This is a genomic window from Comamonas sp. NyZ500 (assembly GCF_016772095.1).
In the GTDB taxonomy this organism is placed as follows: domain Bacteria; phylum Pseudomonadota; class Gammaproteobacteria; order Burkholderiales; family Burkholderiaceae_C; genus Comamonas; species Comamonas thiooxydans.
Genome location: NZ_JAEIJE010000023.1, coordinates 1 through 55,888 on the forward strand (window position 1 = coordinate 1; position 55,888 = coordinate 55,888).

Annotated in this window: 55 protein-coding genes, 1 tRNA gene, 1 pseudogene and 2 riboswitches (1 of these 59 cut by a window edge); of the genes and pseudogenes, 39 read left to right on the top strand and 18 right to left on the bottom strand. The window is 61.3% G+C overall.

The window, feature by feature from the left end; translation table 11 throughout:
* Positions 1–108: 108 nt before the first annotated feature.
* Positions 109–184: transfer RNA gene (locus JAO85_RS22450), tRNA-Asn, on the bottom strand.
* Positions 185–364: 180 nt separating this feature from the next.
* Here JAO85_RS22450 and def point away from each other — a divergent pair.
* Positions 365–904, top strand: coding sequence for a peptide deformylase (def, locus tag JAO85_RS22455; RefSeq protein ID WP_054075313.1), 540 nt, complete (start codon positions 365–367; stop codon positions 902–904).
* 530 nt (positions 905–1,434) lie between these two features.
* Positions 1,435–2,925: a nucleobase:cation symporter-2 family protein gene (locus JAO85_RS22460; RefSeq protein WP_003069706.1), complete on the top strand. Its 1,491-nt coding sequence runs from the start codon at positions 1,435–1,437 to the stop codon at positions 2,923–2,925.
* Between the two features lie 136 nt (positions 2,926–3,061).
* On the opposite strand, the gene JAO85_RS22465 is transcribed toward JAO85_RS22460, so the two are convergent.
* The 7 genes from JAO85_RS22465 to JAO85_RS22495 form a co-directional block, all read right to left on the bottom strand.
* On the bottom strand, positions 3,062–4,129 hold the full coding sequence (locus tag JAO85_RS22465) for an NAD(P)/FAD-dependent oxidoreductase (protein WP_202789071.1): 1,068 nt from the start codon (positions 4,127–4,129) through the stop codon (positions 3,062–3,064).
* Positions 4,130–4,165: 36 nt separating this feature from the next.
* Positions 4,166–4,495: a ferredoxin FdxA gene (gene fdxA / locus JAO85_RS22470; protein WP_003053491.1), complete on the bottom strand. Its 330-nt coding sequence runs from the start codon at positions 4,493–4,495 to the stop codon at positions 4,166–4,168.
* 141 nt (positions 4,496–4,636) lie between these two features.
* Entirely contained in the window at positions 4,637–6,010 is a 1,374-nt protein-coding gene (locus tag JAO85_RS22475; RefSeq protein WP_202789072.1) for a sulfate adenylyltransferase subunit 1, read from the bottom strand.
* Positions 6,011–6,171: 161 nt separating this feature from the next.
* The gene (gene cysD / locus JAO85_RS22480) at positions 6,172–7,104 is read right to left on the bottom strand and encodes a sulfate adenylyltransferase subunit CysD (protein ID WP_003069699.1); all 933 of its coding nucleotides are present in this window, start codon (positions 7,102–7,104) and stop codon (positions 6,172–6,174) included.
* A 188-nt stretch (positions 7,105–7,292) separates the two neighbouring features.
* Positions 7,293–7,940: a phosphoadenosine phosphosulfate reductase family protein gene (locus JAO85_RS22485; protein ID WP_012839092.1), complete on the bottom strand. Its 648-nt coding sequence runs from the start codon at positions 7,938–7,940 to the stop codon at positions 7,293–7,295.
* A complete protein-coding gene (locus JAO85_RS22490) occupies positions 7,937–8,323 on the bottom strand; it encodes a DUF934 domain-containing protein (RefSeq protein WP_003080160.1) in 387 nt (128 codons plus the stop codon). The genes JAO85_RS22485 and JAO85_RS22490 overlap by 4 nt, the downstream gene beginning before the upstream one ends.
* A gap of 24 nt (positions 8,324–8,347) precedes the next feature.
* Positions 8,348–10,132 carry a nitrite/sulfite reductase gene (locus tag JAO85_RS22495; protein ID WP_054075316.1) on the bottom strand — a complete coding sequence of 595 codons (1,785 nt, stop codon included), beginning with the start codon at positions 10,130–10,132 and terminating at the stop codon, positions 8,348–8,350.
* A 284-nt stretch (positions 10,133–10,416) separates the two neighbouring features.
* On the opposite strand from JAO85_RS22495, the gene JAO85_RS22500 reads away from it, so the two are divergent.
* The gene (locus JAO85_RS22500) at positions 10,417–11,736 is read left to right on the top strand and encodes a hemolysin family protein (RefSeq protein ID WP_202789073.1); all 1,320 of its coding nucleotides are present in this window, start codon (positions 10,417–10,419) and stop codon (positions 11,734–11,736) included.
* A 77-nt stretch (positions 11,737–11,813) separates the two neighbouring features.
* Here JAO85_RS22500 and mnmC read toward each other — a convergent pair whose 3' ends face one another.
* Both mnmC and JAO85_RS22510 read right to left on the bottom strand, forming a co-directional pair.
* Positions 11,814–13,760: an FAD-dependent 5-carboxymethylaminomethyl-2-thiouridine(34) oxidoreductase MnmC gene (gene mnmC / locus JAO85_RS22505; protein WP_202789095.1), complete on the bottom strand. Its 1,947-nt coding sequence runs from the start codon at positions 13,758–13,760 to the stop codon at positions 11,814–11,816.
* Positions 13,761–13,921: 161 nt separating this feature from the next.
* Positions 13,922–14,587, bottom strand: a complete 666-nt coding sequence (locus JAO85_RS22510) for a trimeric intracellular cation channel family protein (RefSeq protein WP_003069687.1) — start codon at positions 14,585–14,587, stop codon at positions 13,922–13,924.
* Positions 14,588–14,639: 52 nt separating this feature from the next.
* Positions 14,640–14,759: riboswitch (glycine riboswitch) on the bottom strand.
* A gap of 13 nt (positions 14,760–14,772) precedes the next feature.
* Positions 14,773–14,865: riboswitch (glycine riboswitch) on the bottom strand.
* A gap of 760 nt (positions 14,866–15,625) precedes the next feature.
* Here JAO85_RS22510 and JAO85_RS25830 point away from each other — a divergent pair.
* From JAO85_RS25830 to JAO85_RS22525, 3 genes are all read left to right on the top strand, one after another.
* Positions 15,626–15,748 (top strand): hypothetical protein, encoded by a 123-nt coding sequence (locus JAO85_RS25830; RefSeq protein WP_370552219.1) that lies wholly within the window; start codon positions 15,626–15,628, stop codon positions 15,746–15,748.
* Between the two features lie 261 nt (positions 15,749–16,009).
* Entirely contained in the window at positions 16,010–16,714 is a 705-nt protein-coding gene (locus tag JAO85_RS22520; RefSeq protein WP_012839088.1) for a hypothetical protein, read from the top strand.
* Between the two features lie 135 nt (positions 16,715–16,849).
* A complete protein-coding gene (locus JAO85_RS22525; protein WP_202789074.1) occupies positions 16,850–17,008 on the top strand; it encodes a hypothetical protein in 159 nt (52 codons plus the stop codon).
* A 69-nt stretch (positions 17,009–17,077) separates the two neighbouring features.
* On the opposite strand, the gene JAO85_RS22530 is transcribed toward JAO85_RS22525, so the two are convergent.
* The 3 genes from JAO85_RS22530 to JAO85_RS22540 form a co-directional block, all read right to left on the bottom strand.
* Positions 17,078–17,272: a hypothetical protein gene (locus JAO85_RS22530; RefSeq protein ID WP_039052282.1), complete on the bottom strand. Its 195-nt coding sequence runs from the start codon at positions 17,270–17,272 to the stop codon at positions 17,078–17,080.
* A gap of 311 nt (positions 17,273–17,583) precedes the next feature.
* On the bottom strand, positions 17,584–18,336 hold the full coding sequence (locus tag JAO85_RS22535) for a GntR family transcriptional regulator (RefSeq protein WP_202789075.1): 753 nt from the start codon (positions 18,334–18,336) through the stop codon (positions 17,584–17,586).
* Positions 18,337–18,340: 4 nt separating this feature from the next.
* Positions 18,341–20,044 (bottom strand): sigma-54-dependent Fis family transcriptional regulator, encoded by a 1,704-nt coding sequence (locus JAO85_RS22540; RefSeq protein ID WP_063664248.1) that lies wholly within the window; start codon positions 20,042–20,044, stop codon positions 18,341–18,343.
* 305 nt (positions 20,045–20,349) lie between these two features.
* On the opposite strand from JAO85_RS22540, the gene JAO85_RS22545 reads away from it, so the two are divergent.
* The 10 genes from JAO85_RS22545 (at position 20,350) to JAO85_RS22590 (ending at position 27,908) form a co-directional block, all read left to right on the top strand.
* Positions 20,350–20,541 (top strand): phenol hydroxylase subunit, encoded by a 192-nt coding sequence (locus tag JAO85_RS22545; RefSeq protein WP_003066655.1) that lies wholly within the window; start codon positions 20,350–20,352, stop codon positions 20,539–20,541.
* A gap of 41 nt (positions 20,542–20,582) precedes the next feature.
* Positions 20,583–21,575 carry an aromatic/alkene monooxygenase hydroxylase subunit beta gene (locus JAO85_RS22550; RefSeq protein WP_202789076.1) on the top strand — a complete coding sequence of 331 codons (993 nt, stop codon included), beginning with the start codon at positions 20,583–20,585 and terminating at the stop codon, positions 21,573–21,575.
* A gap of 11 nt (positions 21,576–21,586) precedes the next feature.
* A complete protein-coding gene (locus JAO85_RS22555; protein ID WP_003066653.1) occupies positions 21,587–21,880 on the top strand; it encodes an MmoB/DmpM family protein in 294 nt (97 codons plus the stop codon).
* A gap of 47 nt (positions 21,881–21,927) precedes the next feature.
* Entirely contained in the window at positions 21,928–23,538 is a 1,611-nt protein-coding gene (locus JAO85_RS22560; RefSeq protein WP_202789077.1) for an aromatic/alkene/methane monooxygenase hydroxylase/oxygenase subunit alpha, read from the top strand.
* Positions 23,535–23,891 carry a phenol hydroxylase subunit P4 gene (locus JAO85_RS22565; protein ID WP_003066651.1) on the top strand — a complete coding sequence of 119 codons (357 nt, stop codon included), beginning with the start codon at positions 23,535–23,537 and terminating at the stop codon, positions 23,889–23,891. The genes JAO85_RS22560 and JAO85_RS22565 overlap by 4 nt, the downstream gene beginning before the upstream one ends.
* Before the next feature lie 59 nt (positions 23,892–23,950).
* Complete coding sequence (locus JAO85_RS22570; RefSeq protein WP_202789078.1) at positions 23,951–25,024, top strand: NADH:ubiquinone reductase (Na(+)-transporting) subunit F; 1,074 nt, start codon at positions 23,951–23,953, stop codon at positions 25,022–25,024.
* A gap of 7 nt (positions 25,025–25,031) precedes the next feature.
* A complete protein-coding gene (locus JAO85_RS22575; RefSeq protein WP_012839081.1) occupies positions 25,032–25,397 on the top strand; it encodes a 2Fe-2S iron-sulfur cluster binding domain-containing protein in 366 nt (121 codons plus the stop codon).
* Positions 25,398–25,407: 10 nt separating this feature from the next.
* Positions 25,408–26,352 carry a catechol 2,3-dioxygenase gene (locus JAO85_RS22580; RefSeq protein ID WP_012839080.1) on the top strand — a complete coding sequence of 315 codons (945 nt, stop codon included), beginning with the start codon at positions 25,408–25,410 and terminating at the stop codon, positions 26,350–26,352.
* Positions 26,353–26,553: 201 nt separating this feature from the next.
* Positions 26,554–27,444 (top strand): transporter, encoded by an 891-nt coding sequence (locus JAO85_RS22585; RefSeq protein WP_202789079.1) that lies wholly within the window; start codon positions 26,554–26,556, stop codon positions 27,442–27,444.
* Between the two features lie 11 nt (positions 27,445–27,455).
* Positions 27,456–27,908: a heme-binding protein gene (locus JAO85_RS22590; RefSeq protein WP_202789080.1), complete on the top strand. Its 453-nt coding sequence runs from the start codon at positions 27,456–27,458 to the stop codon at positions 27,906–27,908.
* A gap of 28 nt (positions 27,909–27,936) precedes the next feature.
* Here the strand turns inward: JAO85_RS22590 and JAO85_RS22595 are convergent, their stop codons facing one another.
* Positions 27,937–28,833, bottom strand: a complete 897-nt coding sequence (locus JAO85_RS22595) for a LysR substrate-binding domain-containing protein (protein WP_202789081.1) — start codon at positions 28,831–28,833, stop codon at positions 27,937–27,939.
* A gap of 112 nt (positions 28,834–28,945) precedes the next feature.
* On the opposite strand from JAO85_RS22595, the gene JAO85_RS22600 reads away from it, so the two are divergent.
* The 16 genes from JAO85_RS22600 to JAO85_RS22675 all read left to right on the top strand — a co-directional run bounded on the left by JAO85_RS22600 (position 28,946) and on the right by JAO85_RS22675 (position 43,967).
* On the top strand, positions 28,946–30,400 hold the full coding sequence (locus tag JAO85_RS22600) for a 2-hydroxymuconic semialdehyde dehydrogenase (protein WP_039050861.1): 1,455 nt from the start codon (positions 28,946–28,948) through the stop codon (positions 30,398–30,400).
* Complete coding sequence (locus JAO85_RS22605) at positions 30,381–31,250, top strand: alpha/beta fold hydrolase (protein WP_202789082.1); 870 nt, start codon at positions 30,381–30,383, stop codon at positions 31,248–31,250. The genes JAO85_RS22600 and JAO85_RS22605 overlap by 20 nt, the downstream gene beginning before the upstream one ends.
* Positions 31,251–31,254: 4 nt before the next feature.
* Positions 31,255–32,037 (top strand): 2-oxopent-4-enoate hydratase, encoded by a 783-nt coding sequence (gene dmpE, locus JAO85_RS22610; RefSeq protein WP_202789083.1) that lies wholly within the window; start codon positions 31,255–31,257, stop codon positions 32,035–32,037.
* Between the two features lie 180 nt (positions 32,038–32,217).
* Positions 32,218–33,138, top strand: coding sequence for an acetaldehyde dehydrogenase AphF (aphF, locus tag JAO85_RS22615; protein WP_039050864.1), 921 nt, complete (start codon positions 32,218–32,220; stop codon positions 33,136–33,138).
* A 12-nt stretch (positions 33,139–33,150) separates the two neighbouring features.
* Entirely contained in the window at positions 33,151–34,185 is a 1,035-nt protein-coding gene (aphG, locus tag JAO85_RS22620) for a 4-hydroxy-2-oxovalerate aldolase AphG (RefSeq protein WP_202789084.1), read from the top strand.
* 14 nt (positions 34,186–34,199) lie between these two features.
* Positions 34,200–34,991 (top strand): 2-oxo-3-hexenedioate decarboxylase, encoded by a 792-nt coding sequence (gene dmpH, locus JAO85_RS22625; protein ID WP_012839071.1) that lies wholly within the window; start codon positions 34,200–34,202, stop codon positions 34,989–34,991.
* A 249-nt stretch (positions 34,992–35,240) separates the two neighbouring features.
* Positions 35,241–36,221 (top strand): tripartite tricarboxylate transporter substrate binding protein, encoded by a 981-nt coding sequence (locus tag JAO85_RS22630; protein ID WP_039050865.1) that lies wholly within the window; start codon positions 35,241–35,243, stop codon positions 36,219–36,221.
* A gap of 179 nt (positions 36,222–36,400) precedes the next feature.
* Complete coding sequence (locus tag JAO85_RS22635) at positions 36,401–36,610, top strand: 2-hydroxymuconate tautomerase (protein WP_269446921.1); 210 nt, start codon at positions 36,401–36,403, stop codon at positions 36,608–36,610.
* Between the two features lie 929 nt (positions 36,611–37,539).
* Positions 37,540–37,950 carry a VOC family protein gene (locus JAO85_RS22640; protein WP_202789085.1) on the top strand — a complete coding sequence of 137 codons (411 nt, stop codon included), beginning with the start codon at positions 37,540–37,542 and terminating at the stop codon, positions 37,948–37,950.
* Between the two features lie 302 nt (positions 37,951–38,252).
* Positions 38,253–38,576 (top strand): helix-turn-helix transcriptional regulator, encoded by a 324-nt coding sequence (locus tag JAO85_RS22645; RefSeq protein ID WP_012839066.1) that lies wholly within the window; start codon positions 38,253–38,255, stop codon positions 38,574–38,576.
* A 46-nt stretch (positions 38,577–38,622) separates the two neighbouring features.
* Entirely contained in the window at positions 38,623–39,129 is a 507-nt protein-coding gene (locus JAO85_RS22650; protein WP_034366674.1) for an arsenate reductase ArsC, read from the top strand.
* 122 nt (positions 39,130–39,251) lie between these two features.
* Positions 39,252–40,541: an arsenic transporter gene (locus tag JAO85_RS22655; protein ID WP_202789086.1), complete on the top strand. Its 1,290-nt coding sequence runs from the start codon at positions 39,252–39,254 to the stop codon at positions 40,539–40,541.
* Positions 40,542–40,566: 25 nt separating this feature from the next.
* The gene (gene arsC, locus JAO85_RS22660; protein ID WP_202789087.1) at positions 40,567–40,998 is read left to right on the top strand and encodes an arsenate reductase (glutaredoxin); all 432 of its coding nucleotides are present in this window, start codon (positions 40,567–40,569) and stop codon (positions 40,996–40,998) included.
* Complete coding sequence (arsH, locus tag JAO85_RS22665; protein ID WP_012839065.1) at positions 40,985–41,701, top strand: arsenical resistance protein ArsH; 717 nt, start codon at positions 40,985–40,987, stop codon at positions 41,699–41,701. The genes arsC and arsH overlap by 14 nt, the downstream gene beginning before the upstream one ends.
* A gap of 9 nt (positions 41,702–41,710) precedes the next feature.
* Positions 41,711–42,895 (top strand): MFS transporter, encoded by a 1,185-nt coding sequence (locus JAO85_RS22670; RefSeq protein ID WP_202789088.1) that lies wholly within the window; start codon positions 41,711–41,713, stop codon positions 42,893–42,895.
* Between the two features lie 19 nt (positions 42,896–42,914).
* Positions 42,915–43,967, top strand: coding sequence for an ArsO family NAD(P)H-dependent flavin-containing monooxygenase (locus JAO85_RS22675; RefSeq protein WP_202789096.1), 1,053 nt, complete (start codon positions 42,915–42,917; stop codon positions 43,965–43,967).
* A 157-nt stretch (positions 43,968–44,124) separates the two neighbouring features.
* Here JAO85_RS22675 and JAO85_RS22680 read toward each other — a convergent pair whose 3' ends face one another.
* Positions 44,125–45,066: a LysR family transcriptional regulator gene (locus tag JAO85_RS22680; protein ID WP_080771157.1), complete on the bottom strand. Its 942-nt coding sequence runs from the start codon at positions 45,064–45,066 to the stop codon at positions 44,125–44,127.
* Between the two features lie 139 nt (positions 45,067–45,205).
* On the opposite strand from JAO85_RS22680, the gene JAO85_RS22685 reads away from it, so the two are divergent.
* From JAO85_RS22685 to JAO85_RS22695, 3 genes are all read left to right on the top strand, one after another.
* Entirely contained in the window at positions 45,206–46,432 is a 1,227-nt protein-coding gene (locus JAO85_RS22685) for an FAD-dependent monooxygenase (protein WP_202789097.1), read from the top strand.
* Positions 46,433–47,035: 603 nt separating this feature from the next.
* The gene (locus JAO85_RS22690) at positions 47,036–48,178 is read left to right on the top strand and encodes a porin (protein ID WP_052263548.1); all 1,143 of its coding nucleotides are present in this window, start codon (positions 47,036–47,038) and stop codon (positions 48,176–48,178) included.
* Between the two features lie 107 nt (positions 48,179–48,285).
* On the top strand, positions 48,286–49,866 hold the full coding sequence (locus tag JAO85_RS22695) for an esterase-like activity of phytase family protein (RefSeq protein ID WP_202789089.1): 1,581 nt from the start codon (positions 48,286–48,288) through the stop codon (positions 49,864–49,866).
* Between the two features lie 180 nt (positions 49,867–50,046).
* On the opposite strand, the pseudogene JAO85_RS22700 reads toward JAO85_RS22695, so the two are convergent.
* Both JAO85_RS22700 and JAO85_RS22705 read right to left on the bottom strand, forming a co-directional pair.
* Positions 50,047–50,211 (bottom strand): annotated as a pseudogene (locus JAO85_RS22700) (IS5/IS1182 family transposase); the annotation flags it as partial.
* 87 nt (positions 50,212–50,298) lie between these two features.
* On the bottom strand, positions 50,299–50,880 hold the full coding sequence (locus JAO85_RS22705; protein WP_087863505.1) for a TetR/AcrR family transcriptional regulator: 582 nt from the start codon (positions 50,878–50,880) through the stop codon (positions 50,299–50,301).
* A gap of 97 nt (positions 50,881–50,977) precedes the next feature.
* Here JAO85_RS22705 and fabF point away from each other — a divergent pair, with 97 nt between their 5' ends.
* Positions 50,978–52,249, top strand: coding sequence for a beta-ketoacyl-ACP synthase II (fabF, locus tag JAO85_RS22710; protein ID WP_202789090.1), 1,272 nt, complete (start codon positions 50,978–50,980; stop codon positions 52,247–52,249).
* Between the two features lie 237 nt (positions 52,250–52,486).
* Here fabF and JAO85_RS22715 read toward each other — a convergent pair whose 3' ends face one another.
* Entirely contained in the window at positions 52,487–53,395 is a 909-nt protein-coding gene (locus tag JAO85_RS22715; RefSeq protein WP_202789091.1) for a sulfite exporter TauE/SafE family protein, read from the bottom strand.
* A 20-nt stretch (positions 53,396–53,415) separates the two neighbouring features.
* On the opposite strand from JAO85_RS22715, the gene JAO85_RS22720 reads away from it, so the two are divergent.
* The 3 genes from JAO85_RS22720 to JAO85_RS22730 form a co-directional block, all read left to right on the top strand.
* Positions 53,416–54,186 (top strand): helix-turn-helix domain-containing protein, encoded by a 771-nt coding sequence (locus JAO85_RS22720; protein ID WP_202789092.1) that lies wholly within the window; start codon positions 53,416–53,418, stop codon positions 54,184–54,186.
* A gap of 500 nt (positions 54,187–54,686) precedes the next feature.
* Complete coding sequence (locus JAO85_RS22725) at positions 54,687–55,184, top strand: RNA polymerase sigma factor (protein WP_039050891.1); 498 nt, start codon at positions 54,687–54,689, stop codon at positions 55,182–55,184.
* A gap of 80 nt (positions 55,185–55,264) precedes the next feature.
* Positions 55,265–55,888: the 5' portion of a FecR family protein gene (locus JAO85_RS22730; protein WP_202789093.1), read on the top strand. The gene runs 531 nt beyond the window's last position; 624 of the gene's 1,155 nt are visible here — the first part of the coding sequence; it begins with the start codon at positions 55,265–55,267; its stop codon lies off the right edge, out of view.

The window sequence follows — 55,888 nt, forward strand, 5'->3', positions numbered from 1 at the left end:
TGGGCTCGAACCAGGGACCTACGGATTAACAGTCCGGCGCTCTACCGACTGAGCTATTGAGGAATATGTCGGTGTGATGCTTTGATATCCGCAAAGCATCGAAATTCTTGGCTCCTCAACCTGGGCTCGAACCAGGGACCTACGGATTAACAGTCCGGCGCTCTACCGACTGAGCTATTGAGGAAGAAGACCTAGATTATAGGGTGTAAAAATGGGCTCGCAGGAAGTTCATCACAATTTCATTAAATTCTCTGTGCCTGATGCTCGAACTGGCCGCACCGTTCACGTGGATTGGTGGCGACGCTATGCTTTTGATGATTGAACAGTGCGGTGACCCGGTGGTTGCTGCACGCCGTATTGATATATGACTGTACGTACCATTTTGAAGATGGGTGATCCCCGTCTGCTGAGACTTGCCAAGCCGGTGACTGAATTTGATACGGATGCGCTGCATCTGCTTCTTAAGGATTTGCTGGACACCATGCATGCTGCCAACGGTGCCGGCCTGGCGGCGCCGCAGATCGGCGAGGATTTGCAGATGGTGGTGTTTGGCTCGGGTGAGCCCAATCCCCGTTATCCGGATGCCCCCATAGTGCCTCGTACCGTGCTGATCAATCCAGTCATCACACCCATCGGTGAAGAGGAGCAGCTGGATTGGGAAGGCTGTCTGTCTGTTCCGGGTCTGCGAGCCATGGTGCCACGCTGGAACAAGGTGCGCTACACCGGCTTTGATATCTACGGCGACCCGATTGACCGCACGGTCGATGGCTTTCACGCGCGCGTGGTCCAGCATGAGTGCGACCACCTCTGGGGCAAGCTCTATCCGATGAGGGTGCGCGATTTCACTCGTTTCGGCTTTACCGATGTACTGTTTCCCGGCATCGCTCAGGCCGAGGAAGACTGATCGAGCACTGACAAGCGCTCCAGATCTCTTTTTTCTCTTCTCTGCTGGATGCAAGACACAACTGGGAATGTGTCTTGCATCCTTTTGTTCTTTATAGAGGGCATGAATGCCTTGATGGGCATGATCTGCGTCAATTTCCGGTACCAGATCGCAGCCAATGGGTGTGCTTTTTTGCTTTGGAAAGGTTCTGGTCAGCACTTTGTATACAAAACTGTAGACAATTTTGGTCTTCTGGCAACGTAAAGTCTCGACTCATGCCCTTCTGGGTATGGCTTTGATTGCGTAATGGAATAGTCCGTCCGGCGGATGTCCTGCAATCAAAGGAGATTGAAAGACTGACTTGGGTGAATGAAAGAGTGGTTTGCTCTTTTCCATAGGTCGGATCGCTCTCGAAGAAGAGCGACTGGCTGCAGCACAAGGCCTCGCCGGGGCGATCGGAAAAGATCGCTGCCGAAAGAGTTGCTGCAAGTCGACCGGACAGAGCGAAAGGCCTCTAGAGCCTTGGTGAGTAGGTAATTTAGGAGACAAAGATGAACGATCAGACCGGAGCATCCAGGGATGCGGCCGTCAAGCGCCCCGAAGATGAGAATCTTGGCGTCACCGCCAACCTCATGTATGGCTTGCAACATGTGTTGACCATGTACGGCGGCATCGTGGCGGTGCCTCTGATCGTCGCTGAAGCGGCTGGCATGTCTGCTGCCGATGCCGGTCTGCTGGTGACCGCCTGCCTGTTCATGGGTGGTGTGGCAACCTTGCTGCAGACCCTGGGCATCCCTTTCTTCGGCTGCCGTCTGCCGCTGGTTCAAGGAGTTTCGTTCGCAGGCGTGGCCACCATGGTCAGCATTCTGCACACCGGTGGTGGCATGCAGGGCGTGCTGGGAGCCGTCATGTACGCCTCGGTACTGGGCCTGATCATTGCGCCGGTTTTCTCGCGCATCACCAAATTCTTCCCGCCGCTGGTCAACGGCTGCGTGATCACGGTGATCGGCATGTCGCTGATGCCTGTGGCTGCGCATTGGGCCATGGGCGGCAATGCCAAGTCGGCTGATTACGGCAGCATGGGCAATATCGGCCTGGCCGGTCTGTCGCTGTTCATGGTGCTGCTGTTCAGCAAGCTGGGCAATGCCATGCTGTCGCGCCTGTCGATTCTGGTGGCGATCGTGGTGGGTACCATCACGGCCGTCTTCATCGGCAAGGCCGATTTCTCCCAGGTGTTCAACGGCCCCATTTTTGCGGTGCCTACGCCTTTGCACTTCGGCTGGCCCACTTTCGACATGGCTGCCACCATCTCCATGTTCATCGTGATTCTGGTGATCCTGGTGGAAACCTCGGCCGACGTGCTGGCCGTGGGCGAAATCGTGGACAGCCCCGTGGACGGTCGCCGTCTGGGTGATGGTCTGCGCGCCGACATGCTCTCCAGCATCGTGGCTCCCATCTTCGGCGGCTTCACGCAAAGCGCTTTTGCACAGAACGTGGGTCTGGTGGCCGTGACCGGAATCAAGAGCCGTTTCGTGGTGGCTTTCTCCGGCCTGATCCTGATCGTGTTTGGCGTGCTGCCGGTGATGGGCCGCATCGTGGCCTGCGTGCCTCCGTCCGTGCTGGGCGGTGCCGGTCTGGTGCTGTTCGGTACCGTGGCTGCCAGCGGCATCCGTACCCTGGCCAAGGTGGAATACAACAACAATATGAATCTGATCATTGTTGCCACCTCGGTGAGCGCGGGTCTGCTGCCGGTGGTGGCTCCCAAGTTCTATGACCAGTTCCCCGCATGGTTTGCCACGATCTTCCACTCGGGTATCAGCGCAACGGCCCTGGTTGCCGTGACCCTGAACCTGCTCTACAACCACTTCAAGCAAGGCAATTCCGATCAGCCTTCCGTCTTTGAAGCCGGCTATGGCCGCGCCCTGAGCCAGCATGTGCTGGAAGCCCTGGCCGATGGCGACCGCGTCGAAGGTGGCAAGGTCTACGACAAGGAAGGCAAGGAAGTGCCCATCATTCCGGTCAAGCCGGCACATGGCCATTGAGCCGAGATCAAGGTGCGCGCGGTGGGGTCTGACCCCGTCGTGATTTACACCGCTATCCCGAGGGATAGCGGTTTTTTTATGCCAGGCTCAAAAGCTGAGGACTCCAAGGAGTCCGAGGCAGGACACTGGCGGCCCTTCAGTGAGACACGCCCAAGATGGCATGCAGGCGCGCGCTGGTCGTCGTGTACTCCAGCAAAGGCTTGCTGCCTTGCAGGTATTCGGCTGCCGCGAACGCGGCCATGGTGGCTTCGTGGAAGGCGCAGAGGATCAGCCGTTTCTTGCCGCTGTAGCTGACGATGTCGCCAATGGCATAAATCCCCGGGGCGCTGGTGGCAAGCGTTGCCGGATCCACGACCAGCTGTTTGCGCTCCAGCGCCAGACCCCAGTCCGTCAAGGGGCCCAGCTTGGGTGAAATGCCCTGGTAGACCAGCAACTGTTCGACAGGCTGCAGGTGCTCGTCGCCTTCGCCGTCCATCCATTGCACGGCCTCCAGTCGACCATCGCCGTGCAGCACTTCGGTGATCTGGCCGATCAGCACTTCGACGGTGCCAGATTCGCGCAATTGCTGCAGCCGGGCCAGTTGCGCCGGCTCGGCATTGAAGCTGTCACGGCGATGCATGAGAACGGTTCTGGCTGCGCTTGAACTGCAGGCAATGGCAGCTGCTACGGCTTCCTCATCGCCGCCATAGATCAGCACCTGGCGGCCAGCGGCCATATCCAGCTGCTGCGGGTGATAGTGCAGCTGACCCGTGCCGAGCTCATCCACTCCTGGCGCCTTGAGGGCCTTGGGCACGAACGCGCCGACGCCTGCGGCGATGAAGACGGTACGGGTGTGGAACATTGCGCCTGCCGTGGTGCCGACCTGCCAGCGTCCGTCGTCGAGGGCTTGCAGAGTCTGTACTTGCTGGGACAGATGGCGGTTCACCTGCATGGGCGCGATCTGCTTTTCCAGCAGTTGCACCAGCTCCAGGCCCGTGCAGACCGGAATGCCGGGAATGTCGTAGATGGGCTTGTGTGCGTAGAGCTGGCTGCACTGGCCGCCCACATGGGGCAGGGCATCGATCAAATGGGCTTGAATGCCCTGCAGTCCAAGCTGAAAGGCCTGAAACAAACCCGCCGGACCTGCGCCAATGATGATGGCGTCGGTTTCCACGGCGGGTTGTAGTGAGAGGGAAGCGTTGGTCGTTGCGTTGGACAGGCTCATGCAGGCAAGCGTAGCGCAGTCCGCGCCCTGACTGGCTTAGCGTTCCAGCAAATCCACTTTGTTCGGCTTGCCATTCCACTCGTCGGCGTCGGGCAGCGAAGCCTTGCGCTTGGTGATGCTCTTCCAGCTCTTGAGCTGGGACAGATCCACGTTCAGCTTGATGAAGGCCAGTTGATCGGCAGGCACATCTTCTTCGGCAAAGATGGCATTGGCCGGGCACTCGGGAATGCAGACGGCGCAGTCAATGCATTCATCGGGATCGATCACCAGAAAGTTGGGGCCTTCACGGAAGCAGTCCACGGGGCAAACGTCCACGCAATCGGTGTACTTGCACTTGATGCAGTTTTCGGTAACGACGTGAGTCATTGAGAATCTTCTTCTTGGGTGGGATTGGTAAAACCCCGTGATTTTAGGTTTTTTCCCGCGCAGCGCCAGTGCCTGGCTGGATAAGGCCGTATGGAGATCTGGTTTGGCGGCCAGATCGCGGTTGCGGCCTTGTCTTCAGCTTCAGTTCACCAGTGCGGCGCCGGCTGTTGCATTGCTGGCGGTGTCCACCAGAATCAGCGAGCCCAGCTGGCGGGCTTGGGTGAAGGGGGCGGCCGGAATGGCTTCCTGCAGCACCAGCTCCACCTGGCCGATGGCATTGGCCTCGAGCTGCTGGGCGTCTTCCTTGTCCAGTGTATTGATATTGAGGCGGTGCACCAAGCGGCGCGCCTTGGCCTTGACCCAGCGATGGCCATGCAGCGCCCAGTAAATGCGACCGGGCACCAGGGGTTCGGTGTCCATCCAGGCCACGGTGGCGGTGATCTCGCGGCTGCTGGGCCAGGGGCTTGCGGCAGCAGGGGCATCAAAATCATCCTCGGCCACTTCGGCCTGCACGGGCGCGGCAACAATCCAGTCGCCGCGCGAGACATCGACCTCGCGGTCCAGCGTGATGCCTGCGGACAGGCCTGCAGCCACTTCCTTGGGCGCGCGGGCGTGGTCTATGACCTGGGCCACGGTCGCGAGCTGGCCGCTGGGCAGAATCTGCACCTGGGCACCGACCCGGGCAACGCCCGTGGCGACACGGCCCCAGAACACGCGGCGGCCCTGGCTGGTGTCGGACGAAGAAGAGAACTTTTCCACCCACTGCACGGGGAAGGCCAGCGCCAGATCGCTGTCGGTGGGCGTGTTGGGCAGCTGTTCCAGCAGTTGCAGCAGGCTGGGGCCATGGTAGCCGGCCCAGCCGTCAGTGCTGTTGACCACGTTGTAGCCCTTGAGCGCGGACACGGGCACGGTGGCCGTGATCTTGATGTCTGCGGAGGCAGTGAACTTCTGCAGCGCGGCGCTGATATGGGCAAAGGCCAGGGCCGGGTCCTGCACGGCGTCGAGCTTGTTGACGGCAAACACCAGTGAATTCACGCGCAGCAGATGGGCGAGCAGGCTGTGGCGGCGGGTCTGGGGCAGCAGCTCCAGATCGGCATTCTTCCAGTCCAGCTTGGTGGCATCGACCAGCACCACGGCGGCATCGGCACTCGATGCTGCCGTCACCATATTGCGTGTGTACTGCTCGTGACCGGGAGCGTCGCCGATGATGAACTTGCGCGACTCGGTGGCGAAGTAGCGGTAGGCCACATCGATCGTGATGCCTTGCTCGCGCTCGGCGGCTAGGCCGTCGGTCAGCAGGGCCAGGTCCGTCTCGCCGGACTTGGTGACGCCGGCCAGTTGATCCTGCAGCACGGCGCGGGTGTCCACCAGCAGGCGACCGATCAGCGTGCTCTTGCCGTCATCGACCGAGCCGCAGGTGATAAAGCGCAGCGCGCTGCTGTTATGTGCATCAAATTGGCCTGAAGCGCTTGATGGATTTGCGCTAGCAGCTACGGAATTAATAGTTTCAGTCATCGCATTCTTTCTTCGATCAAGCCTGGGCGTGATCCTTGAACAGGCATGGCCCAACCCCGGACACCGCGCAAGGGCCGTCCCGCCGCGCTGGTGTCGTCCCCCTCCCGAAGGCGAAGCCTGACGAGAGAGGGGGAAGGCGCGATAGCGCCACAGGGGGAGCGTTAGAAGTAACCGTCTTTCTTGCGCTTTTCCATGGACGCTTCGCTGGTCTTGTCATCCATGCGCGTCGCGCCACGTTCGCTGACCTCGGCGGCCAGAGTCTCGATCACGATGTCTTCGGCCGTTGCTGCCGTGCTTTCCACGGGGCAGGTGCAGGTGATGTCGCCCACGGTACGGAAGCGCACATCGCGCTGCACGACTTCCTCGCCCTCACGCGGCGGGGTCAGTTCGGTCACGGGTACCAGCAGGCCCTTGCGCTCCACCACATCGCGCTTGTGGGTGTAGTAGATCGATGGCAGGGCGATGTTTTCACGGGCGATGTACTGCCACACGTCCAGCTCGGTCCAGTTGCTGATGGGGAAGACGCGGAAATGCTCGCCCTGTGCAATGCGGGTGTTGAACAGCGTCCACAGCTCGGGGCGCTGAGCCTTGGGTTGCCACTGGCCGAAGCTGTCGCGGTGGCTGAAGATGCGCTCCTTGGCGCGGGCCTTTTCCTCGTCGCGGCGCGCGCCGCCGATCAGGGCATCGAAGCGGAACTCGTCAATCGCCTCCAGCAGCGTCACCGACTGGTGCACATTGCGCGATTCGCCAGGGTGTGCCAGACGCACGGTGCCGCGCGCCATGGAGTCTTCCACGCTGCGCACGATCAGCTCGGCGCCCAATTCCTTGGCTCGCTGGTCGCGGAAATCGGTCACTTCGGGGAAGTTGTGGCCGGTGTCGATCATCAGCAAGGGATAGGGAATGCGGCCCGCGCCGAAGGCCTTTTCGGCGCAGCGCAGCATGACCAGCGAATCCTTGCCGCCCGAAAACAGCAGGGTGGGGCGTTCAAAAGTCGCGGCCACTTCGCGCAGGATGAAAATGGTTTCTTCTTCCAGTGCATCCAGGTGGCGGTTGCTGAGATGGCTCAACACGGAAGTATCCACACGAGCGTTCATTTTTTATCCAATCAAATAATGCTGTAGCGCTTATGGCTATTTGGCTAGCAGCTATCTTTTTATTAAGAAAGACCTAAAAGCTGGCGCAAGCTGAACAAGAGGCAGCGAGCAAGGGCCGCCCCGCCGCGATGCTGTCGTCCCCCTTCCGCACAGCGAGAAATGGGGAAGCCGCAAAGCGGCTCAGGGGCTCAGTGAGATATATGCAGGCCGCATTCGCGGTTGTCTTCACCCTTGGTCGGGTCCACATAGTCAAAGTTGTTGGGCAGGCCGTGCTTTTCGCAGTATTCGTACAGCTCCTTGGACGACCAGTGCAGCAGCGGCGCAACCTTGATCAGACCGTCGGGATTGATGCTCACGGGCTCCATCTGTGCTCGCACGGCGGTGTCGGTGGCGCGCAGGGCGGTGAACCAGACCTTGGGTGCTGTTTCGCGCAGGGCGCGGGCAAAGGGCTCCAGCTTCACTTCTTCTGTGAAGGCCGCATGGCGCGGATCGTCCAGCGCCGGCGTGGCGCCTTCCACAGCCTCGCGGTGGGCGCGTGAGCGCAGCGGCAGGTAGATCTTGAGGTTGAGCCCAAGCTGCTTGGTCACCGCATCGGCAAACCGATAGGTGGCTTCGGTGTTGTAGCCGTTGTCCATCCAGACCACGGGCACGTCGGGGTTGGCGCGCGTGACCATGTGCAGGATCACCGCCTCGAAGGGGCGGAAGTTGGTGGTGACTATGGTGGGCTGATCCAGGCCCACGGCCCAGTTCACCAGCGCCTGGGCGTCGCGGCCCAGTTCGGCATTGATTTGTGCCAGATCCAGGTCGAGGGTGCTTACGGGGGCGAGCTGGCTCATGCTTGCACCTCTACGAAATGGGGCTGTGTGTGCACGGCATCGGCCTGGTAGAAACCGCCAAAGCGCTCGAACTGGCGCTGGGCATCGGCGGCGTCCACGCCTTCGCGCAGCACGGCGCTGCTGAAGCCCGTGCGCTCCATTTGAACCAGCTGGTCGATCAGCACGTCGCCGGTGGCACGGATATCGCCCGCAAACTTCAGACGACGGCGCAGCAGATAGGCCTGGCTGAAGGCGCGGCCGTCGGTGAAGTTAGGAAAATGCAGATCTACCTGCGTGATGCCGTCCAGATTCACCTCAAGGGCGTTCACATCGTTGGCCAGCACCAGCACATTGCCGGTGCTCTCGCTGGGGGCCTGGTATTCGTTGCTTGCCAGAATTTTCATGACTCTATCCTTGTTCTTATGGCTTCAGGCCAGCGCTTCTTCTTCGGCTTCCACAGGGTGGCGGGCTGCCTTGCCGGCTTCCTTGAAGGGGTCCAGGCCGATGCGGCGCACGGCGTCGATGAAGTGCTCGCCGGGCTGGCGCAGGTCGCGATAGGTGCTGAGCACGGCTTCGATCACATCGGGCACCTCGGCTGCGCTGAACGAGGGGCCGATGACCTTGCCGGCCACGGCCTGGCCGGACAGGCTCGAGCCGTCGGAGCCGCCCAGCGTGACCTGGTACCACTCCTTGCCGTCCTTATCCACGCCCAGAATGCCGATATGGCCGCTGTGGTGGTGGCCGCAGCTGTTGATGCAACCGCTGATGTGCAGATCGATCTCGCCGATGTCGTCCAGCTCGTCCAGATCCTGGTAGCGGGCCGTGATGGCGTCGGCAATCGGCAGGCTGCGGGCATTGGCCAGCGCGCAGAAGTCGCCGCCGGGGCAGGCGATCATGTCGGTGAGCAGCGCCACATTGGTGCTGGCCAGACCCAGGGCCTTGGCCTCGGTCCACAGTGCATGCAGCTGTCCGACCTGCACCCAGGGCAGCATCACGTTCTGGTCGTGCGTCACGCGGGCTTCGCCGGCGGAGAACTTGTCCACCAGATGAGCCAGTGCGTCGAGCTGTTCGCTTTGCGCATCGCCGGGGGCCTGGCCCACACGCTTGAAGGACAGGGTCACGGCGCGCAGACCGGCCACGCGGTGGGCGTGGACGTTGCGGGCAATCCAGCGTGCAAAAGCAGGTTCCTTGGCGGTCTGGGCAATCAGGGCCTGCTCATCGCCTGCGGCATCGGCCACCACGGGCAGAGCGGGCGTGGTGAACATGGCAGACACGCGATCGAACTCGGCCTGGGGCACGGTGTGAGGGCCGCCGTCCACTTCGACGATCTGGCGGAATTCCTCTTCCACGGCATCGATATAGGCCTGGCCTTCGGCCTTGACCAGAATCTTGATACGGGCCTTGTACTTGTTGTCGCGGCGGCCCAGCTCGTTGTAGACGCGGACGATGGCCTCGATGTAATTCATGATCTGGTTCCAGGGCAGGAACTCGCGGATCACGGTGCCGATCACGGGCGTGCGGCCCATGCCGCCGCCCACGAAGACCTTGAAGCCGATCTCGCCGGCTTCGTTCTTGACCATGTGCAGGCCCACGTCATGCCAGCCCGTGGCGGCGCGGTCCTCGCTGGCGCCGGTGATGGCGATCTTGAACTTGCGTGGCAGAAACGCGAACTCGGGGTGCAGCGTGGTCCACTGGCGCAGGATTTCTGCGTAGGGACGGGGATCGATGATCTCGTCGGGTGCGATACCGGCCAGCGCATCGGTGGTGGTGTTGCGGATGCAGTTGCCGCTGGTCTGGATGCCGTGCAGGTTCACCGATGCCAGCAGATCCATCACATCGGCGGACTTGCTCAGCGGAATCCAGTTGAACTGCACATTGGTGCGGGTGGTGAAGTGGGCGCAGTTCTTGGGCAGGTAGGTCGTGCCCAGCTTGCCCTGGCCTTCCAGAGCCTGTTTGAAGACTTCGGCCTCGGGCTCGTCGTACTCACGGGCCACCTTGGCCAGCACGCGGATCTGGGCCGAGTTGATTTCGCCGTAGGGCACGGCCACGCGCAGCATGGGGGCGTAGCGCTGCACATACCAGCCGTTTTGCAGGCGCAGCGGGCGGAAATCGTCTTCCGTGAGCTTGCCTGCCTGCCAGCGTTGGAGCTGGTCACGGAACTGGTCGGCGCGTTGCTTGACGAACGCTTTGTCGAAATCGGTGTATTGATACATGTCTTCAGTTCTTCCGTGGAGCGGATGCCTTGCCTCGGGTGGCATTGCACTTTGATCGTTGGTCAGAACTGTAGAGAGGCTTTATATAAAAACAAACGATTATTTAGTGCTTCATATATATCTGAATGAATATGTGAAGAGCTGCCAGAACGCTCTTACGGAGCTCCTGAACCAATTTCCTTTCTGCGCGCTTGCATTTTGTGAGCGCCCCTGTGCCGGGCATTCTCTAGAATCAAGGCTTGTTCAATGATTGAGGCGCCTGGATTGAAAGCGGGTGCCTGACTATGGAAATAGCCATACTTTTCGCTCTCATCTGTCTGAACGGCGTCTTCGCCATGTCGGAAATTGCGCTGGTTACCGCCCGCAAAACCCGCATGCAGAAACTGGTGGATGAGGGCGACAGCGGCGCGGAAGCTGCTATCAAATTGGGAGAGGACCCAACGCGTTTCCTCTCCACCATCCAGATTGGTATCACCTCCATCGGCGTGCTCAACGGCATCGTCGGCGAGGCGGCTCTGGCCGGCCCGCTGGAGAACTGGCTGATCACCCTGGGCATGACCCAGAAATACGCCGACTACCTCTCCACCGGCCTGGTGGTGGTGCTGATCACCTACTTCTCCATCGTTGTGGGCGAGCTGGTTCCCAAGCGCCTGGGTCAGACCCATCCCGAGGCCCTGGCGCGCCTGATCTCGCGTCCCATCAACTTCCTGGCCCTGGCCACCAAACCCTTTGTCTGGCTGCTGTCGGCATCGACGCGCGGCCTGCTCAAGGTTCTGGGCGTCAAGGAAAGCAATGGCAGCGTGGTGACCGAAGAGGAAATCCAGGCCATTTTGGTGGAAGGCCACACGGCCGGCGTGATCGAGTCGCAAGAGCACACCATGGTGCGCAATGTGTTCCGTCTGGACGACCGCCAGATCGGCTCGCTGATGGTGCCGCGCAGCGATGTCATCTGTCTCGATATCGACGAGAGCCTGGAAGAGACTCTGGCCCGTGTCGAGCAGGCCGACCATGCGCGCTTTCCGGTCGTGCGCGGCGATATGAACAATATCGTGGGCGTGCTCAACGCCCGACAGTGGCTGACGCAGGCCTTGCTCAACAAGGGCAGGCAGGCGCTCAAGGACCAGCCTCTGCAGGCTGCCCTCTATGTGCCCGAGACCATTACCGGCATGGAGCTGCTGGACAACTTCCGCACCTCCGATCTGCATATGGCCTTTGTGATCGACGAGTACGGCGAGGTGCAGGGCATTGTCACGCTGCAGGACCTGATCGAGGCGATTACCGGCGAATTCCAGCCGCGTGATCCCGAAACCAGCTGGGCCGTGCAGCGCGAAGACGGCAGCTGGCTGCTGGACGGCCATATTCCCGTGCCCGAACTCAAGGACCGCCTGAGCCTGCATACCGTTCCCGAGGAAGAGCGCGGCCGCTATCACACCCTGAGCGGCATGATCATGCTGCTGCTGGGCCGCGTGCCTACCGAAGCCGACGTGGTGGAGTGGGAAGACTGGCGCTTTGAAGTCGTGGACATGGACGGCAAGACGCTGGACAAGGTACTGGCGACCAGGCTCGAGCCCCTGGTCACCGTGGCATCGTTAAGCAGCGAATAAAACCGGCTTCAGAATCAGGCCCGAAATGGCACGCAGCACTTCTTCGTAAGCGCTGCGTGCTTTTTTTCGCCAGTGGCCTACCTGGGCTGCTGAAGGGAGCGGCTCCACAGGCGCTGCGTACCCAGGGCCTGAGCCAGTCTGCCATCCAGCGGCAGCGGCTCGCCATGCAGGCGTGCTGCCAGCAGCTCGCCGCATAGCATGGACAGTGTCAACCCGCGTGAGCCCAGCCCCGTCAGCACCCACAGGCCCGGTAGATCGGTGGCCGACTGCCCGGCGGGGCCTGCCAGCGGCAGACGGTCATAGGCCGCGCAACGCAGGCGCGCCCAGGTGGCGGGCCGCTGGTTCGCATCGAAGAAGGAGCCCAGCGCCTGCCTGCAGCCGGGCAGCAAAGCGCCCAGCTTTTCGCCATTGCTGGCATGGGCGGCCTGCTGGTCGGCAGCCGTGGGCGGCAGCTCGGTCACATCGCGCTCGAAGGTCGATCCCATGATCCACTGGTGCGCGCCGGCCCGGTCGGCCGAAGGGAAGTCCGGCACCAGATTGCCATGACCGTTGACAGGGAAGGGCGGCATGGCCGCAAGCGTCCCTGCATCATGCTCGGCCACGCTGACCTGGCCGCGTATGGCTTGCAGCTCCCATTCTCCTGCTGCCAGGCCGCTGGCCTGCAACAAGGGCTTGGTGTCCGGGCCCAGGGCCAGCACCAGCATGGGGGCTTCGGCCAGGGTCTGGCTCTGCGCATCCAGCACCTGCCAGATGTTGCGCACTTCATCGCGCATCAGCCGTGAAGCTCGGGCATGGCCCTGCCAATGAATCCCGGGGGCTTGCAGCAGCGCGCGCACCAGTTGTGCGGGGCGTACCCAGCCAGCCTGCTCATGCCAGACAGCGTGGCTGTCTGCAGGCAGCTTTGCCGCAGCCAGCTGAGCCAGCTGCGCAGGCGCACTCCAGTGCAGGCCCCAGGGGCTGGTCTCGCTGCCGGGTTGCAGCCATGACCTGGGCAGATGGGAGGGCTCGTTCAGGTCATGCTCCAGCACGCCGCCATGGGCCCAGTCCTGGGCTGGATGCAACTTTTGCGCTTGGCTCAGTTGCTGCAGATTTTGTAGCGTTGTGCGTACGCCGCTTCTGGACAGGCGCGATAGAACACTGTCATCGGGCGAAATATGCGGGCAAAACAAGCCGGCTGGCAGGCCTGATGCTCCTGCCGCAGGCTCGGCCGCAGCATCCAGCACCGTCACTTCCCAGCCGCGTCTTGCCAGGCTGGCGGCAGCGGCGGCACCAGCCAGGCCTGCACCCAGCACCAGGCAGCGGCCGGCCTGGCCCATGGGTGCAGGCAGGCCGTCAGGGCGATGGCGTGGCTCCCAGGCCGGGTTGTAGGCTGCATGCAGGTTATGGCGCTTGGGCGGCACGCCAGCGCGCTTCTTGACTTCAAAACCCTGAGCCTTGAGCGCCAGGCGCACATGGCCGGCCACGCACCAGGTGGCAAGCTGCGTGCCCCGGCGGCAATGGCGGGCAATGTTCTTCATGGCATCTTCATCCCACATCTCGGGGTTGAGCTGGGGAGAGAAGCCATCCAGATATACGCTGTCCGCCGTCATCTGCTGTTTGCGCAGCATGGTCCTGGCATCGCCTATATAGAGCGTCAGCAGCACCTGGCCGTCATCAAAGGAAAGGCGATGCACGCCGGGCAGCAGTCCCCACCATTGCTCGGCCAGTTGTTCGCCAAGCGCGCGCAGTACCTCATCGGCCGGCAAAAACGCGAGCAGATCCTCGCGCGAGACAGGGTAGGCCTCCACCGAGACAAAATGCAGAATGCGCGGGCGTCTGGGATCGGCCTTCCATGCCGCCCAGGTGACCAGGAAATTCAGGCCGAAGCCAAAGCCGGTTTCCAGAATGCGCCACTGCGCTGCATCGGCCCAGGCAACTGGCAGATCGCAGCCACCGAGAAAAACCTGGCGGGCCTGGTCGAGGCCGCCGAACTCGCTGTGATAGCGATCGCCGAATCTGGAACTATAGGGGGTGCCATCCGGCATCCATGTGATCGGTTCAGACATGGAAAGTGAAACTACATGGGTAATGCATGGCGCAGTCTAGTTCAGAGCAGCCAAGCAAGGGCCGCCCCGCAGCGATGGCTGCGTCCCCCTCCTGCTTAGCAAGAGAGGGGGAGGCGCGCAGCGCCACAGGGGAGTCTCGATCACTCCCAGCGCTGCTGGTACGAAAAAACCGGCAGACGCCATTTGAAACGAATGGCGGCCAGACGGAAGGCCAGGCCGCCGGCAAAACACACGATGGTGCTGATATTGGGGCTGACATCCAGATAGCGCAGGCCCAGGAACATCAGGCATACCGACAGCGACACGCTGGCATACAGCTCGCGGCGGAACACCACGGGGACCTGGTTGCAGAGCACATCGCGCAAGATGCCGCCGCTGATGCCGGTAATCATGCCGGCCATGATGATGACGATGGTGGGGTAGCCCAACTCCAGCGCGGTATTGCAGCCGATCAGCGAAAAGGCGATCAGGCCCATGGCGTCCAGCAGCAGAAACACCTGCTTGAGCCTGTGCATATGGCGTGCAATCACGGTGGTCAGCAGACCGAAGCTGATGACCAGATACACATATTCAGGGTGCTGGGTCCAGCCGATGGGGTAGTGGCCCAGCACCATGTCGCGGATGGTGCCGCCTCCCAGGGCTGTGACAAAGGCGATGACGACGACGCCGAAGATATCCATATTGCGCCTGCCTGCGGCGAGTGCGCCGGACATGGCTTCGGCGGTAATGGCCACCAGATAGATGACCAGCATGACGGTGAAGTTGGAGGCCTGGAACGAGTCCAGCAAAGAGACGGAAGGAAGCATGAAGGCACTTGAAAATAGACCAGCCACTCACATCGGCGGGAGTGTCCGGCTTGCCTCTCCCGCTGTCCTTTTACCTGAGAGTTGCGCATGAGCACCTTCGCGGTGGACATGCTTGCCCCTTCGGTGAGCCCTGCAGACTTGTGGTTGCGGGCTGCTCTCCAGTTGGCGATATCCGGGTCCTGTCAGACCCACCTGCGGTACTTATTGCCTGAGCGATTATGGGAGTTTGCGCCTTCGGCGGGAACCCTTGAAAGGCTCCGCTCTCCCGCGGGATGGGCGCGATTTTAGCCAGTTTCAGCGACTCTATTCGGGTTAATACCTGTATTGGTGTGGTTCTGCGGCTGCCGGCTGGGGGAGCGGAAGGCCGGTCTGAACCCGCCATGGCTCGCACAAGCCCGCGTCTTCGTCTGTGAAGCCGCCCGCCGTGAAAAACTCATACGCACGACATCAAAGGCCAAAAAGCGCAAAGCTCGTCAGAACGAAGACCATTGCGCTTCGTTTGGCCAGCACTGTGCTGACCGGCGCATCCCCACGGCCATTTTTAAGAATCTTCTTATGCCGTTCGATCGAGTCCGTTCCTATCCTTATCCACTTCAGATCAAACGGTCACGGCGAACCCCGGCGTTCGTGCAGGGCCGCAGCGTGTCTCCACACGCTTGCAAAAGGAGATGGGATGGGAGATTGGCTTCGACAGGCGCGTTGGGCCTTGTTCGGCCTGCTGGCGCTGATGGTGCCGGCGTCCGCACAAACGAAAAACAGTGCCGAACAGGAGAACGCCGCGCAGGAGCTGCTGCGCCAGCAAGAGCGTGAGCGGATACTGCGCGAGAAGCAGGAGACAGCGACCGATGTGCGGTTGCAGCCGGCGCAGGCTCCGCCGCCGGACCGGCTTCCACCGGAAGAAACGCCATGCTTCCCGATTGAACGCATCTGGCTTGATGGCGAAGACGCCTACAGATTCTTCTGGTCCCTGAAAGCGGAGCGGCCGACCCCGGCAATGACCCCGCCACGGGGCGCTGCCTCGGCACCGGCGGCATCAACATGGTCATGGCGCGCGTGCAGAACGCAGTCGTCGTTCGCGGCTTCGTCACCACGCGCATCCTCGCCGCGCCGCAGGACCTCACCTTAGCCGGCAATTTGTGCAACAACGCCCCCCAGTGGTAATCTGGGCTGGAACGTGCATTGGCTCATTCGAGGCGTCCTGAGAGTGCAGGTTTTCGTTCCGCCCCTTCCGATTCAGCGATCCGAATTCGGAGAAGGCATCGCATGAATCGTTCCGCGACCGTGCTGAACCCAAATGGTGTGTATGCCGAGCGGTACTTGCCTGCAGATGCCAGAGCAAAAAAGCGCGGCAGAAAAGCGTAGATTGAATTTCGGAGTCCACTCGGTCTGTCCGAGCGGAATGAATGTCCGGCAGCGGAGAAAATGAAAAATACGTCCAACGTTGTCAGGGTTTGCAGAGTATTCGATTTTGACGAAAGTCCTGCTGAAATCTACGCAAAGCTATGCCAGAGTTTGTCTTTGCTTCCTGCACCTTGGGGGCTGGCGAATGTGGATGTCATCACATTTGAAGACCGGCCCGATTGGCCTATCCATGAAGTGAGCTATCGACTTCACGAGGAGGTCAGTGGCCTTGAAATTGGACTTTTAAGCCGGAGGTATCGGCGAAATTCAGAGGCGCTTCCATGCCTTGAAGACTACATGACTGTCGAATTCAATTCCGCGAAAAATGGAGCCGACCTGAAGTATGTTTTCGATCAGGTGATCCCCCTCTACATACGCAGCTTTGGTGCGTTCTTCGCTGCGGTGGAGGACATGGATGTGCTGGCTGAAGAGGAAGACGAATTCTGGAGATCAAGTGATGAAGAGCGTATGCAAGTCCGGGCTCAATCCGGTCCACGTAGACAAGAGTGCCTTCACATCAGGCAAGTGAACTACTGGGCCAGAGAACAGTGCAGCAACTACTTCGGACTTACGCCAGAGCAGGTGGTGGGCATACTCAGCGACCACGTCGCCCGTGCGGATGTACTTGAGGAGGGCGCCTATATTGTTGTCTCGTACGACCCACTGACCTCGGAGCAGGCGCAAGCAATTACCTCTGCATTGATGCCTTTGCTGAAGACACGGTGAAGTACTTGAACGGGGTAGTGTCTTCGCTGCGTGCAGTGAGCCTGGGCGATTTTTTAGCCAGCCGACCTTGTCGGTAGCCCAAAGTACAACCTAACCGTCAATCCACGACACAGCAGCTCTAGAGAGCATTCCGTCATGGCTTACGACTTGCACTTGGTTAGAACTAGCAATTGGTTGGATGCCACCGATGCCCCAGTCACCAAGGAAGATGTTGATGCATTGCTCTTATCTGACGCCGAACTTGCCTGGTCAATGGACTACATCGACATGAAGCTTGAGGGTGAAGCAAAGTGATTCCATCTTATCGAATGGAAGGGCGAGCCCTTTTTTGGGTGGTACAAGGACCAAATCAGGTTCAACAGCTCAGATCAAGATGCGCTCATTAAGCTGATTGGTATGGCCGACGCGCTTAATGGCGCACCATGCATAAAAGCGCTCGGGAGATAGGGATTTAGCAAGTACCAGGTGGCCCCACTGATCCACCGCTTGCACTTGGTAGAACCGCCTGGAAAGATCGACGCCCACTCGCACGATGGGCCCATCGGTCAGCTCAGTCATGGCATTCTCCAGTTGAATCCGATGGGACTTTCGAGCATCCATGCTGATCATTGGGCATCAGCGCAGAACTAGGAAAGTCCTTTCGTATTCGTTCTGAGACGGTCGCGTCCCGGCCAAAAGCGGAAGTCGGCTTGATTCATGCAAGCCTCTGACGAATGCTGGCCTACGGAGTTATTCGTGGTCAGTGGCCTGAATGGCAACGGCAATCGAGTGATGGACTGCTCTTAGACAGGTAGACATACCCTGTCTATCCTCTGGCACTTTCCTATCCAGCACAGACGGATATCAAAATGATAAAACTGTGCTGCAGTTCATACCTCCCCTTCCGGCCGGATGCCAGGCAACACCAGTTTGCCTTCCCGCATGGCCTGCAGCAGCAGATGGGGGGTGGTGCAAATATGGGCTTCCAGGGCCAGGGCCGCGCGGGCCTCGTGGCCAGCCATGGCGAGCTCGAAGATCTCCTGGTGCTCGGCATGCACATCGCGGGTGAGCGCGGGCTGCTCCATGGCGTAGCAGCGGTAGCGCTCGCTATGGCGCGCCAGCAGGCGTAGCACCTTCAATGTCCAAGGGGATGCATAGCCGGAGAGCAGGGTCTCGTGAAAGCGCAGGTTCAAGGCCTCCCACTGGCGGCGGTTGTCGCTGGACAGCGGTTGCTCGGCTGCCGAGAGCTCGTCATAGCTGGCCTGCAACTGGGACCGCCAGGCCGCGTCGCCATGGCGTATGGATTCACGCAGTGCATGGGTTTCGATATGTACCCGCAGGCGGGTGATGTCCTGCAGGTCGTCCATGGCGATGGTGGAGACGCGAAAGCCGCGCTGGCCTTCGGTTGTGACCAGGGCATCACTGACCAGGCGCGTCAACGCCTCCCGCAAGGTGCCTGCACCGACCTCGTAAGCCTGGCGCAGATGCTCTATGCGCAGCTTGCTGCCAGGCAGCAGGCGGCCTTCGACAATGTCGGTGCGCAGCCGGGCATAGGTTTGCTCGGTCAGGGTGCGCGATGCCTCGCCGCCGCTGGATTCAACCTCGGGCAGGGCCAGGCATTGCATAAAGGATTTCTTGGCCAAGCGTTTACTCCTCGGTACCTGTTGTGCGTTCGCGGATGCGTGAGAGCCGGTAGCTGAGTTGGGGGCGGGTCATGCCCAGGGCGCGGGCCGCTGCGGCCAGATTGCCGCTGGCGCGGCGCACGGCTTCTTGCAGCAGCCCGTCTTCCAGGGCGTCCAGCGAAAGCCCCTGGTGCTGCATGCTGTCGTAGACACTGGCCGTATGCAGATCGCCATCTGTGCCGCAGGCCTGGGCCAGATGGCCTTGGTCGTCTATGGTACTTTGGCCGTTATCGCTCCATTGGGGGAACAGGCAAGCCACATCGATGGGTTCGCCGGTCGGCGTGAGGATGAGGCCGCGTTCCACCAGGTTCTCCAGCTCGCGCACATTGCCGGGCCAGCTGTGGCCGCGCAGCGCGGTCAGCGCCCGGTCACTGAAGCCCGGGGCCGGCTTGCCGTGCAAGGCCGAGTATTTCTGCAGCAAATGCATGGCTAGCAGCTCGATATCGTCCACGCGCTCGCGCAGCGCAGGGATGCGTATGGGGTAGACGTTGAGGCGGTAGAGCAGGTCGCGCCGAAAGCGCCCCTGTTCCACGGCTTTCTCCAGGTCCACATTGGTGGCGGCGATCACGCGTACATCGACCTGGGTGCTGCGGTGGCCGCCCAGGCGTTCCACCTCGCCGCTTTGCAGCACGCGCAGCAGCTTGGCCTGGGCGGCCAGGGGTAGCTCGCCCAGCTCGTCCAGCATCAGTGTGCCGCCATGGGCGCGTTCAAAGCGCCCTATGCGCGTGGCTGTGGCGCCGGTGAAGGCGCCTTTTTCGGCGCCGAACAGCTCGCTCTCTATCAGGTCGGCGGGCAGGGCCGCGCAGTTCACTGCCACAAAGGGTTTGTCGGCACGCGGGCTCATGGCATGAAGGGCGCGCGCAAAGCGTTCCTTGCCCACGCCGGTCTCGCCCGTGAGCAACACCGTAACCTGGGTGGGAGCTGCCTTGGACAGCAACTCCAGCGCGGCCTGAAAGGCACGTGAATGGCCCAGCAACGGGCCCTGGCTGTCGCAAGGGGCCAGGCCGGTGCGCAAGGCCTCGACCTGAGACTGCAGCTCATCCAGGCGTACCAGCATGGAGTCGGGGTCGTAGTCGCGTGCGATCTGTTCGCCATCGGGCCACTCATGTTGAAACCGGCCCTCTATCAGGCAGTGTGCGTGGCCACAGGTGGAGCACTGCATTTCCTTGAAAAACACCGGGCGACGGAAGAACGCGCTGGAGTAACCCGAGGCATAACCCAGCAGCATCCAGCACGAGGGCTGGTCCTGGGGGCCCCATTCGCGCAAATGGATTTCCGCTTCCCAGCTGTGTTCCCAGCGCACCACGCATTGAAAGTGGCCCGCCTGCTCATCGGCCTCAAAGATTTCCGGCGTGGCGCGCACCGCACCCTCCAGCCGGTGCAGCTGGGGACCTACGGCAAACATCTCGAACAGGCTGGCTGTGGGCCTTATCTGGCGTGCCAGCAACGCATCGCGCTCACCTGCGGCATAGCCGGCACGCAGCAGCAGGCGCCGCGTGTGATCGGGGCCCATGGTGTTCATCATTTCGCGGCGCAGGGCGTGAAGAGAGGCCAGATGCAGCAGCAACATGCGCTGGCCCGAGAGCCAGATCAGTCCGTCTTCGGTGGAGAAGCGGACCTGGCTGCGCAAATCGGCATCGGAGGGTAAGGCGGGAGGAGTGTGGGGCATGAGAAAACTATCGATAAAACATCGAATTCTGGCTACGGGATTGACCCGCATCCCCGGCCTTGAACTGCTGGCGTAATTGATGAATTGCGCACCTTTGCTTGGGGTGCTTGATCATTTGGTCATGCTGCAGCGCAGTAGGAACTGAAGCACTGTGGATGCCGTCCTAGGGTTTGCCCTGGAATCACTGCTCCCCAGCTTGCTCAAACACGCATAAATTTAGGGAGTAACCCTTGATTTATCGATATTTCCATGAACTGGCACGGGCTGTGCAATTGCAAAAGCCACAGACCCGCCAGGAGCCCCTCATGGAAACAAGCACTCTCGATCTTCCCGCCTGCGATCTCACGCGCCGCTCGGTGCGCGTGCTGCAAAAGCGTGCCAACGGTTTTGTGGACTTTGAGTTCTCCGTGGGCTGGCCCGAACTCACGGTGGAGCTGGCCATGACAGAGGCCGACTTCGAGGCCTTCTGCCAGGTCCAGAAAGCCAGGCTGCTCTGACCATCACTCACGCATCCCACGACAACACAGGAGACAAGCCCATGAACATCGAGCTTTCGGCGCGCGAGATACAGCCGCTGCGCCATACCTTTGCCCGCGTGGCAGCTTACACGGGAGACAAGCCCGCGTCGCGCTATCTGGAGGCCACGCTGGGCGTGCAGCCCACACATCATTTCCATTACCGGCCGCTGTGGGAGCCTGAGTTCGAGCTGTTCGACACCGGCCGCACGGCGATCCGCATGGCCGACTGGAACGCGCTGCGCGATCCACGTCAGTACTACTACGCCACCTGGACCATGACCCGTGCCAAGCAGCAGGAGGCCGTGGAAGCCAACTACCAGTTTGTGGAGTCGCGCAACCTGGCCGGCAAGATGTCCGATGCCCTGCGCGCCAAGGCCTGCGATGTATTGATGCCGCTGCGTCATGTGGCCTGGGGCGGCAATATGAACAACAGCCAGATCTGCTCACGTGGCTACGGTACGCCCTTCACGGCTCCGGCCATGATGCATGCCATGGACCATCTGGGCGTGGCCCAGTACCTCACGCGCCTGGGCCTGGTCATGGACGAGCCCGGCGTGCTCGAAGCCGGCAAGAACGACTGGATGCAGCACCCGGCCTGGCAGCCGCTGCGCCATCTGGTGGAAGACCTGCTTGTGGTGCAGGACCCCATGGAGCTGTTCGTGGCCCAGAACATGGTGCTCGACGGACTGCTCTATCCCCTGATCTACAACCACTTCGTGGACGAGCATGTCACGGTGCAGGGCGGCACGGCCGTGGCCATGCTCACGGCCTTCATGCCCGAGTGGCACACCGAGACCGCACGCTGGATCGATGCCGTGGTCAAGGTAGCTGCAACCGAATCCGCAGACAACCGCAGCCAGCTGTCGCACTGGTATCTGAGCTATGCCGACCATGCCTGCGTGGCACTGGCCGCCGTGGCCGAACTGGCCCTGGGTGCGCGTGGCGCAGCCGTGCTCAGCGAAGTCCGCCAAAGCCTGGATGCCCGTGCCCGCAAGGCCGGTCTGGACATCTGAGGAGCAGCGCCATGAGCACATCTGCCAGCACCCCCGTCTCCAAGGTGTTCATCGCCTTTCAGGACAACGAGGAATCGCGTCCCGTGGTGGATGCCATCCTCGCCGACAACACCCACGCCCAGGCCGTCTACTCGCCCGGTCTCGTGAAAATCGACGCCCCCGGCCGCCTGGTCATACGTCGCGCCAGCATTGAAGAGCAGACCGGTCGCCCCTACGAGCTGCAGCAGATCCAGATCAATCTGGTCACGCTGTCCGGCCATGTGGATGAGGACGACGACGAGTTCTCCCTGAGCTGGAACCAGTAAGAACCGCTCCCCGAACACCACCAGACAACGCCATCCAAGGAGACACCATGGACGCACCCGTAATCAAGAAAAAGCTGGGCCTCAAGGACCGCTACACCGCCATGACACGTGGCCTGGGCTGGGAGACCAGCTACCAGCCCATGGACAAGGTCTTCCCCTATGACAAGTTCGAGGGTATCAAGATCCACGACTGGGATAAGTGGGAAGACCCCTTCCGCCTGACCATGGACGCCTACTGGAAGTACCAAGGCGAAAAAGAGAAAAAGCTCTACGCCGTGATCGAGGCCTTTGCCCAGAACAACGGCCAGTTGGGCGTGACCGATGCGCGCTATCTCAACGCGCTCAAGCTGTTTATTCAGGGCGTGGTGCCGCTGGAGTATTACGCCCACCGCGGTTTTGCCCATGCGGGCCGGCATTTCACCGGTGCGGGGGCACGCGTGGCGGCGCAGATGCAGTCCATCGACGAGCTGCGTCACTTCCAGACCGAGACCCATGCGCTGTCCAACTACAACAAGTACTTCAACGGCATGCACAGCTCCAGCCACTGGTTCGACCGGGTCTGGTTTCTGTCGGTGCCCAAGTCCTTTTTTGAAGATGCGCTGAGCGCAGGTCCGTTCGAGTTCCTCACGGCAGTGAGCTTCTCCTTCGAATATGTGCTGACCAATCTGCTGTTCGTGCCCTTCATGTCGGGCGCGGCGCATAACGGCGATCTGTCCACCGTGACCTTTGGCTTCTCGGCGCAAAGCGATGAGTCGCGCCATATGACGCTGGGCATCGAATGCATCAAGTTCATGCTGGAGCAGGACCCGGGCAACGTGCCCATCGTGCAGCGCTGGATCGACAAATGGTTCTGGCGCGGCTACCGCGTGCTGACCCTGGTGGCCATGATGCAGGATTACATGCTGCCCAAGCGCGTGATGAGCTGGAAGGAAGCCTGGGAGATGTATGCCGAGGAAAACGGCGGCGCTCTGTTCCGCGACCTGGCGCGCTACGGCATCCGCGAGCCCGCAGGCTGGAAGCTGGCCTGCGAAGGCAAGGACCACATCAGCCACCAGGCCTGGAACATCTTCTACAACTACACGGCAGCCGCACCTTTTCACACCTGGGTGCCCGGCGAGCAGGAGATGCAGTGGCTGTCTGAAAAATACCCGGACAGCTTTGACAAGCACTACCGTCCTCGCCTGGAGCACTACCGTGCCGAGCAGCAGGCCGGCAAGCGCTTTTACAGCAAGACCCTGCCCATGCTGTGCACCACCTGCCAGATCCCTATGGGCTTCACCGAGCCCGGTGACCCCACCAGGATCTGCTACCGCGAATCCGACTACGAGGGCAGCAAATACCACTTCTGCAGCGACGGCTGCAAGCATGTCTTCGACGACGAGCCCGAGAAGTTTGTCCAGTCCTGGCTGCCGGTGCACCAGATCTACCAGGGCAACTGCTTCAAGCCCGATGTGGACCCCACGGCCGAAGGCTTTGACCCGCTGGCTGCCGTGCTGGACTGGTATGGCATGAATGTGGGCCGCGACAACATGGACTTTGAGGGATCGGAGGACCAGCGCAATTTCGCGGCCTGGCGCGGCGATCCGCCACCGGCAACCTCGGCCAACCACGCAGCCAGTAACGCTTCCGCGAACCCCAGCCAGGAGGCCCAGCCATGAGCGTCACCGCACTCAAGCCCTATCGCTTTCCCGCCAAGGATGTGCGCGAGAACTTTCCCGCGCCTCTGCTCTATATCGGCTGGGAAGACCACCTGATGTTCTGCTCGCCCGTGGCCCTGCCGCTGCCGCCCGACATGCCTTTCGGTGCGCTGGCCCAGGCCGTGCTGCCCGATGTCTACGGCGCCCACCCCGACTTTGCACGCATCGACTGGAGTGAGGTGCAGTGGTTCAAGTCGGGCCAACCCTGGTCGCCCGATGCTTCCAAGTCGCTGGCCGATAACGGCCTGACACACAAGGACGTGATCCGTTTTCGCACCCCGGGCCTGATCGGCATCCAAGGCTCTTACAGCTAACCACCCTGGCGGTTGCAGCGCTGGCCTGGCCGGCGCTGCAGGAATGAGAGCGAGACGATATGAGCTACCAACTGACCTTAGAACCCCTGGGCGCCTCGATTGAAGTGGAGGAAGGCCAGACCCTGCTGGACGCCGCTCTGCGCCAGGGTATTTACATTCCCCACGCCTGCGGCCACGGCCTGTGCGGCACCTGCAAGGTCCAGGTTTGCGACGGCGAGGTGGACCACGGCGCGGCCAATCCTTTCGCGCTGATGGACATGGAACGCGAGGACGGCATGACGCTGGCCTGCTGCGCCACGCTGCAGTCCGATGCCACCATCGAGGCCGATTTCGAGGACGAGCCCGATGCGCAAATCATCCCCGTGCGCGACTTTGCGGCCACAGTGGTGCGCATCGTCGATCTGACGCCCACCATCAAGGCTTTGCACCTGCGCCTGGAGCAGTCCATGCGCTACCAGGCGGGCCAGTATGTGCAGCTGCGCATACCCGGTCTGAGCGAGGTGCAGGGCGGCTCGCGCGCTTTTTCCATCGCTAACGCGCCTGGCGCCGATGGCTGCGCCCAGGAGATCGAGCTCAATGTGCGCCTGGTGCCGGGCGGCGCGGGCACGGGCTGGCTGCACGAGCATTTGAGCGAAGGTGACAGCCTGCAGCTGGCCGGGCCTTATGGGCGCTTTTTTGTGCGCCATTCGGCACGCCAGCCCATGGTCTTCATGGCAGGGGGCTCGGGGCTTTCCAGTCCACGCGCCATGATTTTGGAGCTGCTGGCCAATGGTTGCGAGCAGCCCATCACCCTGGTCTACGGCCAGCGCTCGCGCGAGGAGTTGTACTACGACGACGAGTTTCGCGCCCTGGCCGCGCAGCACCCGCATTTCACCTACATCCCCGCGATATCGGGCGAGGACTGCGGGGATTGGCAAGGCGCACGTGGCTTTGTGCACGAGGCTGCGCAAGCCCATTTTCAAGGCGGCTTTGCGGGTTGCAAAGCCTATCTGTGCGGGCCACCACCCATGGTCGAGGCCTGTATTTCCACCCTGATGCAGGGCCGGCTGTTTGAGCGTGACATCTACACCGAGAAATTCCTCTCGGCCGCCGATGCGCAAGGCACGCGCAGCCCCTTGTTCAAGCGTGTCTGAGGCAGCCATGACAGCCATGCAAAACGTGCAAGTCAGCGTTGAGCAAACCGGCGATACCTATGCCTGCGGCACCCACGAAAGCCTGCTGAGCGGCATGTTGCGCCTGGGGCGCAAAGGCATTCCAGTGGGCTGCGTCAACGGCGGCTGCGGCGTCTGCAAGGTGCAGGTGCTCGAAGGTGCGGTACGCCATCTGGGCCCCGTGAGCTGTGCCCATGTGAGCGATCTCGAGCGTGATCAGGGCTACACCCTGGCCTGCCGTGTCGCCCCGATGGAAGCCGTGCGCATTGCGGTGGCACAGCGCCTGCATAAACCATTTTTTCTGCGGGCGGCTTCCCCTGCGCCCACAACCCACGACACACCAACAAGCAACTAAGGAGACAAACATGGGTGTAATGCGAATCGGCCACGCCAACTTGCGCGTGATGGACATGGATGCAGCGCTCAAGCACTACGAAAACGTGCTGGGCATGAAGGTCACGCTGCGCGATGCGGCGGGCAATGTCTACCTCAAATGCTGGGACGAGTGGGACAAGTATTCCCTCATCCTCACGCAAAGTGATCGCGCCGGGCTCAACCATGTGGCCTACAAGGTGCAAAACGATGCCGACCTCGACAGCCTGCAGGCACGTATCGAGGCCTGGGGTGTGAAGACCACCATGCTGCCCGAAGGCAGCCAGCCCACGGTGGGTCGCATGCTGCAGTTCAATCTGCCCAGCGGCCATGAGATGCGCCTGTACGCCAAGAAGGAGTGCGTGGGCACAGACGTGGGCTCTCTGAACCCCGACCCTTGGCCCGATGGCCTCAAGGGCGCAGGCGCGCATTGGATAGACCACTGTCTGCTGATGTGCGAGATGAATCCCGAGGCCGGTATCAACACCGTGGAGGACAACACCCGCTTCATGGCAGAGTGCATGGACTTCTTCCTGACCGAGCAGATTCTGGTCGGCCCCGAAGGCAAGATGCAGGCCGCGACCTGGATGGCGCGCTCCACCACGCCGCACGACATCGCCTTTGTGGGCGGCCCCACCTCGGGCCTGCACCACATCGCCTTCTTCCTGGACTCCTGGCACGACGTGCTCAAGGCCGCCGACGTCATGGCCAAGAACAAGGTGCGCATCGATGTGGCTCCCACGCGCCACGGCATCACGCGCGGCGAGACGATTTACTTCTTCGACCCCAGCGGCAACCGCAACGAGACCTTTGCCGGCCTGGGCTATCTGGCCCAGCCCGATCGCCCCGTGACCACCTGGAGCGAGGACCGTCTGGGCAGCGGCATTTTCTATCACACGGGTGAGCTCGTGGCGTCGTTTACGGATGTGTACACCTGAAAGGGAACACCCCCTGAGGCGCTTCGCGCCTTCCCCCCGCTCTTCGCATCGCAAGCGATGCGGGCAGGGGGACGCTGCCAGCGCTGCAGGGCGGCCCTTGCGCGGCAACCCTGATTGGGCCGCGCCAGTTTTTGGCGCAGGGCCCCTGCACAGCCCCATGGACCCCCGAGACATTTGTGAACCCACAAGAAAGAGATAGAGATGAACCACAAGATTGCATCTGCTGCCCTGGCCCTGTTGGGCGCGCTGGCAGCCACGGCCTTGCAGGCCGAAGGCCATTACGTCCCCGGTGTGGAGGGCATGCAAGGCCCCAGCGTGCCGCCGCCCGGCATGTACTACCTCGGCTATATGGTGAACTACAACATCAACGATTTCCGCGCGCCGGGTAGCAGCGACAACCTGCCCGGCCACAACCGTGGAACCGTGACGGCCCTGGCCAACCGCTTTGTCTGGATCACCAACTACAAGCTGCTGGGCGCGGACTACGGCATGGAAGCCATCGTGCCGGTGATGCGCACCTCGCTCACGGTGAATGCGGCCGGCATTTCCGACAGCCGCTCGGGTGTGGGCGACGTCTATCTGGGCCCGCTGGTGCTGGGTTGGCATGGACCGCAGTGGGACGCCGTGGCCGGTGCCGGGATCTGGCTGGACTCGGCCAGCAGCCGCGACCCGGCCTCGCCGGGCAAGGGCTACAAAAGCACCATGCTCACCGGTGGCCTGACCTATTACTTCGACGCTGCCAAGACCATTTCGGCCTCGGGTCTTATGCGTTTTGAGCGTAACGGCAAGAACGATATGGGCTTTCGCAACGGCAACCAGGTGACGCTGGAATGGGGTCTGGGCAAGCATTTTGGTGCCGTGCAAGCCGGCCTGGTGGGTTACAGCCAGTGGCAGATCAGCGATGACAAAGGCCCGGGTGCCACGAGCCAGCATTCCTCGCGCCATGCACTGGGCGCCGAGCTGGTTTACCCGGTGCCAGGTGCAGGCATGTTCCTCAAGGGCGCGGTCTACAAGGAAGTCAGCGCCACGGCCGGCACGGGGGCCCTGCCCAAGGGTTCGCTGGTGCGCTTCACAGTAGTCAAAGCATTTTGAGGAGGCTTGACATGCTGGACTCACTAATGGTTTCTCAGCCCGTGATCCGCACCGAAGCAGCCTTGCGCGCCGTGGGTGCGGCCGTAGCCAAGGCAGTGGAATTGGGTGTGCGTGTCAATGTGGCCGTGGTGGATGCGGCCGGGGTGCCGGCCGCGTTTGTGCGCATGACGGGCGCAGCCCTGCACTCCATGGACATCGCCACGGACAAGGCCTATACGGCCGTGAGCTTTGGCCTGCCCACGGGCCAGTGGAATGAGGCCTTGGCCCAGCATTCGCCGGCCGTGCGCCAGGGCCTGGTCCTGCGACCGCACTTTGTGGGCTTTGGCGGTGGGCTGCCCATCGTGGTGGAGGGCGCACGCATTGGCGGCATCGGGGTGTCCGGCGGCAGCGAGCAGCAGGACGAGACCATTGCCGAGACCGGCCTGCAGGCCCTGGGTCTGGTTGGGGACCAGCAAGGTGGCTGAAACCTGGCGCCTGCCTGCCCCTCCAGGCCTAGGTTTTGCTCTGGCCCGCAAAGGTGCGCACCACGTCCAGAAAGGCCGCCAGCACCGGCGATGCATCGTCGCTGCGGTACAGGCAGCTGAGCTCGATGTCACGCAAGTGGCGCGAGTGCAGCGGCCGGTATTCCACGCCGGGCAGGCGCAAGCTGGTGGCCGAACGCGTGGTGATGCAGGCGCCAAAACCGCCTGCAACCAAAGCCACGCAGGTCAGCACATCTTCCACCGACTGGGCCACGTTCAGACGCAGGCCCTCGCGGTGGAAGGCATTGCTGACTTCCTGGGCCAGGCCATGCAGAGAGAGATTGGGGTAGAGGATCATGGGCTCGTTGTCGAGCTCGGACAGAGCGACCTCTTCGCGCGCGCACAGCCTGTGCGTGGCCGGCAGACCCACGACAAGGGCTTCCTTGAGCACGGTCTGCACGCCTATGCCTGGTTCTGCTGGCACCAGCCGGTTGAAGCCAATGGTGATTCTGCGTTCGCGCAGCGCCTGCAGTTGCTCATCCTTGGTCTGGTTGTGCAGCGCTATGCGCACCTCGGGCCTGGCCTGGTGAAACGCCGCCAGCAGGCGCGGAATCACGTCCAGTACGCCGGAGCCAAAAATGCCCACGTCCAACTGGCCCGTCAGCCCCTGACCGGCTCTTTGCGTGCGCTCGCGGGCGCGCTCGGCCAGCGACAGGATGTTGGGCACCTCGTCCAGCAGGGTCTGGCCTGCCGCCGTCAGCTCCACGCCCTTGGGCGTGCGCACAAACAACTCGGTGCCCAGTTCCTCTTCGATAGCGCGTATCTGCCGCGTCAGCGGTGGCTGTGCCATGTGCAGCCGGGCCGAGGCCCGACCGAAATTCAGCTCTTCTGCCAGCGCCAGAAAGTACCTCATCTGCCTCAAGTCCATGGGGTGGCTCCTTGATACCTTATAGGTATTGATTTTTGAGAATTCAGTATTGGACAGTATTGAACACCGAATTTATCGTTGCTGCAAAAGCATGAGTGACAGGAAGAAAACCATGAAAGACATCCAGAACTTCATCAACGGTGCCTACGTTTCCACGGGGCGCAGCTTCGACAAGCACTCACCGCTCACGGGCCAGGTGATTGCCAAGGTGCATGAGGCCGGCCGCAGCGAAGTCGATGCTGCCGTGGCTGCAGCGCGCACTGCGTTGAACGGACCCTGGGGCCGTATGAGCGTGGCCGAGCGCGTGGAAAAACTCTATGCCGTGGCTGATGGCATCAACCGCCGCTTCGAGGAGTTTCTGGCTGCCGAATGTGCGGACACGGGCAAGCCGCGCAGTGTGGCCAGTCATATCGACATTCCGCGTGGTGCGGCCAACTTCAAGATTTTTGCCGACGTGGTCAAGAACGTGCCCACGGAGTTCTTCGAAATGGCCACGCCGGACGGGCGCGGTGCTATCAACTACGGCCACCGTGGCCCGGTGGGCGTGGTGGGCGTGATCTGCCCCTGGAATCTGCCCTTGCTGCTGATGACCTGGAAGGTCGGCCCGGCCCTGGCCTGCGGCAACACCGTGGTGGTCAAGCCTTCCGAAGAATCGCCCCAGACTGCAGCCCTGCTGGGCGAGGTCATGAACGAGGCTGGCATTCCGCCCGGCGTCTACAACGTGGTCCATGGTTTCGGCCCCGATTCGGCCGGCGAGTTCGTCACCAGCCACCCTGGCGTGGATGCCATCACCTTCACCGGCGAGACGCGCACTGGCGAGGCCATCATGAAGGCTGCAGCCAAGGGCGCACGCCCCGTGAGCCTGGAGATGGGGGGCAAGAACGCTGCCATCGTCTTTGCCGACTGCGATTTCGACGCGGCCATCGAAGGCACGTTGCGCTCGGCCTTTGTCAATAGCGGCCAGGTCTGCCTGGGCACGGAGCGCGTCTATGTGGAGCGCCCGATTTACGAACGCTTTGTGGCCGCGCTGAAGCAGCAGATCGAGGCTTGGAAGATCGGCGTTCCCGAAGACGATGACACCAAGCTGGGCCCGCTGATCAGCAAGGAGCACCAGGTCAAGGTGCTGTCGTATTACCAACTGGCGGTGCAGGAAGGTGCCACTGTGGTCACCGGCGGCGGCGTGCCCGACCTGGGCGCCCAATATGCGGACGGTGCCTGGGTGCAACCCACGATCTGGACCGGCCTGCCCGAGACGGCACGCGTCATCAAGGAAGAGATCTTTGGTCCCTGCTGCCATATCGCCCCCTTCGATACCGAGGAAGAGGTGCTGACCAAGGCCAATGACAACGTCTACGGCCTGGCCAGCGCCGTCTGGACGCAAGACCTGACCCGCGCCCACCGCGTGGCCCAGCGCATGCATGTGGGCATTTCCTGGGTCAACAGCTGGTTTCTGCGCGATCTGCGCACGCCTTTTGGCGGTGCCAAGCAATCGGGCATCGGCCGCGAAGGCGGTGTGCATTCGCTGGAGTTCTATACGGAGCTGAAGAATGTCTGCATCAAACTCTGAGCGAAATCCGGAGCTGGCGCAGTCCATCGCCGCCGCTGGCATCCGTACCAATTACCACGACCTGGGCAGCGGTCATCCCGTGCTGCTGATCCACGGCTCGGGTCCGGGTGTTTCGGCCTGGGCCAATTGGCGGCTGGTGATGCCTGCGCTGGCCGAGCGTGCGCGCGTGATCGCGCCTGACATGGCGGGCTTCGGCTACAGCGAACGACCCGATGGCTTCGCCTATCGCATGGACGCCTGGGTCGAACAGGCCGTGGGCCTGCTCAATGCGCTGGGAATCGCCCGGGCTGATCTTGTGGGCAATTCGTTCGGCGGAGGCCTTGCGCTGGCGCTGGCGATCCGCCATCCCGAGCGCGTGCGCCGCCTTGTGCTCATGGGCAGTGTGGGCGTTCCGTTCGAGCTCACGCCGGGGCTGGACGCAGTCTGGGGCTACGAGCCGTCCATAGACGCCATGCGCCAGTTGCTGGATATCTTCGCCTACGACCGGAGCATCGTGAACGACGAGCTGGCGCGCCTGCGCTACGAGGCCTGCATCCGGCCCGGCTTTCACGAATCGTTCTCGGCCATGTTTCCCGCACCGCGCCAGCGCTGGGTCGATGCGCTGGCGAGCCGCGAAGAAGACATCCGCCGCATTCCGCATGAAACGCTGATCGTGCATGGCCGCGAGGACCGCGTGATCCCGCTGGCCAACTCGATCACCTTGTCTGACTGGATTGCGCGATCGCAACTGCACGTCTATGGCCATTGCGGGCACTGGACGCAGATTGAGCACAGCGCCCGTTTTGCACGCCTGGTAGCCGATTTCCTGGCTGAAGCCGACGCTGATGAACCCCATCCCTTAGCCGACTGAACCTATGAACACCGAACTGCAAGAAAAGCTGGGCGACGAGCTGTACGAGGCACTGTCGCAGCGTCGGGTGCTCGAACCATTGAGCACCCGCTACCCCGATATCAGCATCGCGGATGCCTACGCGGTGCAGCAGCACATGCTCGCGCGGCGCATTGCTGCGGGTGAGCGCGTGGTTGGCAAGAAGATAGGCGTGACCTCCAAGGCCGTGATGGACATGCTGGGCGTGTTCCAGCCCGACTTTGGCTGGCTCACCGATGGCATGGTCTTCAACGAGGGTGAGGCCGTATCGGCGAGCAGCCTGATACAGCCCAAGGCCGAGGGCGAGATCGCCTTTTTGCTCAAGAAAGCGCTCCAGGGTCCGGGCGTGACGGCAGCCGATGTGCTGGCCGCCACAGAGGGCGTGATGGCCTGCTTCGAGATCGTCGACTCCCGCATCCGCGACTGGAAGATCAAGATCCAGGACACGGTGGCCGACAACGCCAGTTGCGGCGTCTTTGTGCTGGGCGATCGCCTGGTCGACCCGCGCGATGTGGACCTGGCCACCTGCGGCATGGTGCTGGAGAAAAACGGCGAGATCGTGGCCACGGGCGCGGGCGCTGCCGCCCTGGGCCATCCGGCCAATGCCGTGGCCTGGCTGGCCAACACCCTGGGCGCCCACGGCATCGCGCTGGAGGCTGGCGAAGTCGTGCTCTCCGGCTCGCTGGCCGCCATGGTGCCGGTCAAGGCCGGGGACAACCTGCGCGTGACCATAGGTGGAATAGGTAGTTGTTCTGTGAGGTTTGTTTAAGCGTCACACCTGCCCCCAGGTCGCATGAACGGGCGCGTTCCAAGGCCAGGGACAGCGAGCAAGGGCCTAGGCGGCCCCGCCGCCCCGCAGCGAGGCTGTCGTCCCCCTCCCGCGAAGCGAGAGAGGGGGAAGGCGCGCAGCGACTCAGGGGGTGCTATTTCAAAACTGGAGACAAAAGAGATGAAAAAAATCAAATGCGCGCTGATCGGGCCGGGCAATATCGGCACCGACCTGTTGGCCAAGCTGCAGCGCAGCCCCGTGCTGGAGCCGGTGTGGATGGTGGGCATAGACCCCGATTCCGATGGCTTGAAGCGGGCGCGTGAAATGGGCATCAAGACCACGGCTGAGGGCGTGGATGGACTACTGCCACATATGCACGCTGATGGCGTGCAAATCGTGTTCGACGCCACCAGTGCCTATGTGCATGCCGAGAACTCACGCAAGGTCAACGAGCAGGGCGCGCTGATGATTGACCTCACGCCGGCGGCCATAGGCCCTTTCTGCGTGCCCCCGGTCAACCTGATACAGCACCTGGGCAGCGGCGCCATGAATGTCAACATGGTCACCTGCGGGGGGCAAGCCACCATCCCCATGGTGGCGGCGGTGAGCCGCGTGCAGGCCGTGGCCTATGGCGAGATCGTGGCCACCGTGTCCTCCAAGTCCGTGGGACCGGGCACGCGCAAGAACATTGACGAATTCACGCGCACCACAGCAGGTGCGGTGGAGAAGGTAGGCGGTGCCAAAAAAGGCAAGGCCATCATCGTCATCAACCCGGCCGAACCCCCTTTGATGATGCGCGACACAGTGCACTGCCTGACCGAGGACGAGCCCGACCAGGCCGCCATCACCGCCTCCATCCACCAGATGCTGGCCGAGGTGCAGAAATACGTGCCCGGCTATCGCCTGGTCAACGGCCCGGTGTTTGACGGCAAGCGCGTCTCCGTCTTCCTCGAGGTCGAAGGCCTGGGCGACTACCTGCCCAAGTACGCGGGCAATCTGGACATCATGACTGCCGCCGCCGCGCGCACGGCCGAGATGTTCGCCGAACAAATGCTGGCCGGCAAGCTCACGCTCGCACCCATGGCCCCCGTAGCCGCCTGAAGGAGAGGCAATATGGAACTCAAAGGCAAGAAGATCACCGTTCACGACATGACGCTGCGTGACGGCATGCACCCCAAGCGCCATCTGATGACGCTGGAACAGATGAAGAGCGTGGCTCAGGGCCTGGATGCGGCCGGCGTGCCGCTGATCGAGGTCACGCACGGCGACGGCCTGGGCGGAGCCTCGGTGAACTACGGCTTTCCCGCGCACAGCGACGAGGAATACCTGTCCACCGTGATCCCGCTGATGAAGCAGGCCAAGGTCTCGGCCCTGCTGCTGCCCGGCATAGGCACGGTGGACCACCTGCAGATGGCGCATGAGGCGGGCGTGTCCACCATCCGCGTGGCCACGCATTGCACCGAGGCCGATGTGAGCGAGCAGCACATCACGGCCGCACGCAAGCTGGGCATGGACACCGTGGGCTTTTTGATGATGGCGCATATGAACAGCGCCGAAGGTCTGGTCAAGCAGGCCAAGCTGATGGAAGGCTATGGCGCCAACTGCGTCTATGTGACCGACTCGGCAGGCTATCTGCTGCCCGACCAGGTCAAGGAACGCATTGCCGTCGTGCGCGCTGCGCTCAAGCCCGAGACTGAGCTGGGCTTTCACGGTCACCACAACCTGGCCATGGGCGTGGCGAATTCCATCGCCGCCGTGGAAGCCGGCGCCAACCGCATCGATGCGGCGGCCGCAGGCCTGGGCGCCGGTGCGGGCAACACCCCCATGGAAGTGCTGGTGGCCGTGTGCGAGCGCATGGGAATTGAGACCGGCGTCGATGTCTGGAAGATTCAGGACGTGGCCGAAGACCTGGTCGTGCCGCTGATGGACTTCCCCATTCGCGTGGACCGCGATGCGCTGACCCTGGGCTATGCGGGCGTGTACGGCAGCTTTTTGCTGTTCGCCAAGCGGGCCGAGAAGAATTACGGCATTCCGGCGCGTGATCTGCTGGTCGAGCTGGGCCGGCGCGGCATGGTCGGCGGCCAGGAAGACATGATCGAGGACACGGCGCTGACCATGGCGCGCGAACGCGGCCTGCTGGCCGCCTGATGAGGAGAACAGTGATGGCACTCAGCAAAGACAGTATTGCCCGTTTGGCGGAGCACCTCGAAACCTGCCAACTTCAGGCGCGCGATACCCCCAAGATCACCGACGAGCACCCGGACATGGACTGGGATGATGCTTATGCCATACAGACCGCCATCCTGGCGCGCAAGCTGGCGCGCGGCGCGCGCGTGGTGGGCCTCAAGGCCGGGCTGACCTCGCACGCCAAGATGAAGCAAATGGGCGTCACCGACCCGGTGTTCGGCTTTCTGGTGGACTGCTTCAGTGTGCCTGATGGCGGCACGGTCAAGACCTCGGAGCTGATCCACCCCAAGGTGGAGCCCGAGATCGCCTTTGTGCTCAAGCATGCGCTCAAAGGGCCTGGCTGCCACATTGGCGCCGTGCTGGCCGCCACTGACTTTGTGATGCCCGGCATCGAGGTCATTGACAGCCGCTACCGCGACTTCAAGTTCGACCTCAAGAGCGTGGTGGCCGACAACACCTCGGCCGCGCGCTTTGTGGTCGGCGGCCAGCCCCTGCGCCCCGACGCCGTGGACCTGCGCACCGTGGGCCTGGTGCTGGAGAAAAACGGCCAGCCCGTGGCCATGGGGGCCGGTGCGGCGGTGCTGGGCCACCCGGCAGCGGCCATTGCCATGCTGGCCAACCACCTGGGCCGACGTGGCCAGGAAATTCCGGCGGGTAGCCTGATTCTGTCGGGCGGCGCTACCGAGGCCGTGGCCGTGGCCGCTGGCGACCATGTTTGTTTGCGCGTGCAGGGGATGGGCAGTACCTCGATTCAGTTCGCCCCCTAAGTCGCTTCGCATCTTTCCCCCTCTCTCTCTCTTCCGGAGGGGGCAGATGCCCTCGCTACGGGGCGGCCCTTGCTCGGCGTCCCAGGCCTGAGCCGCGCCGGGCTTGTGAAGCAGGAGGGCGCTTGAACCCGCCCCGCAACGGGAAGGCAGGGCTTCAGGCAAGGGGATGCAACAGCACTAAGAGTTGTCTTGGCGCCTCCAAATGATGCGCACCATCAAGTTTTTTCAGAACGACAACGGAGACAAGCAATGCAAAGAAGAGAGTTGATGACCACGGTCGCCATGGCTGCCATGGCCATGGGCCTGCCTGGGCGCGCCCTGGCGCAGGCCGGCTATCCCACGCGCCCGGTGCGCATGATCGTGCCGTTTCCTGCGGGCGGCCCCACGGACGTCATGGGCCGCGCGGCTGCCAAGGCCATGTCCGACAAGCTGGGCCAGCCCTTTGTGGTGGAAAACAAGGCTGGGGCCGGCGGCAATATCGGCACGGACGCCGTGGCCAAGGCCGCAACTGACGGCTACACCATAGGGCTCACAGCCATCAGCAGCCTGGCCATTGCGCCCCACCTGTACAACAGCGTGCCTTTTGATGTGGAGAAGGACTTGCGCCCCATCTCCCTGGTCGGCACCACGCCTTGCGCGCTGGTGATCAACCCGGGCGCGCCGTTCTCCGACCTCAAGGGTATGGTGGCCTATGCCAAGGCCAATCCCGGCAAGGTGAATTACGCGACCTCGGGCATTGGCACCAGCAACCATCTGGCGGCCGAGTTGTTGCAGTCCGTGGCCGGTATACAGCTGACCAATGTGCCCTACAAGGGCTCAAGTCAGATCGTGCCCGACCTGCTGTCGGGCACGGTAATGATGAGCATGGAAAGCTCGCTGGCCACGACCTTGCAGCACATCAAGGCTGGCAAGCTGCGGGCCATGGCCGTGACCTCGCCCCAGCGTTCCAAGGCCTTGCCCGATGTGCCCACGGTGGCCGAGTCGGGCTACCCGGGCTTCGAGGTCGAGACCTGGTTCGGCCTGGTCGCGCCGGCCGCCACGCCCCAGGCCGTGATCACCAAGCTGCACCAGGCCTGGGAGGTTGGTGCCAAGACGGGCGAGGTACAGCAGGCCTTTGACAACATCTCGGGCAATCTGCGCGTCAACACGCCGCAGCAGTTCGCCGATTTCATTCGCGCTGAGAACAAGCGCTGGGGAGACTTGATTCGCAAATTGGGGATTAAAGCTTAACCCCCCTGAGTCGCCTGCGGCGCCTTCCCCCCAGGGGGCGACGCCTTCGCCGCGAGGCGGCTCTTGCTCGGCGTCTCTGAGTTGGGCTCTGCCGGTTTTTGGCGCTGCGCCTCTTGCCTTGCTCCCTCGCCCCTTCGGGGAGAGGGGGCAAGTCAGCGCAGCGCAATCGATAACGACTGATAGAAAAAGGAAGTTCTATGCCATTCGCACAAATCTACATGATTGAAGGCCGCAGCGAGGAACAGAAAAAGGCGGTGATCGAAAAGGTCACCCAGGCCTTGGTCGAGGCCGTTGGCGCTCCCGCCGCCAATGTGCGGGTCTGGATACACGATATGCCCAAGGAGAACTGGGGCATTGCCGGCGTCAGTGCCAAAGAACTGGGACGCTGATCGGGCGGGGGAGCCTCTCTTGATCGCCTCGGTCTTAAATTCTTCAGGTTAGATCGACCAGAGTTTGTAGAGGGTTCAAGCCTCCTATTCCGTTCCATAGGTGCACTTGGATGTGCGGTCCCAGGAGGCCCTGGTGCATTCTTCAGCCTGGAGCAGGAGAAAGCACTATGGCAATCCGTCTGCATGGCAGCGCCCGCACAACGCCGGGCATACGCTCTGGACTACGGCTAGCCACCGGCTCTCATCGGTCTTTGGCCAAGCTCTGCGGCATCAACCCCAAGACTGCGGCCAAGTGGCGTTCGCGCACCTCGGTGCTCGATGCGCCCCTGAGGTCCTCATGGCAGAGCAATCCAGCATCTTCCTCAAGAGCAAGAACACTTGGCAATTGCGCGGCACAGGTAAGGGCATCTGTCGCTTGACGACCTCATGGGGCAGCTTCTGGAGACCGCACCCAAGCTCAGCCGTAGCGCCTTGCTACTCTCCACAGGGCCCCAACTGAAGGCCACAGTCGGCGGCTCATCTGAAGCCCGCCATCGAACAAATGCCGGTATTGCCTCTCATGACCGCTTTAAGCGCAAACCAAGAGGCCGCGCCGTAGCCACAGTGCAAAGCAGACATAGGCCGGTGAGCTTCAACTGGCTGTAATGGTTCGATCGCTGCCTTGGATCACTGGCGACTCTCGGTTGCGGCCACCGTCAGCCTGCGACCTGAACGACGGCTAACGCAGTTGGCTGACACTGGTGCTGCTGGATATGATGTATCAATAGCTTGTTCTCCCGCTCCGAGGCTGGGAAGCTGTGGTGGCCACGCCAGCGCCACTCTGGGCAGGAAGACGGCCTCACATCCAGCATGCAGCTCCTGGACGAACTGTTGGCGTCGCTCGCCAACGCCTGAAGATTCCCTCTCACCACAGACCTTGAAAGTCTCAAATGTCCAAGAAAATCTTCGTCAACCTGCCCGTCGCTGACTTGCAGAAGGCCCAGTCCTTCTATGAAGCAATCGGCGCCGTCAACAACCCGCAGTTCAGCGACAACACCGCCGCCTGCATGGTCGTCTCCGACAGCATCTACGTGATGCTGCTCACCCACCCGAAGTGGGCTACGTTCACCCAAAAGCCCATCGTCGATGCCCATGCTGCCAGCGAAGTCATGTTGTGCCTGAGCGCCAACGACCGCACGGCGGTCGACCGCATGGTTGAGGCCGCTTCCGCTCACGGCGGCAAGGCGGACGTGAACCCCTTGCAAGACCACGGCTTCATGTATGGCCGCAGCTTCGAGGACGTAGACGGCCACATCTGGGAAATCATGTTTATGGACATGAGCCAGATGCCTCAAGGCTGACGCAACCATGACCATCGGCAACGCCATAGACGTCTTCTAGCGCTGCCTGCGCGGCAATGTGCTGGCCACCTGCTCAGGCCGGTAGCACTGGTTTGTGGACTTCGCTGACAGCCGGCTTCTCCGGCTGGGATCGCAATCGGGGTGTCCGCTTCGTGGCATATCCGAGCACTCACTCTATCGGCCAGAGGCAGTCACTTGGTTTGAACTCCATGAGTGCTCATTGGCATTCTGCGGTCCTAAAACGGTGAGCATTTTTCGTGAACATCAATACATTAATTCAACAGTTGATGTATTATTAATTCATGCAAGAAGCAAACGTCATCCGCTCGCTCTCCGCTCTGGCCCATGAGGCCCGATTGCGCGTATTTCGGGCCCTTGTTGTGGCCGGGCCTGAAGGCCTGACACCTAGTGCATTAGCTGAGCAGCTAGGCATCGCGCCGAATGCACTGTCCTTTCATTTGAAAGAGCTTTTTCATGCCGACCTGGTCAGCCAGGAACGGCAGGGCCGAAACGTGCTCTATCGCGCGGCCTTCCCCGTGATGAACGATCTGTTGGCATATCTCACCGAGAACTGCTGCCAGGGCGCGGTTTGTACCGATGACGCCGCTATGCCATGCCAGTGCTAGACGTCGCTGCAAGCTTTTCCCACACCCAAGTCCTGCTGCCAAAACCATGTCTGACAACAAAGCTCCCCTGAACGTCCTGTTCCTGTGCACTCACAACTCGGCACGCAGCATCTTGGCCGAGGCCTTGCTCAACGATATGGGTCAAGGCCGTTTTAAGGCCTATTCGGCGGGCAGCAGCCCCCGAGAGAATCAGCAACCCAATCCGCTGGGGCTGCAAGTGCTGCAAAAGGCCGGTGTCTCGGTAGATGGTTTGCGCAGCAAGAGCTGGGACGAGTTTGCGGTGTCTGGCGCGCCGCATATGGATCTGATCATCACCGTGTGCGACAACGCCGCTGGTGAAGTCTGTCCGTTTTGGCCTGGTCACCCCGCCACAGCGCATTGGGGCTACCCGGACCCCTCGGAAGGCGATGCCTCTGACGATGCAAAGCTGGAAGCCTTCCGGCAGACGATGCACATGATTCGTCGTCGCCTGGAGCTATTGGTGAACCTGCCGGCGCAAAAGCTGGAGCAGGCTGTGCTGCAGTCCACGGCGCGTGAACTCTCTTCGCACTGAATCCCGTTACTGCCATTGCGATCCAGCTCCAAAGTCTGGATTGCAGCACCAGGCTTCACTGACGTCCGCACGCTGTGGGCGGCACTGATGCCGACTCATAGCTTTTCTAGGACCTATACGTCATGTTGACGGCCATCCTGATTTTCATCTTCACCCTGGCGCTGGTTATCTGGCAGCCACGCGGCCTTGGTATTGGTTGGAGCGCCTCGATTGGGGCCGGTATCGCGCTGCTGATGGGAGTCGTGCACTTGGCTGATATTCCGGTGGTCTGGCATATCGTCTGGAATGCCACGGCGACCTTTGTCGCCGTCATCATCATCAGCCTTTTGCTGGATGAGGCCGGTTTCTTCGAATGGGCTGCATTGCACTTTGCCCGCTGGGGTGGTGGCAGTGGAGTCAAGCTGTTTGCTTTCATCGTGCTGCTGGGGGCCGCCGTTTCGGCCCTGTTCGCCAATGACGGAGCCGCCCTGATTCTCACGCCCATCGTGATGGCCATGCTGGTGGCGCTGGGCTTTTCTCCGGCAGCAACGCTGGCATTTGTCATGGCCGCCGGGTTTATTGCCGACACCGCGAGTCTGCCGCTGATCGTCTCCAATCTGGTGAATATCGTCTCCGCCGACTTTTTCAAGATAGGCTTCAACGACTACGCATCGGTGATGGTGCCGGTCAACATCGCCTCGGTCCTGGCCAGCCTCGGTGTGCTGCTGCTGTTTTTCCGACGCGATATTCCTGCCACCTACGATGTGGCCCAGCTCAAACAGCCCTCGGCTGCGATCAAGGATGTGGCCACCTTCCAGGCTGGCTGGGTCGTGCTGGTCTTGCTGCTGGTCGGCTTCTTCGCGCTGGAGCCCCTGGGCGTCCCTGTCAGTGCCGTGGCCGCCGTGGGAGCTGCGATCTTGTTGGCGGTGGCTGCGCGTGGCCATGTCATCAGCACCAGGAAGGTGCTTCATGGCGCTCCATGGCAGATCGTGGTGTTCTCGCTGGGTATGTACCTGGTGGTCTATGGGCTGCGCAACGCGGGGCTTACGGATTACATCGCCATGTTGCTGAACCAGTTTGCAGCCGGTGGCGTGTGGATCGCTTCACTGGGCACAGGCGTGCTGTCTGCGGTGCTGTCTTCCATCATGAACAACATGCCCACGGTCTTGATCGGAGCTTTGTCCATCGACGCATCCACGGCCAGCGGGACGGTCAAGGAAGCCATGGTCTACGCCAATGTGATTGGCTGCGATCTCGGCCCCAAGATCACGCCAATTGGCAGCCTGGCCACGCTCCTCTGGCTGCATGTGCTCGCCAAGAAAGGCGCAACCATTGGCTGGGGCTACTACTTCCAAGTCGGTTCGGTGCTGACCATGCCCGTGCTGCTCATCACACTTGCAGCGCTGGCCTTGCGGCTCAGCGTGGCGTCTTGAATCTTTGCAACGGGAATCTAGCGCTATGAGCGACATCACGATCTACCACAACCCTGCTTGCGGTACCTCTCGCAATGTTCTGGCCCTGATCCGCAACAGCGGGGAAGAGCCCACGGTCATTGAATACCTCAAGACGCCTCCTGATCGCGCCACGCTGGCGGGCCTGATCCAGGCCACGGGCATGCCAGTGCGCGATCTGTTGCGCCAAAAAGGTACGCCGTATGACGAGCTTGGCTTGGGTGCGCCCAAATGGACGGACGAGCAATTGATTGACTTCATGCTCCAGTCCCCCATCCTGATCAATCGTCCGATAGTGGTCACCCCTCTGGGAACCCGCTTGTGCCGTCCCTCGGAGGCCGTGCTGGACATCCTGCCAAAGCCTCAACGGGCCGCATTCTCCAAAGAAGACGGGGAGGCCGTTATTGACTCGAAAGGAAATCGAATTGGCAAGCTCTGATCTACCAAACCTCGACGAACAAGTCTTTGAAAAGCCCAGCCTGGAAGGCCTGTTGCCCGCACAGCGCGCTACGCATGCGCCGCGCATTCTGCTGCTGTATGGCTCGGTTCGTGACCGCTCCTACAGCCGACTGCTGACCGAAGAGGCGGCGCGCCTGCTGCGCAAGATGGGGGCCGAGACCAGGATTTTCGATCCGCGTGGCCTGCCGCAGCCCGATGGTGCCCCCGACGATCACCCGAAGGTCAAGCAACTGCGTGAGCTGGCTGTGTGGGCCGAGGGCATGGTCTGGACCTCTCCAGAGCGTCATGGTGCCATGAGCAGCATCCTCAAAGCGCAGATAGACTGGATTCCTTTGTCCGCTGGTGCCGTGCGACCGACGCAAGGCAAGACATTGGCGGTGATGCAAGTCTCGGGTGGTTCGCAGTCCTTCAATGCGGTCAACCAGATGCGGGTGCTGGGTCGCTGGATGCGCATGATCACCGTCCCGAATCAGTCGTCCGTTGCCAAGGCATTTGCCGAGTTCGACGAGGCTGGCCGGATGAAGCCCTCTTCGTATTACGAACGGGTGGTGGACGTGATGGAAGAGTTGGTCAAGTTCACGCTGCTGACGCGAGACTGTTCGGACTACCTGGTGGATCGCTACAGCGAGCGCCGTGAAAGTGCCGAAGAACTGTCCAAACGGGTCAACCAACGCAGCATTTAAACGATACAGATGGCACTGAACCGCACGCAAGTCACAGTCATGCTCGGGATTGCCCAGACCCTGTCCTGGGCCTCGTCGTACTACTTGCTCGCGGTGCTGGCCAGGCCAATCAGTCAGTCGACAAGCACCTCGTACTCTCTGGTGTTCGGCGCTTTCTCTGCAGCCTTGCTGGTGGCTGCGGCGGTAGGCCCCATCGCGGGCCGACTGATTGATCGCTTTGGCGGAAGGTCGGTACTTCTCGCCAGCAATCTGGTTTTTGCCTGTGGCTTGCTGATGTTGAGCCAGGCCGCGCAGACACTGCATATCTTCGTGGCGTGGGCGTTCATGGGCGTGGCGATGGGCAGCGGCCTCTACGAAGCCGCGTTTGCCAGTGTTGTGCACCTGTATGGCCAGGATGCGCGCCCAGCCATTACCGGAATCACGCTTTTTGCTGGCTTTGCCAGCACCGTGGGCTGGCCGCTTTCCAGCTATCTGGAAGGTCTTTACGACTGGCGCGTCGTATGCATGTTCTGGGCCGCTTTGCACCTGCTGCTCGGCCTTCCGCTCAATGCCTTGTTATCGCGTGCCAAGCCCAACTCGAGGGAAGTGGTCGAAGAACAAAAGCCGCCTGCAGCTGTGTCTCAGGGCGGAAACAACGCAGGCATCAGTCTTAAGCGCACTGCCTATCTGATGGCCTACGTTTTCGCAGCGTCCTGGTTCATCAGCACTGCCATGGCTTCCCACCTGCCTCAGATTCTTCAGGCCAGCGGTGTAACTTTGGCGGCGTCGATTGCTGCTGCTGCATTGGTCGGGCCTGCCCAGGTGGCAGGTCGAGTGTTGGAGTACAGCTTTCTCAAGAAAGCACACCCGTTGCTTTCTGCTCGCGTGGCAATCCTTGCCCATCCGCTGGCCGCTGTCTGTCTGGGCCTTGCCGGTGCACCAGCAGCCAGCATTTTTGCCATCCTGCATGGTCTGGGTAACGGCATCTTGACGATTGCCATAGGCACGCTGCCGCTCAAGGTGTTCGGATCTCAAGGGTATGGCCAGCGTCAAGGCTGGCTCATGGTGCCTGCACGCATCGTCCAAGCCGGGTCACCGTTTCTTTTCGGGCTGGCTGTCGCAAATGGGGGCAGCCAGGCTCTGTGGCTGTCTTCCCTGCTGGCGATCAGCGCATTTGCAGCTCTGTGGTCGATGCGTGTGAATGCACAGCAATGAAGACAAAGAGAGGTCAACAATGTCGTTTCACGATGTGATCTTCGTTGGGGCAGGTCAAGCAGGCCTATCGGTGGCGTACTTCCTGCGTCGCTCCAATCTGTCGGTGCTGCTGCTGGATGCCGAGGAAGCCGGAGGCGGGGCCTGGCAGCATGGATGGGACTCGTTGAGGCTTTTTTCTCCCGCTTCCTGGAGTTCCATCGCGGGATGGCCAATGCCTGCTTCGGGTGAGCAATATCCAAGTCGTGACCATGTGGTTGACTATCTTCGCAAGTACGAAGCACGCTACGAACTCAAGATCGAGAGGCCGGTATGCGTCACAGGCATTGAACCTACTGAGCAAGGCTTCCAGGTCAATGCCGAAGCGAGAAGCTGGAACTCGCGCGCCGTTGTATTTGCCACGGGAACGTGGCGAAATCCATTTGTTCCCAACGTTGAGGGTTTGGCGTCCTTCAAGGGGCAACAGTTGCACTCAGCTCAGTACGCATCTCCTGAGCCGTTCACAGGCAAGAGGGTGATGGTGGTCGGCGGAGGAAACTCCGGCGCACAGATCCTGGCGGAGGTCTCGCTTGTTGCGCAATCCACGACCTGGGTCACGCTGGAGCCTCCAGCCTTTTTACCGGACGAGGTCGATGGGCGAGTACTCTTCGAGAGGGCTACCGCACGCTGGCAGGCATTGCAGGAAGGCAAAGATCCGGAGAGCCTGCCAGGCGGCTTTGGTGACATCGTAATGGTTCCCCCTGTCCTTGACGCACGCCTGCGCGGCGTGCTGCATTCTGTCGGCTCATTTGAGAAGCTTATGGCGGACGGGGCTCAATGGGGCGACGGAAGTACCGAGCCCTTCGACGCGATCATCTGGTGTACCGGCTTTAGGCCTGCGTTACAGCCTCTGGAGACTCTTGGCGTTGTCAACGAATCCAGAGTCACGGTAGACGGCACACAGGTGCATGGCTTCCCTGGTTTATGGCTTGCGGGCTACGGTGAGTGGACCGGGCCAGCGTCTGCCACGCTCATTGGAGTCATGCGCACAGCTCGTAGCACAGCAAGCGAGATTACGCGGTACCTATCGGACTGAATGACCGCTGCTCCTGGATCTAAAGGACTGCTGTGGGTCGTGAGCAGCCCCTTGTCGTTGGCCGCTACAGGCCAGAAGCGGGCATTGAGAGAGTCATTCCAAGCGACTGCTTGCGCTCCGAAGGACTCCACTTTGAGCCCGGTGCACCACTTCGATCCTAGACTGTCCCCCAAGGTCTGGGGCCCATGGGAGGGCTAATCGAGCCAGACAACCGCACTTGTATCAATTCCAGCAATGCCCGGACACGAGCAGTCACGGAATGGCGATGGCTGTATGCCCCCAGCAATTGCAGAGGGGCAGGACGAAGGTCCAGTGGCACTTCCTGCAACCGACCCGTTGCAAGGTCTTCCTGGCAGGGGTAGGCCGCCACAATCGCGAAGCCGATGCCTTGCCGTGCGCCTGCCACGGCCAGTTCTCCGCTGTTGACGCGGTAGCGGCTGCGGACCGGCACCTTGACGATTTCTCCCGCGGCGTCCTGAAACTGCCAAGGTTGACCCTTCAGCGCACTGAGGGTGGTGATGCAGGGCAGGGATTTCAGTTCGCGCACATGGCGTGGCATACCGGTCCTGGCCAGCAAGGAGGGGGCGGCAACCACGATGCTGGGCAGTGTGGCGAGTTCGCGGGTGATGAAAGCACTGTCCTCCTGATGGCCGCGGTGGAAGACGATGGAAAGGTCGACGTCCTCTCGAAGGACCTCCAGCCCGGTCATCCGGGTATCGCATTCGAGCTCGATGCCTGGATGGAGGCTACAGAATTCGGCGAGGATGGGAGCCAGCAGCCTTGGTGCCTCCCCGGGCATGCAGATCTTCAGAGGTCCACGCAGTTCGCGCTGCACCGCGCCAAGCTCCTCCTGTGTAGAGAGCAGTGTGTCGAGCAGGGGCTTGGCGCGTTCGTAGAGCAATCGGCCGGCTTCCGTCATGCGCAGGTGGCGGGTGCTTCGCTCCAGCAGGCGTGTACCGAGTCGGCGCTCCAGTGATGCAACGTGGCGGCTGACGTTGGACGAGGGCATGGCCAAAAGCCGCGATGCGCCGGCAAAGCTTTGCTCATCAACAACCGCCGTATAGACGCGTACGGTATTCAGGTCGAGTGCATCGCGCATTGATTATCCCGTTTGAGGTATGAAAACGTCCAAATTTTGCATGCTAGTTCTCTGTAGTGGCGAAATCTAAGATGCCCTTTTGCTCGATGCAACGCAGTGCGCCATACATCGGGCATCGTATGTACAGGAGAGATTCAGCGTGGAAATTGGAATACTTGGCGGTGGCATTGCGGGCTTGAGCGTGGCGCTGGCTTTGCGCAAGCAGGGTTACAACCCTCGGGTCTATGAGCGTCGAACGGAGCCGGCAACCATGGGGGCAGGCGTGACGCTCTGGCCCAATGCGAGCTTTGTGCTGGAAGAGCTGGGGCTGCTGCAAGACATAGCGGCCATTGGCGGTCGGCCGCTGACAATGCGCCGCCAGGATGCCATGGGCAATGCATTGGGAGGCCTCGATATTGCCTTGCTGGACCGGACGATGGGATACCCAACCTACACGGTGCTGCGCAGGCACTTGCAGAAGGTGTTGTTCGACCATGCGGCACGGCAGGGGATTCCGGTGGAGTTCGGACACCAGGCGGTGGCCATTGAGCTGGATACCCATGGCAGAGCCGTGGCCCGTTTCGAAAATGGCGCGAGCATCCGCCCGGATCTGCTTATTGGCGCCGACGGCCGCATGGAGTCGGTGGCGCGCAAGTTTGTCGCGGGTGACAACACACCTGTCTATCAGGGCTTTGTCAACTGGATCGGCGTGGCGCAGGGGCCGCATGCGCTGGTGGACGATATTTCGATTCAGGACTTCTGGGGGGCGGGGGAGCGCTTTGGTTGCGTGCCGATTCGCCCCGAACTGGTGTATTGGGCTGCGGCGCAGGCACGGCCCCTCAATGAGGTTACGCCCACCGCAGATCTGCGCAAGGAGGTCGAGAAGCTGTTCGCGCGATGGCCTGAGCCGGTCTTGGCAATCATCCGTGCCACGCCCGAAAATGCTATCCGGCTGATTGCGGTGCATGACCTGGAGCCGCTGCATACATGGAGCAGGGCGAATGTGCTGCTGGTTGGCGATGCCGCGCATGCGCCGTTGCCGACGTCGGGGCAGGGTGCCTGCCAGGCACTGGAAGATGCGTGGCATTTGGCCCGGTGCCTGGATGGCGCAAGCGGCGGCTTGGACGATGTCTTCCAGGCGTTTGCGAAAATCCGAGCCTCGAAAACCGCAAGGCTGGCGGAACAAGGTCGGGTCTTCGCACGCGGCTTGTTCGCCACAGAGCCTGAAACCTGTCGTATCCGCAACGACAGGGCCAAGGCGTCCGATCCTGTGCATGACGTGCAGGTCTTGGCAGCCGGATGGGGGCAGGGTCTACCGATGCCTGGTTGCGCTGACAGCACATCTGTGGAGGGCGGTGGCTCTGGTAGCCTGTATCGCATTGAATGACAGGTGCTGGATTCCGCAAGGACAGAAAGTCATGTCCCCAATGACAAACCGAGCGGTCGGCTGGGCTTCACAGGGGCTTGATGCGGTGCATTGGGTTTGATGCAAACGCCTCTTTCCACACATCCTGCCAGCTTGCATGTGGGCACCAGCCGGTAAGCGTTACATAGCAGACATCGGTCATCGAAGCTCGAATAGCGGCTCTGGGTCGACCTGCGAGTGTCGCAGTTCGGCCAGGAACTGCCGGTAGCTGTGAGTAAAAGAGGGCGCTCAATGGCAAAGGCAACAGGCTGGTCATGGGCCAGCCCGCTTGTGTGACGGGTCGGGGTGGCTAGCACCACCGATGCATAAAGCGCACGCAGATGATCGCTGCAGCCATCTTCAGCAGTGCTTCGTGAATACCGGACTGAACATCGGCTCGCCAAGATTGAACGGTGCGGCAGGATGGCTCTGATGCAGGGAACGTCCTGCATGCACCGCTGCTGTTACTTCATGTCACATAGTGCAAACGTCACAAAATGTACTTATGTGTTGCTTAGAGTTCGCGCAGCGGTTGCAAGACAGCCACCGCCATTCCCTCTGAAAAGTTCCGTTCGTATCTCGCCAATGAAAAATCATAAAACGTGCTCGCGTACCCTGGCAGTCGTGGTTGGCTCATTCCTAGCCTCTTCTTCCAGCCTGGCCCTGGCACAGTCTTCCATCACCATTTTTGGCGTAGTGGACGTCGGCATCACCAGTGCCAAGTCCGGCAACAACAGGCTCAATGCTCTGAACTCAAGCCAAGGCAAGACCAGCCTGATTGGCTTTCGCGGCACCGAAGACCTTGGCGGCGGCAACCAGGCTCAGTTCTGGCTCGAAGGGGGCCTCAGCCCTGACGCCGGTAGTGGCGGCAGCAGCGGCTCTCTGGGTTTCGAGCGCCGTTCCACTATCGGATTGATCAACAATTCCTGGGGTGAAATCCGCCTGGGTCGCGACTACACCCCCAGCTACAACATCTTCACCGCGTTCGGGGGCCCTGATACCACCACCGGCGTGCAGGCCAATCTGTTCCAGACGATCCGCCAGACTGCGTATAACGCCGCCAGCCAAAGCGGCACGGTGGATCGCACGCGCATCAGCAACTCCGTGGGCTACTTCCTGCCGCGCAACCTGGGCGGTGTCTACGGCCAGTTCTCGGTTTCCTTTGGTGATGAAAACGCCTCCAACTCTGGCGCAAGCAAGGCCCGCAGATACGTAGGCGGTAACCTGGGCTATCGCTCTGGCCCGCTGAACGTGGGTATCGGCTACGGCAAGATCGACGGCACTGCCGCTGTGACTTCGCCCAGCGCCATCGCCGCAACCAGCGATCTGGAAGACTTGGCGCTGGGCGCCTCATACAACTTCGGTCGTTTCATGCTCAATGGCGGATACAACAGCCTGAAGTGGAAGCCCGCCAGCGGCGCAACCTCCGGGAAGGTGGACGGCTTCTACCTGGGCGCTACCGTCCCCGTGGGGCCTGGCAGCTTCCGCGTCAAGTACGCCAGCGCCAAGTTCAGCGGTAACGCCACAGCCCTCACGCGCAGCGGTGGCAAGACCGACAAGTATTCGATCGGATATGTCTACGACTTCTCCAAGCGCACCTCCATGTACGCCGGGATTGCGCGTGTCAACAACAAGAATGGCGCCAGCATTGGCCTGATCGGAGGTCCTGCAGGTGTCGCCAACACCGGGTCGACTGGTGTGGATATCGGCATCAGCCACTCGTTCTGAGCGGCACAACGTCTCTTTGCGCAAAGAAGTCTCCAAGGTCGAGCAGGGCTTTGCCTCGTCGGGCTTGCTTTCGGGGACTTCCATCTTCCTCTCAAGCCATACCCGCCATGCGCCACCTCACTTCTTCATCCTGCCTGATGGTCGCGACCGCCGCCGCGGTTGCCTTGCTGAGCGCCTGCGTCGACACCCGCCCGTTCCAGGTCGCCAGCCCCGAGACGGTCGTGCAGACTACCGGCGTCGGCAGCATCAGCGCCGTCGTCACGCGTCAGGACGTGCAGTTCGACGACAAGTTTTATTTCCCCTACGAAGGCCGCCACTCCGCCACCAAGGCTGATTTCCCCAAGGGCTTTCTGCCGGCCTATGGCTCGGGCCTGGCCTTGAAGGGCAGGCGCGCCGACGGCACGCTGGAGTTCTACGCCATCACCGATCGCGGCCCGAACGCCACCACCGGTCCGGTCACGCAGATCACCGACGGCTCCAACCCCACAGGCTTCGCCAGTTCCACGGTGTTTCCTTCGCCCGACTTCACGCCGTCCATCGGCGTGATCACCCTCGGCAAGGATGGAGCCAGGCTCGTCTCGACCCTGCCGGTCAAGTTCAGCGCCGCGCAGAACGCCAATGGTCGTGTGCAGCCACGGGGCATCACAGGCAACACGGGCGAGCAAGTTCTGGACGACTCCTTCACCTATCCCGGCAAGGCCAAGGACTACAGTGAATTCGGCCTGGACACCGAATCCGTGGTGGTGGATGCAGCACGCAATGTGCTGTGGGTTTCCGACGAATACGGCCCCTTCATCGTGAAGATCGACCCGGCTACCGGCATCATCCTGAAGAAATACAAGCCCGGCACTGGCGCGGCCGATCTGCCGGCCATCCTCGCCAAACGCCGCGCCAATCGTGGCATGGAAGGGCTGAGCATCGATGTGGTCAGCGGCAAGCTGCACGGTTTCCTGCAAAGTCCGCTGAACGACGGCAAGGCCGACTACATCACTGCTGCCGTTCCCGATGCGACCGGCAAGTCGGAAAACGTGCGCGACTACGCCCGCTTTGTGCGCTGGGTGGAGTTTGACCCGACTACCGAGAAAACCCGTTTGTTTGCATTGCCCGTGGACGGCAGCTGGTACAGCCAGGGCAGGACCGGCAACGCCAAGCTAGGTGATGCGGTCTCGCTGGGCAACGGGAAGTTCATCGCCATCGAGCAAGGCACGGGCAAAGACAAAAAAGTCTTTAACGATCTGGTGCTGATCGAGTTTCCGGCCAACGCTACCGACATCACAGCGCAGGGCTCCGACCTGGAAAAGAGCAGCCTGACCGGCAAGCCGGTCAATGGCTCGGACTATTCCAAGGTCGTTGCGCTCAAGAAGACCCGGCTCTTCAACTTGAACGCCACCGGCTGGGTGGCCGAGAAGGCCGAGGGTCTGGCACTGGTCGATGACTACACCTTGGCGCTGACCAACGACACCGACTTCGGTGTCTCGCTGGCCGTGCTGGACACCAGCGGCAAGGAGATCGAAGGCTCGGACGTCACCAAGTGCATGGTGGATGCCGACGGCAAGATCGTGAACGATGGCAAGTGCGCCAAGGGCGCGGCGAGCCTGCGCTTTACCACCAATGACGTCAATGATCGCGCGCAGCGACTGTGGACCTTCAGGTTCAGCAAGAAGTTGAGCGAATACGGCGCTTTCTGAACGACAGCGGCGGCACAAGCCGCTCTCTGCTATAGCCAGGGCGCCGCACCGGCGCCAGTCGTCCCGCTCGCAGGACGGCCGTGTTGACGTGGTGCACTGCGACCTGCGCTGGTGCTACAACGGTCTGGATATCCAGTGCGACCCGGGCCAGACCGTGACAGCCACCTTCACCATGAGTGGCTAACAAGACCGATCCACAAAGCACGCACAGATGATCGCTGCCGCCGACGTCAGCAGCGCTTCGTGGATATCCAGCCGTCGCTCGAAGCGGATTCTCAGCTTGCCAAAGCCTGCAAACCATCCGTGCGTTCGCTCAACCACCCGGCAATGCTTGCCCAGCCAATCTCACAAGTGCCCCGATGCCTGCTTGTGGAACCACGCTCTGAATTGAGATGCTCATCAAATGTGCGAGCGCGTGCCTAATTCGGGCGACTACGGGGCTAACTGCTCCCGCAAGCTTGCCAATATTTCTTCAGAAAGCGCCGGGTTGCCCGCAGCCGTGGCACGAGCGAGAACCAGGGCGCCAACCATGCTGCTGAGGGTCACGATAGTCTGAGTACGTTTGGCCGCGTCATCACCTTGGAGCACGCTCATAAAGCGCTGGATATTGCGTTCCACTCCCTGGGCAAAAACCTCCGACATCTCAGGCCCCGCTCTTGCTGCATCTGCTGCCAATGCCGCAGCGGGGCAGCCCTCTCCGGGGTGATCGCGATGCGCCGCAGAAAGATAGCCATGCACCAGCGCGCGGAGTCTGGTTGCAGGCGCGCCATCCGCCTCCGAGGACTCCAGTCCGTCTAGTGGCGTGATGGTCCACTCAAATGCACGCATGCAGGCCTCGCGTGCGAGAGCATCCTTGGACTCGAAGTGCCGGTACAGCCCGCCATGTGTCAAGCCCGCATCGCGTGTGATCTCTGCCACGCCCACGCCATCCAGGCCCTTTTCTCGATAAAGGCGCGCAGCGGCATCCACGATTCCTTCGCGGTTCTCGGCGGCCTGTGCTTTGCTCACTTTCATACGTTAGATGATACTCATCATCAAAACTCATTTATGATTGCGATCATCATCAATAAAGTTGGGCTCAGCTCCTGGGTCCAATAGCGGAAGGTGCAGCATGGGTCGTCGGGTAGTCATCACCGGTTTGGGCTTGGTCTCTCCTCTAGGGTGCAATGTGGAGCTGGCCTGGCAACGCCTGCTGGCCGGCCAGTCCGGGGTACGCGCCTTGAGCGCCGGTATGGGTGAAGGCACAGGCGTCTCCATCGCCGGACGGGTGCCAGGCCTGGAGGAGGATCCGCAAGCCGGGTGGAGCCCCGAAGCGGTGCTCTCGGTCAAGGAGCTACGCCGCATGGATCGCTTCATCGCATTTGCATTGGGGGCAGCAGACCAGGCTTTGGCACACGCGCAATGGGCTCATCCAAGCGTCGAGCAACAGGAGCGCGCGGCGACCGTCATCGGCTCCGGCGTGGGCGGCTTCAGTACCATTGTTGAAGCGGTGCGAACCACGGATGGCAAAGGGCCGCAGCGCTTGTCGCCTTTCACCGTGCCGGCGTTCCTGGCCAATCTGGCTTCGGGACAGGTGTCGATCAGGCACCAGCTCAAGGGGCCGTTGGGTGCTCCGGTGACGGCTTGTGCAGCCAGCATCCAGGCCATTGGCGATGCGGCACGTCTGATTCGCAATGACGAAGCGGACATGGCGCTCTGCGGTGGTAGCGAAGCCACGATTGACCGAGTTGCGCTCGGCAGCTTTGCTGCGGCAAAAGCAGTGACCACTTTCTGCGGCGGCGATCCCGCGAAGGCTTCCCGACCTTTCGATCAGGCTCGGGACGGTTTTGTCATGGCCGAAGGTGCAGGCCTGCTGGTGCTGGAGGCACTGGATCATGCGTTGGCGCGCGGTGCCAGGCCGCTGGCCGAGGTCGTGGGCTATGGCACCTCTGCCGATGCATACCATGTCACCTCCGGGCCCGAGGATGGATCAGGCGCCGCGCGATCGATGCGCGCCGCGTTGCGACAGGCACAGTTGCAAGCTCGTGATATTCAACACCTGAATGCTCACGCAACCTCTACTCCCGTTGGTGACCGGGGAGAGCTGGCAGCCATTCGTCAAGTGTTTGGAGCAGGCCACGGACCCTCCATCACGGCTACCAAAGCAGCCGTGGGCCACATGCTGGGTGCTGCTGGCGGAGCTGCTGCGATCTTCACCGTATTGGCCTTGCGCGACCAGATCGCGCCACCCGTGCTCAATCTGGAGCATCCAGATCCTCTGGCGGACGGCCTGGACCTGATCGCTGGGAGTGCGCGTGCTCATGCAATAGAGCACGCCATGCTCAACGGATTTGGTTTCGGCGGTGTAAATGCATCGTTGATTCTGAAGCGATTTACTGCCTGAGCCATACCTCTATCAGAAGCCTCATCAGGCCATATCACCCATGCGGCTCTTGGTAGGTCGTTCAGGCTTCTCACCCGAACGAATGCCAATGGCCGCTAGTGCGGGTTCTATAGACGCCTGCGTCAGCAGACGTTCGATGCGCGCAGCAAGTCGGCTGAAGACTGCTTCAGGGGCTCTGGCGAAATAGAGCTTTCGTTCACAAGCCGACGTTCGGGATGCAGGCAGAGTAGCTCACGGTCATGTTGTCACCATAGCCAAAAAAACGGCGATCAACAGTCCTAAATAGACCTTTGCGTGAACTCGGTCTGGAATGCGCCCGATCCACAGCGATGCTGCACGGATGCCGATCCAGGAGCCAGCCACGAGCACAGCAGCAGCTCGTATGTCGATATAGCCCAGGTGCCACTCTCCAAGAGGTAAAGGAGATTGAGCGGACAGGACAATGTAAGTCCCAGTTCCTGCCAGCGCGACCGGCAGTGATAGCGGATTCGCCGTGGCGGTTGCTTGTGTCATTTCGATTCCACGGCGGCGCATCAGGGGAACGGTCATCACGCTGCCGCCGACCCCCAGCAGTGCAGCAACCCACCCGATCACCAGTCCGGACAGTGCATTCGCCAGCGGCCCAGGGCGGTGCTGCCTTGCTGCGGGCCGAGCAAGAAACCCAGGCCTCAACCAGCAGTCCAGGATGGTCAGCACCAGATATGCCGCAAATGCCCAACGCAGCCATTCGCTTTGAACAACGGTTGCCGCAAGTGCGCCAAGTGCGGCCCCTGCGCCAATGGGACCCAGCAAAGGTCTGACATTCGTCCAATCCACTGTTCCTGCCCGTTGGTGACGCCACGTTGCGAGGAGCGCACTGAAGACCATTACGCAGGTGGATGTTGCAACGGCAATCTGCATGGCTGACTGCCCCACTGCGCTGCCTGGGGCGTTCGGTGTAGACAGCAAGCGGTACAGCAGCGGAACCACCACGAATCCGCCACCGAAACCAAAGAGAACGGTAGTGACGCCCGTCGCACATCCGCAGACCGCCAACAACAAATACAAGGACACGAAAAACTCCATTGATGCAGGAGCCGTCACAGTAGATTGCTCTGGAGTGGCGCGCTTTCGATGTTTGGTCAACAATATTTGCATTTCGGTCATTCGCTCTTTGCAGTCTTGCTGTGCGCAATCAATCACTGAACTCCCTCGATGCCACGCCTCGCGCTGTTGTGGCCATTGGCACCGACTATGCGCCTGGCACCGTTCTGGATACCCATAGCCATCGCCGTGCACAGTTCCTCTATGGCGCGACCGGATTGATGGAGGTCGGTACTGACGATGGCGCCTGGGTGATACCTCCCAACTGTGGCGTGTGGATTCCAGCAGGCAAGCCGCACAGGGTGAAGATGGTGGGAGTCAATACTCGAAGCCTCTACATCGAGCCTGACGAGGTGCCACGACGCCAATCGCATTGCGAGGTGCTGGCCGTGTCCCCGCTGCTACGGCAACTGCTCATTGAAGCCATCGACTTGCCAGCGCTGTACGACGAGCGAGGTCGCGATGGCGTGCTGATGTCGCTTTTGCTGCTGGAGGTCGGCCGCGCAGAAACACTGCCGTTCTTTGCGCCGCTACCGCGGGATGAACGACTGGCGACTCTATGCATTGCTTTCCTTCACCAGCCCGACGTGCGCTTGTCGCCACTGGCCTGGGCGCAGCAGCTACACCAGAGTGAACGCACCTTCAGCCGGTTCTTTCGCTCGCAAACCGGAATATCGTTTTCAGAGTGGAGAAGCCAGGCATGTCTTCTTTTTGCAATGTCCAAACTGGGGTGCGGTGATTCGGTGACAACGGTGGCGCTTCAACTGGGCTATGACAGTCCAGGTGCCTTCTCCACGATGTTTCGCAAGAGGCTCGGGAGCAAGCCGTCAAACTTCATGGTGGCAGAGCGGTAATCCGAGCTGATGGCCGCGTAGTTCATTCATTACCGGTTAGTGAGCGTCTGCCTTCAGGAGCCGGCTTTTTCAGATCAGTCCAACTTGGTGCTTTGCTCTTCTTTGGAGGCACAGCCATCAAGTCGCTGCGCTCTGTACACGCCTCCAGCCTGGATGTGCTCTGTTTGGATCGAGGCATGCAACGGTCTTTTCTTTGATTGTCCACGCAATAGAAGCGTGTGGTGCGCAGAGGCTGAAAGTTGTGTATCGACCGGTTGAATCCGCCGCGGTTTGCTGCCGGTGCTTATCAGGGATGCCGGCCGACTTTGAGCCGAACAGGGGGGCACGACCAACCAGTACCCGCAGTTCGCATTGCATCATATGCTTTTATTGAGAATGAGTCGCATTATCAATCTATAATTTTGCGGTGTAGTTGGTCGCAGCTCTTTGCGCCAGGGCTCCAAGGCTGTCTTATCGCCGCGCACGTTCGACCTCACTCATTGCTACTGGCTTTTTGGATCGTGCTGACCCGCTATTACAGAGACCTGTTGAATTTCTGCATGCGAAAAGTGAGAGACCGCGATACTGCGGCTGACTTGGCGCAGGAAAGCTATGCCCGTGTGCTTTCCATGCAGCAGAAAGGGCAGGTCATTCTTGAGCCAGGTGCATTGCTGAGGCAGGTAGCCTTGCGCGCCAAAATCGATATGGATAGACGGGCTGAGGTGCGCCAGCATCAAAATATCGATTCTTTGGAGGAGCGGGATCAGCCTGCGAGTCCTCTGCATCTGCAGCCCGAGCATGTCTATGCGTCGTCTCAGAGCATTCAAGCGTATCTTGACACTATAGAGGGACTGCCGCCTCGGTGTCGTGATGCCTTCTGCATGTACATCTTCGATGAGTTGCCCAACAAGGAAATTGCAGAGCGGATGGGGGTGTCGCTGAGCATGGTGAATCAGTACATCAGCCGCGGAAAACTTGCATGTGCTGCGCGCAGAATGGAACTTGATAATGTCGAGTGATCGCAAATTCGCGTGTGTTTTGCGTAGCTGTTTCGCCGAGGGTGAATTTTTGCCCCGCCCCGCGCATCTGTATCCATAAGATGAGTCACTCTTTTGCATCCCAGCGCAATGTGCCAGCCTCCTTTGACGAGGCCGCGGAAGCGCGCGAGCTCGCGGATTTTTTCAGTCGACAGAATCCGGTAGAGGTGGCGGCCGTCGAATGGCACTCGCGTTGGGAGCAAGGCTTGAGCGAGAGCGAGCATGAAGCCCTGCGCCAATGGTTGGCTGAGGATGCTGCACATGACACGGCATTTCGTCGTCTGACGCAAGACATGGCGGTGCTGCGTTCTGCTCCTTCCGACATGGTTGCAAAAGCACGTTCCTCGTTCAAGCGCGAAGCCATTGCCAGTGGAGGATCTTCTGCGCGGCCAGGCGGGGAGCCCGTGAAGGCGATGGAGGGACGGGCGCGCGCAGGCGCTCTGTTGAACTGGATGCAGCCGCGCTCAGCCTTGGTCGCTGCCTGTTGTGCTGCGGTCTTTGCGGCAGGGATTGGATGGCATCAATGGATGTTGCAGCCGACATTCGAGAGCAGCTATGTTGCGCAGAAGGGGCAGCAAAGGCTTGTCACCTTGCCAGATGGCACCGAGCTTGCCATGGACACCGACACCCAGGCTCAGGTCACCATGTACCGTGACCGCCGAGAAGTGCGGATTGCTGATGGACAA

Excerpts from the sequence above, each read along its gene's own strand:
- def (WP_054075313.1), top strand. The coding sequence starts at position 365 with ATGACTGTACGTACCATTTTGAAGATGGGTGATCCCCGTCTGCTGAGA.
- JAO85_RS22460 (WP_003069706.1), top strand. The coding sequence starts at position 1,435 with ATGAACGATCAGACCGGAGCATCCAGGGATGCGGCCGTCAAGCGCCCC.
- JAO85_RS22465 (WP_202789071.1), bottom strand. The coding sequence starts at position 4,129 with ATGAGCCTGTCCAACGCAACGACCAACGCTTCCCTCTCACTACAACCC.
- fdxA (WP_003053491.1), bottom strand. The coding sequence starts at position 4,495 with ATGACTCACGTCGTTACCGAAAACTGCATCAAGTGCAAGTACACCGAT.
- JAO85_RS22475 (WP_202789072.1), bottom strand. The coding sequence starts at position 6,010 with ATGACTGAAACTATTAATTCCGTAGCTGCTAGCGCAAATCCATCAAGC.
- cysD (WP_003069699.1), bottom strand. The coding sequence starts at position 7,104 with ATGAACGCTCGTGTGGATACTTCCGTGTTGAGCCATCTCAGCAACCGC.
- JAO85_RS22485 (WP_012839092.1), bottom strand. The coding sequence starts at position 7,940 with ATGAGCCAGCTCGCCCCCGTAAGCACCCTCGACCTGGATCTGGCACAA.
- JAO85_RS22490 (WP_003080160.1), bottom strand. The coding sequence starts at position 8,323 with ATGAAAATTCTGGCAAGCAACGAATACCAGGCCCCCAGCGAGAGCACC.
- JAO85_RS22495 (WP_054075316.1), bottom strand. The coding sequence starts at position 10,132 with ATGTATCAATACACCGATTTCGACAAAGCGTTCGTCAAGCAACGCGCC.
- JAO85_RS22500 (WP_202789073.1), top strand. The coding sequence starts at position 10,417 with ATGGAAATAGCCATACTTTTCGCTCTCATCTGTCTGAACGGCGTCTTC.
- mnmC (WP_202789095.1), bottom strand. The coding sequence starts at position 13,760 with ATGCCGGATGGCACCCCCTATAGTTCCAGATTCGGCGATCGCTATCAC.
- JAO85_RS22510 (WP_003069687.1), bottom strand. The coding sequence starts at position 14,587 with ATGCTTCCTTCCGTCTCTTTGCTGGACTCGTTCCAGGCCTCCAACTTC.
- JAO85_RS25830 (WP_370552219.1), top strand. The coding sequence starts at position 15,626 with ATGGTCATGGCGCGCGTGCAGAACGCAGTCGTCGTTCGCGGCTTCGTC.
- JAO85_RS22520 (WP_012839088.1), top strand. The coding sequence starts at position 16,010 with ATGAAAAATACGTCCAACGTTGTCAGGGTTTGCAGAGTATTCGATTTT.
- JAO85_RS22525 (WP_202789074.1), top strand. The coding sequence starts at position 16,850 with ATGGCTTACGACTTGCACTTGGTTAGAACTAGCAATTGGTTGGATGCC.
- JAO85_RS22530 (WP_039052282.1), bottom strand. The coding sequence starts at position 17,272 with ATGACTGAGCTGACCGATGGGCCCATCGTGCGAGTGGGCGTCGATCTT.
- JAO85_RS22540 (WP_063664248.1), bottom strand. The coding sequence starts at position 20,044 with ATGCCCCACACTCCTCCCGCCTTACCCTCCGATGCCGATTTGCGCAGC.
- JAO85_RS22545 (WP_003066655.1), top strand. The coding sequence starts at position 20,350 with ATGGAAACAAGCACTCTCGATCTTCCCGCCTGCGATCTCACGCGCCGC.
- JAO85_RS22550 (WP_202789076.1), top strand. The coding sequence starts at position 20,583 with ATGAACATCGAGCTTTCGGCGCGCGAGATACAGCCGCTGCGCCATACC.
- JAO85_RS22555 (WP_003066653.1), top strand. The coding sequence starts at position 21,587 with ATGAGCACATCTGCCAGCACCCCCGTCTCCAAGGTGTTCATCGCCTTT.
- JAO85_RS22560 (WP_202789077.1), top strand. The coding sequence starts at position 21,928 with ATGGACGCACCCGTAATCAAGAAAAAGCTGGGCCTCAAGGACCGCTAC.
- JAO85_RS22565 (WP_003066651.1), top strand. The coding sequence starts at position 23,535 with ATGAGCGTCACCGCACTCAAGCCCTATCGCTTTCCCGCCAAGGATGTG.
- JAO85_RS22570 (WP_202789078.1), top strand. The coding sequence starts at position 23,951 with ATGAGCTACCAACTGACCTTAGAACCCCTGGGCGCCTCGATTGAAGTG.
- JAO85_RS22575 (WP_012839081.1), top strand. The coding sequence starts at position 25,032 with ATGACAGCCATGCAAAACGTGCAAGTCAGCGTTGAGCAAACCGGCGAT.
- JAO85_RS22580 (WP_012839080.1), top strand. The coding sequence starts at position 25,408 with ATGGGTGTAATGCGAATCGGCCACGCCAACTTGCGCGTGATGGACATG.
- JAO85_RS22585 (WP_202789079.1), top strand. The coding sequence starts at position 26,554 with ATGAACCACAAGATTGCATCTGCTGCCCTGGCCCTGTTGGGCGCGCTG.
- JAO85_RS22590 (WP_202789080.1), top strand. The coding sequence starts at position 27,456 with ATGCTGGACTCACTAATGGTTTCTCAGCCCGTGATCCGCACCGAAGCA.
- JAO85_RS22595 (WP_202789081.1), bottom strand. The coding sequence starts at position 28,833 with ATGGACTTGAGGCAGATGAGGTACTTTCTGGCGCTGGCAGAAGAGCTG.
- JAO85_RS22600 (WP_039050861.1), top strand. The coding sequence starts at position 28,946 with ATGAAAGACATCCAGAACTTCATCAACGGTGCCTACGTTTCCACGGGG.
- JAO85_RS22605 (WP_202789082.1), top strand. The coding sequence starts at position 30,381 with ATGTCTGCATCAAACTCTGAGCGAAATCCGGAGCTGGCGCAGTCCATC.
- dmpE (WP_202789083.1), top strand. The coding sequence starts at position 31,255 with ATGAACACCGAACTGCAAGAAAAGCTGGGCGACGAGCTGTACGAGGCA.
- aphF (WP_039050864.1), top strand. The coding sequence starts at position 32,218 with ATGAAAAAAATCAAATGCGCGCTGATCGGGCCGGGCAATATCGGCACC.
- aphG (WP_202789084.1), top strand. The coding sequence starts at position 33,151 with ATGGAACTCAAAGGCAAGAAGATCACCGTTCACGACATGACGCTGCGT.
- dmpH (WP_012839071.1), top strand. The coding sequence starts at position 34,200 with ATGGCACTCAGCAAAGACAGTATTGCCCGTTTGGCGGAGCACCTCGAA.
- JAO85_RS22630 (WP_039050865.1), top strand. The coding sequence starts at position 35,241 with ATGCAAAGAAGAGAGTTGATGACCACGGTCGCCATGGCTGCCATGGCC.
- JAO85_RS22640 (WP_202789085.1), top strand. The coding sequence starts at position 37,540 with ATGTCCAAGAAAATCTTCGTCAACCTGCCCGTCGCTGACTTGCAGAAG.
- JAO85_RS22645 (WP_012839066.1), top strand. The coding sequence starts at position 38,253 with ATGCAAGAAGCAAACGTCATCCGCTCGCTCTCCGCTCTGGCCCATGAG.
- JAO85_RS22650 (WP_034366674.1), top strand. The coding sequence starts at position 38,623 with ATGTCTGACAACAAAGCTCCCCTGAACGTCCTGTTCCTGTGCACTCAC.
- JAO85_RS22655 (WP_202789086.1), top strand. The coding sequence starts at position 39,252 with ATGTTGACGGCCATCCTGATTTTCATCTTCACCCTGGCGCTGGTTATC.
- arsC (WP_202789087.1), top strand. The coding sequence starts at position 40,567 with ATGAGCGACATCACGATCTACCACAACCCTGCTTGCGGTACCTCTCGC.
- JAO85_RS22670 (WP_202789088.1), top strand. The coding sequence starts at position 41,711 with ATGGCACTGAACCGCACGCAAGTCACAGTCATGCTCGGGATTGCCCAG.
- JAO85_RS22675 (WP_202789096.1), top strand. The coding sequence starts at position 42,915 with ATGTCGTTTCACGATGTGATCTTCGTTGGGGCAGGTCAAGCAGGCCTA.
- JAO85_RS22680 (WP_080771157.1), bottom strand. The coding sequence starts at position 45,066 with ATGCGCGATGCACTCGACCTGAATACCGTACGCGTCTATACGGCGGTT.
- JAO85_RS22690 (WP_052263548.1), top strand. The coding sequence starts at position 47,036 with ATGAAAAATCATAAAACGTGCTCGCGTACCCTGGCAGTCGTGGTTGGC.
- JAO85_RS22695 (WP_202789089.1), top strand. The coding sequence starts at position 48,286 with ATGCGCCACCTCACTTCTTCATCCTGCCTGATGGTCGCGACCGCCGCC.
- JAO85_RS22705 (WP_087863505.1), bottom strand. The coding sequence starts at position 50,880 with ATGAAAGTGAGCAAAGCACAGGCCGCCGAGAACCGCGAAGGAATCGTG.
- fabF (WP_202789090.1), top strand. The coding sequence starts at position 50,978 with ATGGGTCGTCGGGTAGTCATCACCGGTTTGGGCTTGGTCTCTCCTCTA.
- JAO85_RS22715 (WP_202789091.1), bottom strand. The coding sequence starts at position 53,395 with ATGACCGAAATGCAAATATTGTTGACCAAACATCGAAAGCGCGCCACT.